This is a genomic window from Anaerobiospirillum sp. NML120449, from assembly GCF_023051105.1.
GTDB lineage: Bacteria > Pseudomonadota > Gammaproteobacteria > Enterobacterales > Succinivibrionaceae > Anaerobiospirillum.
Genome location: NZ_JALKIL010000003.1, coordinates 173,015 through 230,685, shown reverse-complemented (window position 1 = coordinate 230,685; position 57,671 = coordinate 173,015). Strand labels below are relative to the sequence as shown.

Genomic DNA, 57,671 nt, shown 5'->3' with positions numbered 1-57,671 from the left:
CACAATATGGAAGAGGTTCTGGCCAAGCTTAAAGAGGGCATGGACGGTATTTCCTGTGCTTATGTAGACAGGCATATGATGCTGTGTGAACTTGCAGCCGGTGGCAGCTCAGTGCTGGTCAAAAATGATCTTACCTGGACAGATGCTGACCGTGCTCTGCTCAACCACTACCAGAAGCTGTACGACTCCGGAACTGTCCCATTTCTCAACAACGTGAATCTGGAGTGGGGCTCATCTGTCACCAACATGTATGGCATGTACGACTTGCCTGGTGAAGTAATCAACCGCGTCAAAGGCAAAAACATCATCGATGGTGGCGGCTTTATCGGCGACACCATTACCGTGTTCCGTCACTTCTTTTCTGAGTCTCATGTCATCAGCTTTGAGCCGGTAGGGGCCAATTTCAAAGAACTGACCACAACCTTTGAAGACGATATTAAGGCAGGACACGTAGAGGCAATTAACAAAGGCCTGGGAGCTGAGCCAGGCAGCCTGCGCGTGAGCAAGATTCAGGGTGAGCGTGACTCCATGGCTACTCTGACCCGCGACTTTCAGGTAGATGAGCTCTACGAGCAGATTGAGGTTATTACCCTCGACAGCTTTGTTAAGGAGAGAAATCTCGAAGCAGGCCTGATCAAGCTTGATGTGGAGGGCTACGAAGAGCCTATTTTAGAAGGTGCACGTCAGACAATTATTGAACAGAAGCCTCTTCTGGTAATTGCCTGTTATCACAATCCTCATGAGTTCTATGAGCTCAAGGGCTGGCTTGAAAGCCTCAATCTGGGCTACAAATTCCGTCTGCGCCGCTCCTGCTTTGGCAACCCGCTCTACGAGCTGGTGCTCATTGCCTGGCAGGAATAGCGCCATGAGTGCCGCCGTCTGAGTCCTGGCTCCCGACTGCTGGACGCACATGTCGTCTGAATGCACAGGACAGCGGAGCTCATATGGCGTGTGAAAGCACATGGCTGAGTAGCTTAGACAGGGTCTGAATGCATATGGCTGCGGAGTTCAGATGGCGTCTGAATGCCAGCCAGTTGAGAAAGAAAAAGGCAGATATCCGAGGATATCTGCCTTTTTTCGATCTGCACATCCGTGCACTCAAACCTGTGCCGCCCATGCCAGCCATGGATCATTTGTGCAGGCACTGAGCAGGGAACAGTCAAAGCCCGGCCAGGTCATGCCGCCTGTCATATGGATAGGCTGCTTGCCATGAGGAGCTGGCCAGGCAGCATGCAATGGCCGGTAATGGCCTCCTGTATGCTGCTGCATGGGGGCTGCCTGCATTACTGGCCTTCAGGGTGGCGCGGTCTGCGCAGCCTGGCCTGATAGCCCTGCTGTGCAGATAATGCTAGAACAGTGATATCTGTCCTTTGGAACGCATTGAGCGCTGCTCTGCTGTTCTGTGCAGATGGTTGAGTGCCTGGCGGGCCTGCGGTGTCAGCATGCTCATAACCTTACGGCCTCTCATGCACTCACCGAGCACTTCGTGATCGCATGTCAGTGCGGCGGCAGGTGCTACAAAGAACAGAAGCTCCATCATACGGGCGTCATCAACGCTGATGGATCCTCTCTGCTGCTTGTACATCTGGCGGGCACAGAAGAGCATGTTCTGCATATTGCGCAGTGCTGCCGGACTGAGGTTGAGTTTTTCAGAGGCGGCAAACAGCAGTTTGCCGTCCTCTTCTGACTCCTCAGTCTGCCAGATATGGGAACCATACTCGCCAGTGCTGTCTGCTGGAGCCTTCATGGTTGCACAGTTGAAAGCAGAGCAGTTTTCGCTGTCACTGACAAAGAGCTCACTGAGCACAGGGCAGCAGCAGCTCATAATGGACTGAGCATTGTTGACCAGCTCATCGCTCTGAGGGGCGCTGATGATGGCATTGGTACAGTTGTGCTCATTAAGCCAGAGCATCATGTTGTACCACTCAGGGGAGGTGAATGGATTGTTCACAAAGAGCTCAGACTCAGGCAAGGAGTCTCGGACTGCAGGTGAACTAAGCGCTGCTGCCAGATCGGTACTGCTGCCGGTTTGACCCGGGGTAACCTCAATGAGGTCCATGTTGCCTGACAGGGCAAAGGCCTGAGCAATACCACGGGATCCCTGACCGCAGATCAGCAGAGGATATCTGTTGAATCTGTGGGCAAACAGCCAGCAGGAGAGCATGAGAGCCATTTTGCTCTCGACAAAAGGCACTGTCTTTCTGCCAGTGCTGGTGTTCATGCAAGGCTCTGAGCTCAGATTGCTGTGCAGAACATCAATAAAGTCCTGTGGCTTCTCCAGAGCTCTTGCAGCAGGAAGCTCAAAGTCTGCCTGACCGCTGCCCACTTTTTCACGAAGAACATCGAGCAGCTCTGAGGTACCGGCTGCAACATGCTCACAGGTAAGGCCAGATGGAGCGATATACCACATGCTGTCAGGAACAGCCGGGGCAAAGCGGCAGCCAAACAAGCTGTCCTGAGAATGCTGTTCCTGAACATGCTGTCCCTGAATCTGCGAGGTCTTAGCTACTGTGTTTCCGGTCATGGCTACCGCTGCAGGGGACGCTGCTACGCTTCCGCCAGGTGCAACAGCCGGAGCGGCATCATCGCTGTCATCACAGACAGATCCTGCTGCGCAGACATCAGTGACAGCAATGCTGGCTTTGACAGTGCGGTTACCACTGACCTTGCTCTTGCTTGAGCCATCACTTGCGGATGATTTGTCACCTCCTGCTGTGGCTGGGACGGCAGTTCTGCTTTCGGCACTGCTGCTGTCGGAGGAGTCCTTATTGAGAAGACTGGAGAATAAAGAGCGTGAGCTCATTGTGGTTCTGTCTTTGCCTGTGGCAACTTCGCTGCCTTCTTCAGCATCGCTCTCCATATCTGCTTGGCTGGTCTCTTCCTCAGCTGTCTTCGAGTCAGCTTTGCCGGTTACGGCTCCGGCAGTATCGGTGGCTGCCTCACTGAGCTCAATATGTGAGTCTGAGTCTGGCTCTGAACATTCAATTTCATCTTCAAGGAACATGACCAGCCTGGTCATTTTTTCCTTTTGATCTTTGAGGTGTTTAAGCGTATCACGCTCTGACTTGGTGAGCTTTGGTTTGGTTTCAAATATAGCGATTATCAAGTCAATTGCGCTGGTGTTGGAATTATGATAGTCCACAAGAAGAGCGCTAAGGGAGCGGTAATTCGCCTTATACTTTTTGATTAATTCAAGATTCTCTTCATTCGTCTCCTGAGCATAACGCAAACCGTTCTCAATGATGTCATGATTCTCGTTAGCCGTGTTGAGCAAAGACGTATTCTCAATGATCAGCCTGTCCCTCTCCTTTTGAATTTTGGCGATTTCCTGATCCTTGTCTTTGAGGTCCCTGGCAGCATCCTTTTTCTGCTTTTCAAGCTCTTTTGTGAGCCTGTCCTGCTCCTTTGAAAGTCGGTCATACTCGTTTTTAAGCCTGTCCAGCTCTTTACGGGCGGACTCTGCCTCCTCCATGGCGGCCTTGTCTTTTAATGCCCTGTTTTTGATGGACTCGGAATTTTTCCTGATTTCCTCAAGCTCAGACTCAAGAGCAGCCTTCTTCTGCTCGACTTCTTTGAGAAGTCTTGCCACATCAAGACGTGATGACCACAGGGAGGTTTCATCTTTGCTGTTCCTGAGTTCATCTGCATTAGCCGGAGGGCTGGTGGTCAGTTGCTCCTCAATCCTGGCAATATTGGCAGAGATATTTTTCAGAGAGTTTTCTGAATGATCAAGCAGTGCGGTTTCAAATTCACTGTAGCGCTTCTTCAGGGCCGGAGCGCAGATCTCCAGAATGCTGTCGTTATTGGCAATAACATTGTTAAGAAGCTCAATGTCAAAGTCCTTGGCTTCAAAGGCCTTGTCAGCATTACTGATCATGTCTCTGATCAGCTGAGCTGAGGTCTCTTTGCTGCAGCCAATACTTGTAGCGACCTCATCGGTAAGCGATGGAGTCAGGATGTTCTCCATAATGGATTTGACATTGGCCCAGTCTTTTTTGCTGCCCAGTCCGACATCACGGAAAAATGACCATGACAGACGATCGAGGAACATTTCCCTGATTACAGGAGCCGGATCAGACAGGCCAATAGTCTTATCTGTCGCTGGCAGTTCGTCCTTTCTGAGCATACGATAATTATAGAAATCGTATATGGTCAGAACATCTTTTTCACTGAAGGTATAGCAAGGCAGATAGGCATTGGCCTCAGGGCTGAGTCTGACAGCTGAACCGTTGTATTCAAATTCACCGGCCCTTACCAGAACGGTTGAGTAGCCGCCTCCTGTTCTGACAGCAAAGACAGTATCGAGACGAAAGACAGGAGTGTTAATGTTTATGCCTGTCTTAAGCTGATCTACCATGGCCTGCAGTTCGCTCTTACTGTCTACAAGTATCATCTGAACAGGGCTGCCGGAAATTCTGTTTGATGTTACATGGTCAAAGCGTGAGTCATCAGGGGAAGGTTTACAGCTCCACTCCCAGATACCTGCATCTCCTGGCTGTTCACCAAGATTTCGGGCAAAGATGCTTACTCTGTTTTCGTATCTGAGAGGGATATTGTTATTGATATCAGGTGCCACCCACTGGCCATCAACCAGGTCGGCAACACGTGTAAGTATCAGCTTTCTGTCTTCAACTTTGTCTACAAAGCAGAAAGACTTAATAGGGAAAGTAAGTGTTGTCATATCAAATGTTATGACAGGTCAGTCCTTTACAGACTTTCCTGTAAATATGCCTTAGATATTAATAATTCTATCATTTGCCACTGCAGTGCTGGCCGGTAAAGAAGCCGTCAGCTCTCGTACAGAAAGTGAGTGTATACCACCGCACTGCTGTCAGCCAAAGCTGTCAGCCACAACTGTATGTAGCAACTGTCAGCCAAAGCTGTCTGCCACAACTGTATGCAGCAACTGTCTGCTACAGTACGCCTGCTGTTCTGAAGCCTTGTTCATATCAGTAACAGGCGAGGTGTTTTATCTGCAGTTTTATAAAGTTTTTCAGGTATCAGCATAACTGACATCTGCCCGGCACCTGATGCATAAGTACACAGCCTCCCCATTGCGGGGACATCAACTGCATGCAGTCTTGCTCTGTCAGGAGCTAAATTTTACCGTATCTCAATATCAGTGCAGGTCATGCATAAGCAGGTACATGATTATTGTACACAATATCCATGGCCATGGCCTTAATTTAGCCCCTCTTGTGGCAAATAACTGCATTAGCTGCAACCCTCCCACGCCACGTGCCCATCTTCAACACCATTCGACTACGCTGCCACCTCCCGCCACCAACACCATCCGACTACGCTGCCACTACAGGCCAAAACGCATGCGCAAAACAGGGCAGCAGAGGGCAGTGCCCAGCACATATGTCATGCACATACAGCAAATGAAGTGCAGTGATGCTCTGTACAGAGAGCACCAGTCGGCTGTCAATATCAGTGCTGGAAGGTCGTTGGGGCTGGAAAAATAAATTTCGGTCAGTTTGATAAGAGCAAAGAAAGGCAAAGCAATCCAAGGATGAACTTGCCAGCAAGTTATCACTTGAGCTTGATTGATACCGGGCCATAAAAACAGTCAGGCCCTGCTGCGCCATCATATCTGACAGAGCATGCAGGGTCTGAAATAATTAATAATAAAAAATTTTAGACAGTAATTTTTTGCTGAGCACGAGTAGAGCAGGACATACTCGAATTGAAACATAATTCCATACGCCTGAGCTCACTGCATAAAGTGCTGAGTCTGTCTTATTAACCACATGACTCGCATAAGTCTCTTACATGTTATAAAGGCACACAGAAAATACAGTCAGAACCGGCAAGAGCACACGCCTTGAAGCCTGCATTGCACCACAGGTCTGACCTGGATATCTGCTCAGATGCTATGCCCGGATTCTTTGCCCTGGTATAACTCCCAACTCCAACCCTAAAACGTTCCTAAACCCATGATCAAAGGGTGGATTTGGCATTGGCTTTGATTTAGAGTTGAGTTGGCAGTGCGGCTGTTACTGCTGATCTTTGAGATGTTTACAATCTAAAGTTCTGTAACGTGCCTTTAGGTGCGTCAGCTACAGGTTTCCCTTAAGGAACAGTCGCCTGCATGGCTGTTTCCCGGTGGTATGAAACAGCCATTGCTCTCTTATGACTGTGATCTTAGCTGCAGTTTGTCCTGTTGCCTATTAGTTCTTGCTGTCAGTGCTCTTATCGGCACCGGCAGTCTCATTATGGGAACTGGTTTCTGCTATGGAATCTGAGGTCTTTGCCAGTGGAGCTCCACCAGCTCTGTCATCGGAATCAGAGGCATCAGCGGCATGAGGCACAGGTGCTGTGGCAATGTTCTGTTGTTCCTGGGACAGGTCAGCAGAGATGCTCAGTTCAGCTGTTGATGGATTTTGCTCTGAGTCAGATGCTGCATGGTCTGTATTTGCTTCATGGGCTGCATGGTCTGTATTTGCTTCATGGGCTGCATGGGCTGCATTTACTTCATGTGCTGGGGCTTGAGATGATGATGAGTGGTTGATGGCTGGAGACTTGGCTTGCTGAGCCTGGGAGGGGATTGGCCTGGCGTCTGTTTTCTGCTCGGATGCCGAGCTGGTGCTGGTGCTGGAGGATTTTGTTTTGTTGGTGGAGTCGCTGTTTTCGTCGTTAGGCAGGAAGGAGAATACTGGCAGGCCAAGGTGATAGCGTATGGCGATAAGGCGTGTTACAAAACCTGTTATAAGGCATGCGATGATATTGATATTTTCGTTGATGTAGTAGTAGTTATCAGAGACGAAATCAATTGCTACATACATAAGGCCGGTCAGCAGGGCAATACTGGCATAAAGCTCTTTCTGGAAGACCAGAGGAACACGGGCACAGAAGATATCGCGTAAGATACCGCCAAACACGCCTGTTACTACGGCACCAATCAGGGCTATCGATCCCGTAGAGTGGTATTCCATGCCGATGCGGGCACCTATTACGGAGAAGACAGCCAGGCCAAGAGCATCGAGTACGAGGAAAGTGCGCTCAAAGCGGCTGAAGAAATAAGGCATGCGGGTGGTGATGAGTGCTGCGGCGCAGACTATGAAGAGATATTCAGGGTGGGCAACCCAGGTAAGAGGATAATGGCCAAAGAGCATGTCGCGTACTGAGCCGCCGCCAATGGCCGTGGCGCAGGCAATGAACATTACGCCAAAAAGATCCATTTTTCGCTTGCCGGCAGCAAGGGCTCCGGTAATACCTTCAGCCGTGATACCGATGATGTACAGAATGATAAGAAACATGAGTTTCCCCCGGTAGTTTTCCTGCCATATGCATGAAGCGACTCTGCCCGTAAGCACCTCACAGCTTTTCGGGAGCAGCCGTCATTCCACAGATGGGCGGCAGCCTGAACATACTTGAGACCTGACCAATGACCTGCAGGAGTACAGGGCGGTCAGGATTAGTTTTATCTGTTATCTGAAGAGCCCTGAATACCGTGCAATGACACACAGACGTGCAGTCTTATGTGCCTGTGCCCTTGCCACGACGACAGGCTTATACAGGCCAGATGGCAGGTATAAAACTGAGGGCACAGCCGGGGACGCAGGGGAGCTTTTTCAGCCCCTGGGCTCTTTTGGCCGCTATTGTACATAGCCGTGACAGCTTTACTAATGCCCCTTGCCCCTGATAAACAAAATTCTCAAAACTTTCCCAGAAAAACAGGCATCTCCCTAAAGGGATAAGCAAGCTGAGCATTGTGCCAACCCAGGCCTGAAGAGCCATGCGGCTCAGGCCAGTTGCCTGTGCTGCAGTTGAGAGCAAATTGCGCGTCGCAATTCATCTGGCAGCAGACAGGACAGAAAGTGCCAGAAATAAATCCGAATATGCCATGAAAGCACACAAGCCAGCTCTCAGTGCTTAGTGCTCAGAGCTCAAGTGTTGTACCTGACTCATGACTGGACATGGAATATCCTGGCAGAGCCCTGGGACAGCAGACTGAACTGTCTTATTGTTTGGCCGGGAACAGCTCAGATGGAGTGATTGAGTGTGCAGTGCTGACGGGATGAAATGCTGGGCGGACAGGGGCTCTACATATGAGGCAGTGGGCCCGGAATGCACAAGGCCCTGTATCACCGATACAGGGCCTTGTGGACAAGGTAAGCTCAGGGCTATGACCTTCATGTAGAGCTGCTGGCAATATGCATATTATGTGATGGGCTGCCATATGTCGGCCGATTATGCAGAGTCTGCAGGTATGCAGGTATGCATATTATGCGGCGGCTGCATGTCTGCACATGATGCTGCTGCCGTATGTCGGCAGGTTATGCGGCGGCGGCTGCATGTCTGCACATGATGCTGCTGCCGTATGTCGGCAGGTTATGCGGCGGCGGCTGCATGTCTGCAGGTTATGCAGCGGACGCATCTGTGAGCGCAGGATTGCGCGTGGACACAGCCTTTGCCTCAGGCGTTGCCGGGCTGTTGCTTTGCTGATGCTTATTCTTTGTTTTCACTTCTGGCGAGCTTTTCCTGACGGCGACGCTCGGCACGGGCATTACGCAGATTGATGATGACGGTAACGTAGACCGGGCTCATGAGCAGGTTTGGCAGCAGCATGACTACCATGGCTTTCCACACCGGCCAGTTCCAGATATCAATAGCGCCTATCATGCCAAGTGCAGTACCCACATAGGGAATGATGCCCGCTAATGTGGCTATTGGTACTGAACACAGCCAGTGCATCTCCATCATACGGTGAAAAAGGGCGTAGCAGGCTGCTATCTGCATGGCACAGACTATGAGATAGATGGTCAGAAAATAGAAGTTCTGAAAAATATACTTGAACAGCAGCAGAGCAGATCTCATTGAAAACCTTATGTCAGCAACATATCTTAATACTAAGCATGAGATATTATTCTATCAGCACAAAGCCCGATTTTTTCAGCAGTATCTAAACTTTTCGTTACACAGCGAACCGTCCCCGTATCCACACTCACGGCCTTACTTCATCAGGATCTGGGCACAATAGCCGCCATTTGGCTGCCCCTTGATGATTTTATCCTGTAAGGCTCTGACCACTCTCACGCTCTCATGTCTGCATTGCGCCGCCTCGCCCTCGCCATCGCCCTCGTTCTGGTCCTTACCGTCATGAATTGAAGTATTAAGGACGGACAAAAGTCGCAGCTTAACTTCCCATGGTAAGGTCTGGTTCGTCTCTTCAAAGAGTGCAGATTATCATGGTGCGCAAGGATTAATGTAGCTGTGCAACCACAACAAAAAACGCCATTTACCCGGTCATGGGCAAATGGCGTCAGATTATATGGGATAGAATTTTGGGTCAGGCAGAGCCTGCCTTAAACAGCCGGGCTATGCCAGATGATGGTAATCTGCGGGTACCTTCGGTTTTATGCGGCATCAGGAGCTGCAGAGCGCTGTTGGTTGCCTTGCATTGAAGGGCTCTTCACATATGCTGGTGTTGAGCCTGGAGCCGGTGTTGCTGAGGATACAGCAGGATCGGTATTTCCCTTTACTGCTGTGACATCACGGCAGATACTCAGAGCATCCATGCGTGCATCATAAGCCTCGGTCTTTACCTGCATAAGGCCAAGCAGGGTATGGAAGACATTGTCGTGGGATAAAGCCTGACGGGCAGCTCGGGAGACAAGGCAGTTGCTGTCCAGATTCTGAGTGCTGCGAACATTTTCTGACAGCCACATCTGCATAGGAACACGGGTCTGATAGTCAGGGGCAATCATGTATGGGGCGCCATGCAGGAACAGGCCTTTTTCACCCAGTGATTCACCATGGTCAGAGATATAGAAGAGCATAGGGTCGGCATCATCTTCATGACGCTTGAGCACTTCTGTCAGGCTGGAGAGTACCCAGTCAGTATAGACAATGGTATTGTCATAAGTGTTTATCAGATCAGCAAGGTTGCAGTTCTCCACATCAGGACGTGAACAGTCAGGGGTGAACTTTCTGAAACGCTCAGGATAGCGCTCATAATAGCGTGGACCATGTGAGCCAATCAGATGCAGGAAGATAACAGTATCTTTTGTAACATCCTGAGCCAGCTTTTCGACCATGGGAATCATGACCTCATCGCGGCATTTGTCGCTGTCACAGCCATCGGTATTGCCAAGTTCCTTATAGGTGATGTTTTTGCACACGCCCTTGCATGAGGAGTTGTTGTCAATCCAGGTAGCCTGAACGCCTGCCTGAGTCAGCACGTCAATGACATTGTCACGGTACTCGGCAATGTCGGGACTGAAGTCATTGCGGGTCAGGTTGGAAAACATGCATGGAACAGACAGGGCGGTACTGGTAGCACAGGAGCTGACATCTGAGAAGTTAATAAGACCCTTTCCTGAGGTATACGGGGTAGTATCACGGCTGTAGCCGTTTTCAGGATAGTTCTGAGCACGGGCGGTTTCACCAACGACAAATACCATCAGGCGTGGACGCTGGGATGTGGATGCAATAACAGCATCCTCTCCTACATGGATGTACTCATAAGTTTTAGGGAACCATGTAGATTTGACGTATTTGACAGTTGAGACTATGTAGGAAACAGGCATGATCTCCTTGGCAATACCTGGATTGTTGCGGCCTATAAATGAGTAGGTCTGATAGTCAGGCAGAACAATGGCCAGGGCCATGGCCAGTGATGCGCCTGAAAGCGCAACTCGGCCAGCAAGGCCACGCAGGATGCTCTCTGGCCAGATAATACGGGTGCGCCACAGGATTACTGATGGCAGCACACCCAGAAATATTACGTAGGCAGCTGCAGTAAAGGACAGGTAGGCTGATGCTTCGGCCGGATCGGTCTCAAAGACATTGCGGATCATGTCAGTGTCGAAAATGATGCCATAGTTGATGGCAACAAATGAGGCCATGGAGTTAATCATCATCAGTACGATGATGACAGGCTTGAGCAGCCAGCGCCACGAGAACAGGACGGTAAAAATCACCATCATCAGAGCACAGATGGCAACTGGAGTAAGGAGCCTGAAAAGAAGTCTCAGATCGGTGCCGGCGTAGATAGAGCCTACATGACGCCAGAAAGCAAAGTTATACACTGTGGCAAAAAGCAGAGAGCACAGGGCTGTTACCACAAGATAATGGCGTGACCATCCGGCCATAATGGAAAATAACTGTCGCATACAGAAAAAAGCACAAGGATAAGAAAGACTGTATTTTCAGTCACAATCACAGCTTTGCTGATCATCAGCAGTAACTGCACTGCCTCAGCATGAACACGTATGCCGCATGGCCATACCATGCCTCATATGTCAGAACCTGAATCTGTGAGGCCCTGACACTGTCATTCCCTGACGATGTCAGGCTCGATGGCTGGAACTGCAAGCAAGTCCATTAGCCATCGGCCCACAGGCAGCCTGCCGGCAGCCCACAGGCACGCCCTCAGCTGTCCTGTAGCGCAGAGGCTGTTGGCACAGGCATAGTCACAGGCATAGTCACAGGCACAGGCAATGGAGTATTGATGCAATGCTGATCAGAAAAGCTCAAAATTTACTGAAATAGTTTGATATTTAACCTCGGAGGCCCTGAAGCCTGCACACTGCCAGCCTGAAAGGCAGCCATTGCCACTGCCTGTTGCAGGCAATTGACTGTCTTTACCAGTGGGACAGAATGGCTTACTGAGGCTGCGTATTATCACCACAGCTGCCTGCCTTAAAAAGATACGCAGCTTAGGGAAATGACCGCATCAGGGACCATTAAGCTGGCCTAATTTAGAGCAAAGAGTAAGCGCCAGCTGGACAAATCATATCAGTAGCAATGTATGTGTGAACCTTGATAGCAGACAGATGATATTAAGATTCACCACATTAAAACTGGCATGAAAATGATGGGCAAGAAGGTCATATATAGCGCTTCCTACCAGGCAGCACCATGACTTCCTGCCAAAAAGGACGCCAAAAAATGCTCCTCATATCGCTGTATGACCATAAATAAAAAGACTGGTTCCTGATACTGGTAAAAAATAGCATCCATGATCAATATTCACGCTAATTTGCACAAATAACAGGGATTATTGCGCCAAAATTGACCATAACTAATTCTTATGGAAAACGTTGCTGTCAGTATTAGTGGCACAGGGAAGCATGGTTCATGGGAGAGGCAAAGCAGGAGACAAGTTATCATGCGAAAATGATTGCCAATGACATGAACCCCTTATCAACAGGGCGGGCAATATCATATGCAAACGTTTGCACGGGCTAAAGCAGAGCATAACTGCAGGGCCTGAAGTCATCAATGTAAATATCGGGGAGCCAGGTACAGGAGAAAGACTGGAGTACAGCAAGGCAGGTGCACATATGGACAGGTGTACAGCAGAGCTGGAGTAAAGCATAACTGGTGTACAGCATACCTGGATTACTTCAGGACAGGGATACAGCAGGACAGGGGGCAGCGGGGCAGGAGTACAGCAGGACAGGGGGCAGCGGGGCAGGAGACCTCAGCGCTGGGCTGAGATTATGGCTCAGTAACGAACATGAAGGACAAGAGCTTGAAAGTCTTGGGATTGAGGTGAAACTGTAGCCTGTGCTGTTTAAGGCATGGCGTGCCGTGCCAGTGACAGGCGGACATGCATAAACAGCTTTACACAGCAATTGCGGCAGCATCTGCTGTGGGGTGAGGGAGGCAGTCTGGCGGCATGTTGGTAAGCAGCTGTCAGCGTATGAAGCAGCAGTCTGGCACCTGCATCTGAACGCCTGCATAACGAACATTGAGATGCCGCGTATGGCAGCCCTGAACAGCTGCATCGGAAGTGTCTGCAGGCAGCATGAGGAGATGGTCCATGCGCTGAAAACAGGCGAGTGGAAACGGCCGGGGCCCCGCCTGATTTCAGGTGGGGCCCCGGGGAGATGCAGTGCGCTGTACTGCTGCTCAGGGCAGGCAGCGCGCCATGCTCAATTAGAGGTCGTCTACCAGTGCGGTGCTCTTGGCGTAGGCGGTAGAGCGGGCCTCAAAGAAGTCGGTCTTGAGATTGTTGGCGTTGGAGTACTGGCTTACCCAGGACATGGAATGAGGTTCTTCGATGTACTTCTCATCAAGTGGTGGGTAGCCCAGGCTGGTCCAGCGCAGATTGCCCAGATAGCTTATGTAATCGTGAATCATCTGGCTGTTTAATCCCTGAATGTTGTCACCGATTACGTACTTGCCCCAGGCAATTTCCTGGCGTACACCCTCAAGGATCATCTCACGAAGCTCCTTAACCATAGCCTCGTCAAATAGCTCAGGGTTTTCTTTCTGCATCTCCTTGATGATGTTGCGGAACAGCCACAGGTGGGTGTTCTCATCACGGTTGATGTAGCGGATTTCCTGAGCAGAGCCTGGCATCTTGCCATAGCGGCTGAGATTGTAGAAGAAAGAGAAGCCTGAGTAGAAGTAAATACCCTCAAGGATGTAGTTGGCCATAATAACCTTTACCAGGTTACGTGGGCTCTGGTCATCCTGGAAGAGATTGTACAGGTCACCAATGAAGGTGTTTCGGGCCATCAGGTGGTTGTCGCTCTTCCACTGATAGAGGATGCGGTTACGCTGATCAGCAGAGCAGATAGTGTCCAGCATATAGCTGTAGCTCTGGGAGTGGATACACTCCTGGAAGGTCTGAATGGACAGGCACAGATTTACCTCGGACACGGTGATGTACTCAGCGATACGAGGCAGGTTGGCAGTCTGGATGGAGTCCAGGAATACAAGGAAAGAGAGGATCTTGTCAAAAGCCTCACGCTCAGCAGGAGTAAGGTTTGGGTAGTCCTTAACGTCCTGACCGAGGTTGATTTCCTCTGGAATCCAGAAATTGTTCATGGCCTGACGGTACCAGTCAGAAGCCCAGCGATATCTCATGTTATTGAAATCGTTGAGATTAGTCGTGTTGCCGCCGATTAATCTCCACTGGGTAATGTCGGTTTCACCGTCGGGATTAAAGAGCTTCTTTCTGGTAAGTTTATCCATTACTGTCAGACTCTGGGTTAGATAGGTCAAATCAAGTCAGATCTTGGCCGGCCCGGTCCGCCAGGACTGGCCAGGTTCATTGTGGCGGCGCACGGCGCGGCTTTCATGAAATACTCCCGGCTGCACAGTCCGGGGTGTCTGACTATCCATATCCACCGCCCTTGCGGTGGCATCAGCATACAGGGAGTCGTACCGTGCCCAAAGGGCGCTGATACGAGCTTACTGTCCACAGCATGCTCTCATAGTCACAGGTATGCGCTTACAGTGACCCATATTGCATTTTTGCATGGTGGGTCTGCAGCAGGCACAGTAAAAATGTAACGAGGGCATATTTTAACAAAACACGTCCCCTGTGTATGTGATATTTAATCTTGCGATTTGGACATTGATAATAAGCAAGGTCCGCACAACAGTGCTCGGGCCAGTGCTGGCCCTTTTTTCAGGCCTCTGGGATGTACCAGGTATGGCCAGGTTATGCCTCCAAAAATGTGCATACAATTATAAAGATTTATGGATATCAATGCAATATATGCGTTAAACAGTCAAAACATGTCTGATTGTTTATGTCCAAAGTTGTACGCAAAAGCTATACCCGTTTCACCATGCAACTGCTCAGCTCAATAGCGCCATATGCACGCCCATGCAGGCAAATCGGAGCCAATCGGGGCTACTCATGGGAAATCGGAGCCAATCGGGGCTACTCATGGGAAATCGGAGCCAATCGGAGCTACTCATGCCAAATCGGAGCCAGTCGGAGCTACTCATGGCAAATCAGAGCCACTCAGGGCAAATCATGGCAAATAGAAGCCAATCAGAGTTATCCGCGATACATGGCGGCAGCTCACAGCCTGGTCACGCCAATAAAAAGCCGGGCATGGGGTGCCTGTGGGCGCTCTTAATGCCATGGCCTTTGGCCAAAGTTTGCAGAGATATGGCTGTAGAATGGCCGCCGGAGCTGATGCAGGGGCAGCACCGGTTTTCGCTGTTTTCAGGCCGGATATGGCATATGACCATGCAGGCCAAAAAGTCACCGCCCCGCAACAGTTAACTGCTGCGGGGCGGCGATATCAGGCCTGCATAGTATGCTGCAGGCCTTGTGAGTGCGCTGCTGCCTCTTATGAGCTGCAGGACTCGCACTCCTCCACCTCAAGGGCCTTGGAGCGTACGTAGTAAATGGTCTTCACTCCGCAGCGGTTGGCCAGCAGATAGAGGTTAAGTACCTGACGCATGCTGTACTCATTGGTAATGTACAGGTTCATGCTCTGAGACTGGTCGATGTGACGCTGACGAATACCGGCAGCACGTACGGACCAGCGCTGATCGATGCTGTGAGCGCCCTTGTACAGCCAGAAGGTGGTAGGGTTGAGATCAGGGGCTACGCGAGGCAGCATGGAACCCTTCTTCTCCTCCAGGAAGTACTTGTTCATCACAGGGTCAATACCGGCGGTAGTGCCTGCAATGATGGAGGTTGATGAGGTAGGGGCGATAGCCAGCAGATAGGCATTGCGCATACCGTAACGGGCTACATCCTCACGAACCTGCTGCCACTCAGGTGACATATAGCCACGCTTGGTGAAGTATTCACCAGTCTGCCAGTCAGAGCCCTCGAATTTTGCATAGGAGCCCTTTTCACGGGCAATGCTGCAGGAGGCGCGGATAGCAGCACGGTTGATGCGCTCAAATACCTCATCGGAGTACTTGAGGTGCTCCTCGCTTTCCCATGGAATGCCAGCCTTGGAGAGCATGTGGTGGTAACCGCTCATGCCCAGACCGATGGCGCGATAGCGCTGGTTGGTAATCTGAGCGTAAGGCACTGGATAGAAGTTAAGGTCAATAACGTTATCCAGGGCACGTACAGCGGTGAATACCAGGTCGTTGAGGTATTCCTCATTGTCTACTGGCAGACGGCCCAGAGAAAGGGAGGCAAGGTTACAGACAACAAAGTCGCCAGGACGGGTGGTTGTGGTAACGCGAATCTCACCGTCTTCACTGTTGATAATCTGAGTCTCTTCGCTGGCAATTGGGCTCATGTTCTGAGCGATCTCAGTACATAAGTTGGAAGAGTAGATAGTGCCGCAGTGGTTGTTAGGATTGGCCTTGTTAACATGATCGCGGTTGAAAATGAACGGAGTACCGGTTTCAACAGCAGACTTGATGATAAGACGTACCAGGTCCTTGATACCAATGGAGCGCTTGGAGATACGATTGTCGTGCAGACAGTCGTGGTAACGCTCTTCCCAGAGATCGCCGTAGCAGTCCTCGAGGCTGTAGCCCTTGTACTTGCGAATCTCATATGGACACATCAGCTGCCACTGACCGTCCATGTTGTCCTCAACCTGGCGCCAGAAGTAGTCTGGTACACACAGGGCTGGGAAGACGTCGTGAGCCTTCATGCGGTCGTCACCATTGTTGGTGCGAAGCTGGAGGAACTCAGGGAGGTCACGGTGCCAGATGTCCAGATAGACGGCTACAGCGCCCTGACGTACGCCCAGCTGATCTACTGCAACGGCAGTGTCGTTGATAAGACGGATCCAGCGGATTACGCCGCCTGCTGCACCCTCAAAGTTACGGATAGCTGAGCCCATGGCGCGTACCTTACCAAGGTACATACCCATACCACCGCCAAATTTGCTGACCTGAGCAAAGTTGTTTATGGATCGGTAGATACCGGTCAGGCTGTCAGGCACAGTATCGATGAAGCATGAAGACAGCTGATGGAATGGCTTGCGGGCATTGGCCAGAGTAGGGGTAGCCATGGTTACTTCCATGCGTGAGAGCATGTCGTAGAAACGGCGTACCCAGGTAAGACGCTCGTTGCGGTCTTCCTTCATGGCCAGGTGCAGAGAAATACCAAGGAACATTTCCTGTGGGGTCTCTACAGGCTCGTGCTTATGGGTGGAAATAAGGTAACGCTTGATGACCAGATCAAGACCTGAATAGGTGAACAGATAGTCGCGGGTGTTCTCGATGAAACCGGCGGCTTCGTTAAGTTCCTCTTCGGAGTAGGCATCAAGGATGTACTGACCGTACAGGCCCTGGTTGGCAAGCCAGCTGATCTTACGGTAGAAAGTGTTGAGGTTAAGAGGCTGGAGCTGCTCTCTTAAGGTACGGTGAAACTTGTGGGACAGCAGACGGCCGGCAATAAGTTCAAAGCGTGGTGCAGTAGAGGTGGTCAGCTCGCAGGCAGCCTTGATAAGGGCGGTAAGCTGATCGTTGACTGAGCCAGAACGAGGAGCAATGGCTGTGTACTTGGAGGCCAGTACGGTCATGGCGTACTCTGGCTCCATAAAGTCATTCTGAATGGACTCCAGGGTAACCTTGAGGGTCTCGTCACCGCTGGCATCAATGATGTTGTTGCGGGCAGTACGCAGCTCAAAACGCTTCTGACGGTAGAGAATATAGCTCTTGGCCACTGAGTAGAAGCCACGGGCCATGAGGGTCTGCTCAACAATGTCCTGAATGTTCTCGACGGTACGATCTGAAGTATTGATTACCTTATCAGAGATAGTGGTAACCAGATCGTGACGGATTTCATCAGTAAGCGCCTCACCAACATTGGAAAAGGCCTTGCCCAGAACGATGGCGATTTTGTTAACGTCAAATGTTTCTGCAAGACCTGAGCGTTTGATGATCTGCACGGCACGGCTCCATAAATGACATCATACCGTCTCACGACCAGGGTGGTCGGGATCGGCCTGCGTGACTGTAGAACAGGTGCATATAAAGGATGATGCAGCCTGTCAGATGCTGCCTGCAGTACAAAGCACAAATGACGGGCACGGCCCGTCCCAGAAAGCTTAAGCTCTCTGCTGCGCAAACATACTACAGGGGACATTCCTTGAGCAGTCAGGCCGGCAGGGAGTATGTGGGGGCTCAGATGATCCCGCTGTACATCCAAAACGCAGCCTGTGCCGTATACAGTCCGTCTGGGCTGCACGGTAACAGGGGATTTTTCCTGCACCGAAGGAACAGTTCACGACAGCGCCTCCGCCTCACTCTGCGGACGATGCTGATAATAAGTTTAAAGAAAGATGGGCGCGCCAGGCGGCCATCGGGAAAAAGCAAAAGCCTGTCCAGTCAGTAAGATAGCGTTTCCACGTCTGGCTCTGCACGGAACCTCAGAAACGGTAAATCATGTCCTTTTATAAGCGGGCATTCTGTCTGTCAGGCTTGGTAATTCGTGGGGGCTCATCATACACCAGGAGGGCAAAAAGATCCAACACAATTGCAGCCCTGCGCCGTCTGTAAACTGATATGGATAAATCGCCAGAAATAGGCATAAATATGCCGTTTGTAAAAATTGATGTCCACCACAAAAAAGCACGAACAACGGCTCCGGACAGTACGCTCACAAGGGAGTCATGTACCTGTTAATCCCAGGTTTATGGCAGGTCTGGGGTCCTGTAAAGGTTCTGCTGTTTTGGCAGGCAAATCGCGACACAACAGATTAATTACCTTATTTGCAAAAAAGCACAATAATTTCTCACAATCCCCGCAGTCATCGAAACAGCAGGCTTCCATACATAAACTTGATAAGCAGGCCACTCAGGAAAGCACGTCAATGTGAATTACACCCGTACAGCCCGCAACCAGGCCTGTGAGAATTTATCCCGTCAGTCAGGTGCCATTATTTGACCTGAACAGGCTAATAATAATTTACTTTATTAATGAGATTAACAAAATAAAATAGCCCTCAAAGCATGGATAAATGGGGCTGGACGTACTTAATAAGCCTTTAGCCATTAGCAAAACTGAACAAAACACAGGCCGTCTTTCTGCAACAGCCTCACCTGATGTCAACACGAAGCTGTACCCACTCAAAGCATAGCTGCCTATCAGCACTCCTATGGCACAGTGTGCATAACAAAGTCAGCAAAGATGGGAAAATATTACGAACAAGCTGTCCCAGCTTTGGGGGCCCTGGTATGGCCAGGAAGCAGTAATAGTAAGTTTTATATGAATAGACATATTTATATGTTGTTAGTTTTTCTGTGCTGCATGTCACATATGATTAATGCATTGAGCTTGATAATAGGGCTGTAATTTTCGGGACTGAAATAACCGTCATAGCTATAACATATGATGTATCTATGCAGAACCTTTCAAGGGTATGGACTGCATAGAGAACATGACTACTTGTACGTGAATATATTAATTTATTTGCAAATAACTATATATTGCTAAAGAGCCATATATAAGCGTAATAGCTCATACATGAAATCACTGTCATACAGGTTCAATAATAAGACAAATTACGATACGTACGTTGTTTGTGTTGGCAAATAGATACACTGTAAATGAAATTTTACAGGCGCAATTTATATCCTTTTACACCGGACGTTAACGGTTGCAATGAGACCTTATGAGGTCATCTACTCATAAACAGCACTAAATATGAATTGAATGAACCATATTAGTGCACTGCTGATTAATAAGGTGAATTATGGCAGTTTATGTTAATACCAATGTGTCCAGCCTTAACGGACGTCGCTACCTCAATAATGTACAGAATCAGCTGACAACCACATATCAACGTCTCTCCTCAGGCCTGAGAATTAACAGCGCCAAAGATGACGCTGCCGGCTTGCAGATTTCCAGCAGACTGACTACCCAGATAAACGGTCTGAATCAGGGTAACCGTAACTCCTCCGATGGTATTGCTCTTGCCCAGACCATCGAAGGCGCCATGGACGAAACCACCAATATGCTTCAGAAGATTCGTACTCTGGCTGTTCAGTCTGCCAACGGTACCAACACTACTGAAGACCGTACTGCTCTGCAGAAGGAAGCTCAGGCTCTGGCTGACGAGATCAACCGTATTGCCAAGCAGACCAAGTTTGGTGGCAAGACCGTTCTGGACGGTGGTGGTGACGGCTCTATCTACAGCGCCGGTAATGCTACCTCCAAGGGCAAGCTGACCCTTCAGGTTGGTGCCAACAAGGGCGACACCATTACCTTTGAAGTTAACGCTACCATCCTCTCCAAGATTAATGGTATGGCTGCTGTAATGGATAAGGGTGCTCTGAAGATGTCCACAGCTGACAATGCATCTGCCATGATCACTGCCATCGACAAGGCCATTGGTATTATTGATGGTCAGCGCGCCGACATTGGTGCTTTACAAAACAGACTGGAAAGCTCAATTCGCAACCAGGCTAACGTCTCTGCCAACCAGTCTGATGCACGCAGCAGAATTCGTGACGCAGACTTCGCCGAAGAATCAGCCAATCTGTCCCAGCAGTCCATTATCCAGCAGGCTGCTACCTCCATGCTCATGCAGGCTAATACCCGTCCACAGCTCGGTCTGTCCCTGCTCGGTTAATATATTAGCATTGCATGCAGATCTGACTTTCTGTTAACTCAGACAGATTCTCAGATAGAAAAGAAAAGCCCGATCATATTTTCAATGATCGGGCTTTTTCTTTTGGTGGGACAGTTACTGCCAGTGCACACGAACCAGGCATACACTTTCCAGAATAATATATGAGACTTGTATTAACTAAAACGTTTTGCAGAGCATAAGTAGCAGGCATTATATCTTAGTTGCTTACTAACTTAATGCTTAATAAGCACGGATTAAAAGTGAAAATTTAATTATTGTGTGTAAAACTGACGCTATATTATGTATCTAGTTATGTATCAAGAATATGGCTGATATCGACGTGCCATCAATGGTTTTGATCATAGATTCAACATCGTACATTGCTAACGTTGTAATTTGCCGGCTGTAATGGTTTTACAGCCATATTATGAGAGACACATTTCATAACGATAAAGGAATTATTTAATGGCAGTTTATGTAAATACAAACGTCAGCTCCCTGAACGGACGCCGCTATCTTAACAATGTACAGAATCAGCTCACTACGACCTATCAACGCCTCTCTTCAGGTCTGAGAATTAACAGCGCCAAGGATGATGCAGCTGGCCTGCAGATCTCCAGCAGACTGACAACTCAGATCAATGGTCTGAATCAGGGTAACCGTAACTCCTCCGATGGTATTGCTCTTGCCCAGACCATCGAAGGCGCCATGGACGAGACCACCAACATGCTGCAGAAGATCCGTACTCTGGCTGTACAGTCAGCCAACGGTACCAATACTGCAGAGGACCGTGCTGCTCTGGCCAAAGAGGCCCAGGCTATGGCTGACGAAATCAACCGTATTGCCAAGAGCACCAAGTTCGGTGGCAAGACCGTTCTGGACGGCGCTGGCGCTGACTCGATTTACGGCGGTGCTGCGGCTGCTGATGGAAAGATGACTCTGCAGGTTGGCGCCAATAAGGGCGACACCATCGATTTTACTGTTAAGAATGGCATTCTTTCCAAGATGAATGGTATGGACGCTGTAATGGATGCTGGCAAGCTTAAGATGGCTACAGCCGATGAGGCCAGTGCTATGATTACTGCTATCGATAAGGCCATTGCTGAGTCTGATGGTAAGCGTGCTGACCTGGGCGCTTTACAAAACAGACTGGAAAGCTCAATTCGTAACCAGGCTAACGTATCTGCCAACCAGTCTGATGCCCGCAGCAGAATTCGTGATGCAGACTTCGCCGAAGAGTCTGCCAACCTGTCCCAGCAGTCCATTATCCAGCAGGCTGCAACCTCCATGCTCATGCAGGCTAACACCCGTCCACAGCTTGGTCTGTCCCTGCTCGGCTAACAGGATGAGTGCTTAGAATTAAGCTTCCTGTTTGCTCTGCATAAGACTGACTGCAGACTTTTGTCAGTCTTATGCGCGAAAATTAAAAGCCCCCGTTTCTGTCGAAGCAGGGGCTTTTGTTATTTGTGCTTCTGTGATTTCTCTGCACTGATATTCAGTAAAGGACAGGGATACGCGTGGTAATGCCAGGTTATTGGTTATGTTGGCCTGTGACAGTTACTGCATGGCCCTGTTACATTAATCTTGCCGGGACGGAATTTAGCCTACAAGCAGCATGCTCAGGCCAAGAAAACATACTATGGCCATAAGCATACTCAGTGCATGCAGCAGGATATTTTTGAAGTTTTCCATAGTCGTTACCTCCCAGTTGGGTTAAGAGCCGCCCGGTCCCGGCCATAGCCCGGAGCAAGGCATATTCCTTTAACCGCAGTGGGCAATTAAACAGGTCATTATGTTTTGCCATAGGGCATGCCGCTCTTATATTTATTATCGGCAAAGTTCAATATTGCTTTATTGGTAAAAGCTGATTTTTATCGTTTTTTTGATCTGGTGATGGGGAGGCTGGCAATAGTCAGAAGCGTACTGTTCGTGACATGGCCCTGGGCGGTGGAGGGTTACAAATTTGCCTTAGTGAGGTTGCCCGGCGGGCCGTTTTGTTAGATTCTGGTCTGGTCCAGCAGGGGAAGCTCTAATCTGAGCTGGTTTGGTCAGGTCTGGCTGGTCGGGCCATGTCTGTACGGGCCATGTCTGGTCGAGCCTGGTTTGTACGGGCCAAGTCTGTACGGGCGTTGGATTATGGCTGGCAGCCATTATCTGTGTGATTGCCAGATGAATGGTCTGCAGACAGTGGAAAGTGACCTGATGTTCCATTAGACTATCCAGTCCTGCACAGCCCTGGCTTTTCCCGCTTTGACAGGGGCTGATATTAAATGGCATCTTTACAGGGAGGCCGGTATGGCAACAACAGTTCTGGGAATCGACCCGGGCACTCGTAAAATGGGTTACGGAGTAATCCAGGTCGTAGGTAATAATGACTTTATTTACGTAGGCTCAGGCTGTATTCACTGCAATGAGTCCAGGATTCAGGATCGCCTGCTGACTATCATGAAAGCCATTGAGACTCTGCTTGAACAGTTTTCTCCTGATGAAATGGCTATCGAGGAGGTCTTTGTCAGCCTTAACCCTCAGTCTACCATCAAGCTTGCCGAATCACGTGCTGTTGCCATGGTGGTTGGTGCCAGGGCAGGTCTGGATGTCTATGAGTACACTCCTATGCAGATTAAGCAGGCGGTTGCATGTACTGGTGGTGCTGACAAAAAGCAGGTACAGGCAATGGTAAGGCGTTTGCTCTACCTGAACAGCGATCCTCAGATCGACGCCTCTGATGCCCTTGCCTGTGCTCTGTGTCATGCTTATACCCGCCGTATCCGTTCTGTAATGGGCCCGGGAGCAACCATAGCCACCAGCTCTCGCGGTCGCGGCCGTACAGGTCCGCGCAGCAGCTGGCGTAATTACCAGCCTTCATGAGGCCAAAATAACCTGGCTGTTCCTCCTCACGATGACGGATATGCCGCTCAGCCGTGGGACAGAATTTGCCGATACTGGCGCTATTGAGTACACGGACCGGCATGGCCCGATACAGCCATGCCCAGCCCAGCTGCCCTGCCCTGCTTTGCAGGCTGGAGTCGCAGAACTCTTTGCAGCAGCATTATCATGCAGCTGGCTTCTCCTCGTTGTTGGGCGCTTGCGTGCCTGAATTTTTCCTGGTCTGTTTTGGGCCGTTTTGTTCTGATTTTTTGAGGAAATTTTAGATGATAGGTTCACTGCGTGGCCGTGTACTGGCCATTGATGGTCTGACCGCACTGATTGAGGATGGCGCAGGAGTGGGCTATGAGGTCGAAGTTACCGGCCCGCTGCTCTCTGTCATCAAGGTGGATGAGCCATGTTTTGTCTACGTCCATCACGTAGTACGAGAGGATGCTGAGCTGCTGTACGGCTTTGACAGCCGTGAGTCCCGCCTGCTGTTCCGTGAGCTTATCAAGATTACAGGTGTTGGTCCTAAAGTGGCCATGGCATTGCTTACCATCATGGATCTCAAGGCATTTATCGAGGTTATTAATTCCCAGCGTCTTAATGCCCTGGTAGCCGCACCTGGCGTAGGTCGCAAGACTGCAGAGCGCATTATGGTCGAAATGAAGGATCGTATTGACAAGCTGCGTCTTGGTGAGCGCCTGCTCAACGTTACCGCTGTTGCAGCTGCCGGCTCAACTGCCATTCCGGGCGACCTTGGTGTTGAGGAGGCAGAGGCAGCCAGCGCAGCCAGCAATGCTGTGGCTATCGATGATGCTGTCCAGGCATTGCTCTCCCTTGGCTACAAGGAAACTGTTTCCCAGAACACAGTAAAGGCCGTATACAAGCCTGGCATGACCACAGAGGAAATTATCGTGGCCTGTCTTGCACAGCTTGGTAAACACTGATTCATTTTCCCGGCTGCAGATGCGGAGCAAATCATACCTGGCAGGTGCATGTGCACCTGCATCTGCATCTGCATCTGCACCTGCATCTGCATCTGCATGGGCATCTGCATGGGCATCTGCATGGGCAGATGTCTGCGCAGCCGGCCTTGCTGTATGCTGCTGCAGCAGTTTGGCAGTGGGGCAAGGGGGCTGATTATTTACCTGTTTCTCCGACTGGTTTCCCGGCAGGGCTCTGTCCTGTGGGCAGTCGGATTTTTATTATTCATGGTGGACGTGCCAGGCGTGATGTTGTTGAGCAGTGGTACGGTTGAGGGCTGTGGATGAGGAAAGTGATTGAAGGAACAGGGTAAGTGATTGCTGGGACGAGGTAAGTGATTGCTGGGGCGAGGTAAGTGCTTGCAGGGACGGGTCATGCCAGGCTGGCCTGTTTAATCCTTATGCAGCACAGTGCAGCCCTGCGCGGCCGTATGCTATACTTTTCCCGCCTTTAAGAGGCAGAGCATTGCGGTTTGCAGCGCATTAACTGGCGCGTCTGGTAAAGGTTTTACCAGACGGGTAAGCTCCCGGGAAACTGCATGGGCATTTTGGGCTATCTTGATTTCTGACCTGGTCAGAGAAGGGGACAAATTGGCACTTGAAAGCGGCATTGTGGCTGATGTTATTGAAACCAGCCGTCACAGAGATCTCAGCGGCACCAAGACCATTGAGGAAACCGCTGCCGAACTGGTTGAATCCAGTGAGGATCGCGCTCTGCGCCCTAAGCGTCTTTGTGACTATATTGGCCAGGAAGATGCCAAAAGCCAGCTGGAAATCGCTCTTGCTGCAGCCAGAAAGCGTGGCGAGGCCCTTGATCATGTCCTGATTTTTGGACCTCCTGGCCTTGGTAAGACCACACTGTCCAATATCATTGCCAATGAGCTTGGGGTTAACCTTTCAACCACGTCAGGCCCGGCTCTGGAAAAGAAAGGCGATGCTGCAGCTCTGCTGACCAATCTGAGCAGCCGTGATGTTCTGTTCATCGACGAAATTCACCGTCTCAGTCCGGTCATTGAAGAGTTCATGTATCCGGCCATGGAAGATTACAAGGTCGATATTCTTACCGGCGAGGGGCCATCAGCCCGATCCATTCAGATTGGCCTGCAGCCATTTACGCTGATTGGCGCGACCACTCGTGCCGGTACCCTGACCTCTCCTTTGCGCGCCCGTTTTGGCATTATTCTGCAGCTGCAGTTCTACTCGCCTGAAGAGCTCAGTGTGATTGTGCGCGCCTCAGCACGCAAGCTTAAGATTGCCATTGATGAAGACGGCGCAATGGAGCTGGCCCGCCGTTCACGTGGTACTCCCCGTATTGCCAACCGTCTGCTCAAGCGTGTCCGTGATTATGCCGAAGTCAAAGGCGATGGAGTAATCACTCAGGAAATTGCTCATAGAGCTCTTGATATCCTGAAGATTGATATGGACGGTTTTGATGACTTTGACCGTGCCTATCTGCGCTGCATGATTTATGACTTCAATGGCGGTCCTGTTGGTATCGAAAGTCTTTCAGCATCACTGGGATATGAGCGTGAGACTCTTGAGAATGTGGTTGAGCCATATCTTATCCAGCAGGGCTATGTGCAGCGCTCCCGCATGGGACGTGTAGCAACAGCCAGGGCCTATAACAAGTTCGAGGAAATCTCCCGCGACTGATAAAGCAGGACACAGGCTGCTGGTACTGATCATGCTGGACCATGCCAGACATGCTGGGACTGATCATGCTGGACCATGCCAGACATGCTGGGACTGATCATGCCTGGCCAGGCAAGACATGCAGGCACTGATTATGCCGGGCCTGGCAAGAAAGCAGGGCCATGATGGATGGTGTCGGGGGACGGGATTTTTCTGAATACAAATCAGAGGTGAAAATGAGCGATCTCAGCTGTGCTAAAGATGAGGTTTTCAGCCGCACTTTCAGGGTTTATTACGAGGACACTGATGCCGGTGGTCGTGTTTATCACGCCAATTACCTCAAGTTCTGCGAAAGAACCAGAACAGATTTTGTCCGTGAGGTGCTGGGCTACCGCCAAAGCGAGCATCTGCAGGCAGATCAGAAAGGCTTTGTAGTAACAAAGCTCAATGCTGCCTTTATGGCCGGTGCCGGTCTTGAAGATGACCTTAAAATCACATGCATTCCAGTTATGGTGCGCCGCGCCTGTCTTGAGATGTACCAGGAAGTCAGCGATGCTCATACGGGCACCATGTACTTTGCCATGCGCTCTACCATTGCCTATGTAAACTTTGCTACTGGCAAGCCAGAGGGCATTCCAAAGGACTTCCTTGATGCGCTCAAAGCACATCAGGGGCCGGAGGATCTTAAGACCCTGTGCTGACAGTGCAGCCCAGCCATTACTGTATCAACCTCCCCTGTTGAGCAGAGTTACTGCTCAACTTTTGGATAAGCGGTATGAGCCGGGCTGACAGAACTTCCGTCTATTGAGGTCACAGCTCTTTGCAGGGCTTTTCCTGTTGACTGCTAAGCTGGTCAGACAGCCATTGAGACAAAGTAGAGCATTTTATACGCAGCCCCGCATAGTGCTTTTACGCATTATGCGGGGCTGTCTTAATTTAAGCTGGTTAATGTTATAAATGTGATGGGCCGGCCTTATGGAGTGCTGTCTTTTGTGAGAGCCAGTGCCTGGTGTTCCGCGTCGGCTGCTCCCTGGTCCTTAGTGGAGCAGAGCAGTATCCGGAGGTGATGGCATCCTAAGCATCAGCTAATAGCTCAGGGCTATTATGGTTGCGACCGCATATGCCTGCAGAACCGGTATGCTGTATGTCTTCGCGGCGAGCTGCTGGAGTCCCGGACTGCTGCGTATGACGGCAGCTGTAGCGGTATGCTGTATGTCTTAGCGGCGAGCTGCTGGAGCCCCGGACTGCTACGTATGACGACAGCAGCGCCGGTACGCAGTATGTCTTCGCGGCGAGCTGCTGGAGCCCCGGACTGCTACGTATGGCGGCAGCTGCGCCGGTACGCAGTATGTCTTCGCGGCGAGCTGCTGGAGCCCCGGACTGCTACGTATGGCGGCAGCTGCGCCGGTACGCAGTATGTCTTTACGGCGTGTGCCGCCTTACCGGACTTCGGCGTATGGAGGCTGCAGAGACAGGGGCACTGGACGCCAGGGGCACTGGACGACAGGGGCCGGCAATGCTCAGTTTGGAAAGTTTACAGCTTCCTTCCATAAAGTTTTTTAGAGTGCTTTTTCGCCTGTAAGGCGGTTTCTTTGCGGCAAGGCTGATAGAATATACAGGCCTCAGGTTATTTGCCTGTTATCATTGTTGCAAAATGGACATTTCTACTGTCATAAGATGTTCTGATGCCTTGAGCATCAGCTTTGATTTGCACCTTATCCCCACGAAAACAGTGGGATGAACACTACGGAATAGCCGGGTATGTACTCCCGGATCCTCTCTCTCCTGATAATTCATACAGCTGCACTGTGAGCAGCCTGTCTGTTTTGTGATGCACCTGCCTATGGTCCCCACATCTGAGGTGGCCTGAAAGCCGGCTGCCCGTTCAGGGAAGACTGGCCTTTTTCCTTTTGTCCATCCTGCCGTGTCCGGTGTAACTCCCCTGACCGTTGTCCTGCGCCCATTTTCTGTGGTCGCGTCAGCTGCCTGTGCAGTTGATGCCTTAATGCTTTGGCTCAAAGTCTGTCAGCCACAGATGTACAATGATTAATTTTCAGTGCTGCGCCTCCTGTGTTCAGATCACTGCAGATCAGACTTGATAACAGGACATATGGCTGAGCCCTTAAGAGGTCACAGTGACGGGAAGGCACAGTGCAGCTGTCCTTAACCTGCCCGGAAAGACGGTCCGGACAGACAGGGACATAAGAGCCTGACAGGCATGGTCAGGTTAAGTTTTTTGTGGAGAAAAGAAAGAATTATGCAACCTCAAGGAGCGCTGTCTTTTACTGATCTGGTCTTGAATGCCAGCTTCCTGGTGCAGTGCGTCATGCTGTTTTTGCTGGCCCTGTCCATTGCTTCATGGACCATTATCATCTCGCGCAATAACCAGTACCGCCTTGGCCGTACCAAGGCTGATGCTTTTGAGGATCGCTTCTGGTCCGGCATCGATCTCAACAACCTCTATCAGGAGTGTATGAAGCGTCCTGATGACCTGGTTGGTCTTGAGGTTATCTACTCCGCAGGTTTCAAAGAGTTCGTACGTCTGGTTAACTCAGGCCCGGCTGATCAGGAAGTGGTTATGGACGGCACTGAGCGTCAGATGCGTGTAGCCTGTGCCCGTGAGGTAGAGCTGCTTGAAAGCCATCTGCCAACCCTGGCCACCATCGGCTCCATTTCTCCTTATATCGGACTGTTCGGCACCGTATGGGGCATTATGCATGCTTTCGTAGCCCTTGCTGCCGTAAAGAATGCTACCCTGGCCATGGTGGCTCCTCCAATTGCCGAGGCTCTTATTGCTACTGCCATGGGTCTGTTTGCCGCTATTCCGGCTGTTATGTTCTATAACCGCTTTGTAACCAAGGTTGAGGCTCTTGAGAACCGTTACTACAACTTCATGGACGAGTTCTCCACCATTCTCAATCGCCGTCTGGTTACTATCCGCACCCAGCTTAACCGTCAGAATGGCTATCAGGGCGACATTGCCTCTCCACAGCAGTCTATCCCTGGTGCCGGTGTTGCCGGAGGCGTAAATATTCCTGGTGCTCCTGGTTCAGGCATGGCAGGTCAGGCTATGGCCGGAGGCGGGGTACCTGCGTCAGGAACCATAAATCAGAGCAATGTAGCCTCACATATGGGCTCATCTCCTGATGGCAATGATCTGTCAGCAATGAACAATCTCAATGCTCTCAATCCTGGCAACATGGGGCAGACTCAGGTTCAGCAGAGCCCTGAGGATCTGCGCCGCAGTGCCTTTGACAGCTATGAAGATAACGGGGCAGCCGTAGCTGCTGCCGCCGCAGCTGCCGCCAGCGCTCCACCTGTGCAACAGCCTGTTCATCAGTCACGCCAGAGCCAGGATGGCGTCCCTTCTCAGGGCGGCCGTAATGGCACTATGGATATGAGCAGCAGTCAGGCAGCCGACTTTGCCAAGGCCATGCGCCAGAATCAGGGTAACGGACCTCAGGGCCAGCAGGGCCGTCAGGGCCAGATGCGTCGTCAACAGGGCAATGGTCAGGGCGGACAGAATATGCAGGGTGGTGGCTATAGCGACAACGAGATGGCCTCCAACTATCGCGGTGTAGTACCTCCACGTACCAGTAATGCAGCTCTGAACAATGCTCAGCTGCCAGGTGGTCCAGCCAATGCAACCCGCTCAAACAGTTCAAATCCTTTAGGTCAGATCCGCAGCGGCAACAGCCCACTGTACAAGATTGGTCCTGAGGATGGTCAGCCACAGCGCAAGGGTCAGTCATCAGAGCCTCAGTACATTACTCCAGGCGGTCAGAACCGTCGCCGCAATGTGCAGGGCAATGCTGAGGGCAACAAGTAGCCTCAATACCAGTAGCTGAGCTATGGCAGCCATAAGGATGTCATGGCTGACACAGCCCAGTATATGACTGGGCCTGTAATAATCTTGTGAGGATCACAGAACATGGCAGAAAGAGGAAGACGCCGTAAGTCCCGTACCGTTGCTGAGATCAACGTGGTGCCTTATATTGACGTCATGCTGGTACTGCTGGTTATCTTCATTGCTACTGCACCAGTTGTTATGCAGGGTGTAACTGTAGATCTGCCTCAGGCTGAGGCCGAGGCCATGAATGAAGATCAGCGTACTCCTATCATTGCCACTGTCGACAAGGCAGGTCAGTACTTCGTGTCTGTAGACACCCAGAGCGTTAAGATTCCTGACCTCAATACTGTAGGTCAGGTAGTAGCCGAAGAGCTGCGCAAGGATCCTGAGCGGCCGGTAGTAGTTCAGGGCGATGCCATGGTAGCTTACGACAGTGTTATTCAGCTTATGAACGCCCTCAAGCGTGCTGGCGTAGATTCAGTAGGTCTGGTAACCGACCCTATTGCTGTAACTCCGGCTCCGGGCGGCAAGTAAGACTCCTGTAACTTATACCATCAGCAAGGCCATGGCCCCGGCTAAGAGCAGTGCTGACATCTGACGTTTTAACGCAGCAATGCCGGAGGGCAGTGCCTGCACGGTAGCCCACATGAAGCGTCCTCAGACGCAGTGGGTGCACAGTACGCAGCTGCAGCAGAAGCCTCAGATGCTGTCGCAGGGACTGACCTGCATGCAAGGCCTGCATGTCTGTCCTGCATGCCTGGCACGGAAAAACACAGGGGCTCAACGGATTAATGGTGCAGCCTGCAACTGCATGCCATAACGGCTGCAGAGGCAGTAGCTGCTTTTCTTTTTACCATCAGGGGAAGTAGGTCTTATGAGAATAGGATTAGGCGCCGCCTTTGTACTGGCCATAATGTTTCATGGCGCATTGCTGGCTGCCCTGGTAATCAATGTATCCCTTGATAAGCCTAAGCGTCCTGAGGAGAAGTCAGGCCAGATTATCCATGCCACCATTGTCAATGTTCCACCAGCCAAAGGTAACCCTGCAGGTAAGGAACCAGAAGGGGTAAAGGTTCAGGATACTGCCCGTCAGGCTGCTGAGGCTGCAGCCAAGGCAAAGGCTGAGGCTGAGGCCAAAGCCCGTGCCGAGCTGGAAAAGCAGCTGGCTGCTCAGCGTAAGGCTGAGGCAGAGCGTCAGAAAGCTCTGGCACTCAAGAAGGCTGAAGAAGAAAAGAAGAAAGCCGAGGAAGAGGCCAAGAAGAAGGCCGAAGAGGAAAAGAAGAAGAAAGCAGAGGAAGAAAAGAAGAAGAAGGCTGAGGAAGAAAAGAAGAAGAAGAAAGCAGAAGCCGAGGCTAAGAAGAAAGCTGAGGAAGAGGCTAAAAAGAAAGCTGAAGCTGAAGCTGAAGCAAAGAAAAAGGCCGAGCTCGAAGCCCTTGCCAAACAGATGGAAAAGGAGCAGCTTGAGCGTCTTGAGGCCGAAAAGATGAAGAATCAGGCTGACAACCTTGAAGATGACATCCTTGGTCAGGCCAATGGTGTTGAAGGTGGTCAGGGCCTTGGAGCCGGTACCGGCTCTGATGAGAGTCTGACTTACGGAAGCAAGGTTCAGCAGCTTATCGAACAGAACTGGCGTATTGACCCGTCGATGAATGGCAAGAAGGTGGTAGTGACCGTATCCATTGATCAGGAAGGCATGATTTACAACGAAAAATGCCAGGGCGATCGCGCCGTATGCGCCTCAGCCATTGCTACGCTCAACCTTATCGGCATGATGCCGCGTCCTCCTAAGGGATGTAAGGACTGCAACACCATCGTAATTACCATGATTCCAAAGGTCTGATGCTGCCAGAAAATACAGCTCAGGCAACAGCGCAGCAGGCCTCCATGTCATGCCATCAGGCCCGCCTTGCAGAGGCAAGTTGAGCCTTGCCGAGGCCTGCAGAGCCTTGCTGAGGTCTGCAGAGCCTTGCGAAACCATGGCAGGGCATGGCACTGTAAGCTGCGCGGAGGCAGTCTCAGGCAGGGATAAGACATCTGGCTGAAATACTGTCCAGGCAGCCAGAATGCTGCCGTCACCGGCTAAACTTGCCTGCCAGAGTGCGTCATACTGGCTTTCAGTAAGCACTCCAATAGTGCCCATGTATTAAGCCAGTGCAGCCATGAGTTACGCCCGGGAGCCATTAATACAGCCAGTGCAGCCTCAATCAAGGCAGAGCCATTACATGCTGGACGCTCATACTCCCATGGTCATCACTGGAAAGCAGGCAGCCTGCAAGTCAGTCATCAGTCTGTAAGACTGGATCTCGCTCATCAGCCCGTGAGGCTGGAAGTTGGTTATCAGCCGTTCAGGCCGGAAGCTGGACATCAGCCAGCGAGGCCGGGAGCTGGACATCAGCCGGTGAGGCCGGGAGCAGGACAGCAGCCAGCGAGGCTGCAAGTCGGTCATCAGCCGTTGATGCTGGAATTATTTGGCTGCTGCAAGGTCAGAAGAGGGCTTTTTACATTACTCTGGCTGTTCACACATTAAGCTGCTCATGCAGCTTTTTGCTTATTTATAAGATTACTGTCAGGTCTGTGGGGACCTGATATACGGTACCGGCAGGGGCTGCTTCATTACGGGGCATAAGCCCCGCCGGTACAATAAATTTGCTCAAAACGGGCGCACTAACGTGCCCCGTCTTTGGTACACTATCAGCGTTGTCAAGTTTATTTGGGGAAAACCATGCGCTTTATTCGTGTTCTTGGAGCTGCGGTTCTTGCTCTCTCAATGCTGGGGAGCAACGCTTTTGCCGCACTCCAGATTGAGATCACCGGTGGCATCAATGAGGGTCGCCGTGTTTTAGTACTTCCTTTCCTGGTTAAGGGCGAAGTACCTGTTGATGTCTCCGGCATCATCAGCAATGACCTGATGCGTTCAGGCAAGTTCACTCCTCTGTCAGTCAAGCAGCTTCCTGCCGGGGCTCTGGTAAACAACAGCGTCAACTTTGACGTGCTGGCTGCTCAGGGTATTGAAGCCGTGGTTTCAGGCGAAGTAGGTCCTGTAGCCGATACCGGTAACTACCAGGTAGCCTACCAGCTCTATGGTGTTCAGGGCTCCAACAAGGGCAAGCCTCTTACCCAGCGCCGTGGCATTACAACCAATGCCTCCCAGCTGCGTCAGGCTGCTCATCTGGTTTCCGATCGTACCTACGAGCTGCTGACCGGTCAGCGTGGTGCTTTCCGTACCCGTATTGCCTACATCGTCTACCGTCATGGCGACCGTTTCCCTTACCAGTTAATGACAGCTGACTATGACGGTTATAACGAGGTTCCTGTACTGCGCTCAACTGAGCCAATCATGACTCCTAACTGGTCTCCAGATGGCAAGCGTCTCGTCTATGTTTCTTTCGAGCGCCGTGCTCCGACCATTTTTGTGCAGGACATCTTTACCAAGAAGCGTACCAAGCTGGCTTCATTCCCTGGTCTGAATTCTTCTCCATCATGGTCTCCAGATGGCAGCAAGATTGCATTTACTTTATCCAAGGACGGTCAGCCTGAGATTTACTACTACGATCTCGTAACTTCAAAGTACCACCGCGTTACCAAGAACAGAGCCATTGATACCGAACCATCATGGTCTTATGACAACAAGAGGATTTACTTTACCTCTGAGCGTGGCGGCCGTGCCCAGATTTACTCTGTAGATATCGAAACCCGCGAGGCTCAGCGCACTACTGTACAGGGTGCCATGAACCTGTCCTCACGCCCTATTCCAGGCAGTGATGCCCTGATTGTGATCACAAGGCAGAACGGCTATAGAGTTGCCCGTATGGATGCAGACGGTTCTATCTACATGCTCACTACCTCATCATTAGATGAGTCTCCAAGTGTGGCACCAAATGGCAGTATGGTAATATACTCAACTGTCTATCAGGGCCGTAAAGGCCTGGCTCTTGTTTCAACTGACGGCAGATTCAAGGCTAACCTGCCATCAAGCAACAAGGGTGAAATCAGCGCTCCAGCCTGGGGCCCATTGCCTGAGAAATAGGCATTGCTGCACAGCTTAACTGCATAACAGTGCAGGAGGGCTTAGCCCTGCAGTTACGGCTGCAGGATATTCAGGCAATAGAAGGAAATTTTTCATGAAAAACAAAACTTTTCTGGCACTTCTGGCAGGCGCTATGATGTTATCTGTGACTGCCTGCTCCACAACCTCCAGCACCGAAGACGGTGCCCTGATTGAAGGTCAGGAAGACATGTCCGGTATGGCCGGTGATGTCTTTGTTGAGGATAATCTGGGCTATGGCGGTGTAGACGGCGATGCTGTTACTCAGGTGGATAAGGACGGCACTCTGGTGATCGGTGATCCAAACGCTCCTGCTGACGGCCTTTACGATCCAAATTTTGGCGGCCCTCAGGCGCTGCGTGAAAACAATACCGTATACTTCAAGTACGACAGTGACCAGATTCAGGACGAGTACGTTTCTGTAATGCAGGCCCACGCTCAGTATCTGCGTGATAACCCTGACTCCCGTATCATTATCGAGGGTCATACCGACGAGCGCGGTACTCCAGAGTACAACATTGCTCTTGGTGAGCGTCGTGCCCGTGCTGTAGCCCGCTACATGCAGAATCTCGGTGTAGACGTAAACCAGCTCTCCATCGTTTCCTACGGTGAGGAAAAGCCTCTTGACCCAGGTCATGCTGAGGCCAACTGGAAGAAGAACCGTCGCGCTGTAATCAATTACTAATTGCAAGGACAGGCCATAGGGCCTGCCCCGATGCGATGAGACCCTGACCCCTGCCCGGAGAGGATCCGTGCAGGGGTCAGGTCATTTTGGGGCTCCGGTTTTTCACCACACCCTCCCGGCTGTCACCTCCGGCCTGGCTACATTCCCAGGCCAGACCTGGCTCATGGCGCCGGCCCCCGGACACGCCGTGGCGCGCCCAGGTTGCTGTGGTGGCGCGTCCCGGCTGCGTCCCGCGCAGCAGCGCTGCGGCTGCGGCAGGGGCTGGCAGCAAAGCCAGCGCTCAATGGCTCCCTGGCACTGCGCTTGAGGCCGTACCACTTACGCAGTACGGGTCATCACATGCAGGAGCGCAGAGGCGCTTGCCTTAAGCTGCAGGGGCGGCTTTTGTGAGCACGGGCGCCCTTTGGCAAGTGCGCGGGCACTTAGTGCTGCTGTGATTATGGCTGTTGTGCTATAGTTGCTATTGACCCTGCATGGGGCCGTTCGACCATTGGTTAGTTAGAGGTGAGTAACAGATGCACAAGCCTAAGTCACTGATGATGTGGAGAGCATCGGATAAGAACTGCGATATCCTGTCAGCTGAATACCTGCTGGGAGGATCGCATAATGCCAGCTTATGGGCACTGGGCGATGAGACCTTTGACCGCGAGTGCTCCAGTCTGAGTCCTGGCACCCTGATTCTGCTGTTCAAGGAAGAAAGTGACCGTTATTGCATCACCGGAGGTGCCTACTTCCTGGGCTGGCGCTTCTTCAAGCCAAAGAAGGCCTGGCAGCTTTATGGTGTGCATAACGGTGCCTACAACTATGAAGATTTCGTCAATGATGTAGCAGCCCGTGGCGGTAATGAGGACAGTGATCTTTCCATGGCTCTGCTCTCTCATACCTTCATTTTCGATCAGGGAGATATTGTGCATATCCCTGAAGAGCTAAATCAGTTCATGAGTGAGCGTAATGTCTTTACCCTGCCTCTTGATGAGCCTACCGGTCGTTACCTGCACAAGCTGGTGCTTGAGCGTCGTGACAATTACATCAGCCCTGATGGCGATGACTGGCACGGCCTGTACTACGCTGCTTCTCACCGTAACTCCAAGACCTATGTAGCCGAGTTCCAGGCCCGTGTACTTAACGCCTATAACTTCCGCTGCGCCATTTCAGGTGTGCGAGCCCGTCCGGTGCTGCTCATCGCTCATATTCAGCCTTTCTACGATAACAAGTTCCAGAATTCCAGCAATGGCGTAGTACTGCGCTCCGACCTCTACCTGCTGTTCAAGCGCGGCTATATTACCTTTGAGTATGTGGACAAGGGCCAGCGTCTGATTACCCGTGTCTCTGAGACTGTACGTGAGGCTTATGGTGAGGACTATATGGAGCTCAACGGCCGTGAGCTCTTCCTGCCTGAAGACAAATCAGCCTGGCCTGAGCCACGCTATGTTCTCTGGCACAACAAGAACTGCTACGAGAACTGGCTGCGCGTAGGCGGTACCCACTCCTGATAAGTCCAGCCAGCCGCCCGGCAGGCCATATGGCCTGCAGTCAGGCACATCAGTTATACGCCAGCTTCAGCCCTGGCATCAGCGCCAGCGCATGCATCAGCGCCAGACCTGGCATCAGCACAAGCGCATGCAGCAGCGCCAGCTCTGGCGCCAGCACCGGCGCATGCAACAGCGCCTGCCACAGCCGGTCATAATATGCATGCCCAGTGCTGCCGTTCCAGGCTGTGAGCTCCAGTCATTAAGCTCCATGGCAAGGCAGCTTAAAAAGCTCCATCACGAGCAAGGAAAAATGCTGATAATGGTCTGTGCGTTGGGTGGCGAGGCTGCCTCAATACTTGTCTGGTTAAAACAGGGACCGGACATAATGCAATAAATGGCCGCTCACTGCGAAGGTGAGCGGCCTTATTTATTTCAGGGATCACAGTTCATCCGGACCGGTACTGAAAAGCCAGAAAAAGATGAGATCAGGGTGCAGTGAGAAGATGGAGATTTGGGATAAGGAAAATTGAGGAAAATGAGTTTGAGGTAAAGGAGAATTGAGGAAAAGAGAAAAATATGATGCCATGGTTTACTGCACAGCAGCAAATGGCTGATGAGATATGTGTGGGAAAAGAGTAATGTTGAGGATGCGGAAAGGCCAGTGCTGGGGAAGAGCTGATTTACAGACCCTGTTAAGCGCATGGCTCAGGGATAAGAAAATAAAACGTTATATGGTGTTTTCTGCTTTTTGTTGCTTTTTTGCTTTTTCAAAATAAGCTGGCAGAATTTAGCTGCTTTGAATCATGATAAATAATTCACTGGTATGAGCAGAAGTGTTCACTTCTTTCACAGCATATGCAGGATTAATTCTGTCTGACCACAGAAATTTACCTGCCGTTACAAGTGCTGAATAAAATATATTGTAAAGCGACTTGTTGAGGTGATATTACAGACTGAGCTGTAGTCCGGGGTGACCGGATAATAATTCTGTTAAGTTTGCTTTGAAATTGCTTTTTTAAAGGAAATGCAAACCTTTTCATGTACAGGATAACAATTTCTTTTACCGGCGCTTTTTTAAACCGGATACTTTAGGAGATACGGGAGACGAACGGTCAAACAGGGCACCACGGCAAAAACCCTGGTATCCTGTTTGCCGCTCTCTGCCTCTCCCATATCACTAAAAAAGCACGTTGAGTTTAACCTAAATTTTTTGATTTTTCAAAGACTTAACAAAGAAAAATGTAAAATTAATTATCAGCAGAACGCGTGATTTTATTCCAAAGATCCCATAAATAAGGGAAATATGCCGATCAAATGACAGTTACTTTTGCAGAAATAATTACGTCCTATTCTGTCAAAAACCCGGGAGCACACTCCCTTGAACCTTAAATATGCACAAAAACACGGCAATTTCATGAAATCGTTTGCAGAAAATGAGCTAACACAGATCCGCCCATCCACGCGTTAACAGCTTCACAGCGCATCAGCAGGATGCCAGTACTGGCGTAAAGAGGCAAAATGAGGGCAGCCACTGCATCACTGCACAATGCAGACAGCGCAGTGCGCCACAGTGATGTCCCTGCGAAGCACAGTGCGCCCAGTGCAGCCACAGCGAAGCGCAGTGCGCCACAGTGCAGCCACAGCGAGGCGCAGTGCGCCACAGTGAAGTCCCAGCGAAGCACAGTGCTGCTCAGCGCTGCGGGCAATTATTTCAGCCACTGCAGCGTGGCGACATGCAGGGAATATGGAGCGCATCGTGATAATTTAAATACGTGACCAGAAACAGCAACCTGGAGTGTATGTTTGCCAGCTGCTGGCTGATATTTCAGTTAGGCACTAAGCCTGTTTCAGGAGCTAATAAATTGTGCATCGTTGAATTTTGGCAAATGAATTTTGGCAAATCCGCTGGCAGGACAATGATTACATTTGCATAGTACCGGTGAGCATAATCTGGCAGCTGTCATTGGCCGTAGTTTGCGTCAGTATGAAGCTTTAGTGGGATAGTGAGGGCTAAATTGTGTGATGGCCCAGGGGCATGAGGGTGTTAAAGGAGGGGCATCAGTCAAGGTCTTATTGTCTGTAGCATCATTGACGTGTTTTTTGGCACTGACAGGCATGGGTGGTGAGGCGGAGGCGGGTGCGGGTACTGGTGGTGCTGCTGATGCGTATGCTGGTGGATACGCTGGTGCATACGCTGGTTCTGGTGCTGAGAGCCGGATCGGTGGCGGGGTCGGGGCGGGGCGGATTGATTGGTGTGTGGGTAAAAACAGCAACGCCTGAGTCCCGGAGGGCTCAGGCGCTGGTATGGAGCTTTATGCCCTGCAGCGCAGGTTTGGGCGGCGCTGCAGGAGCCATGACAGCAGTCTGGTTTTAGCTGGCTTTTGGCGGTCTGGTCTTGAAGTATGACAGAGCCTTGAGCAGGTCGTCGAGGTCGTCGGTGGCCTTGCCCATGGCGGCATACTGCTTGTCAGCATCTGCACTCATGTCAGCAGCTACGCTGGTAACGCTCTGCATGTGTGAGGAGATTTCTGCGGTGGCAGCAGTCTGCTCTTCAGCAGCGGTGGCGATCTGAGTAATCTGAGTGTTCACACCGTTTACATTCTCTGTAATATCTTTAAGGATCTGCATAATCTGCTGAGCATCTTCAGCAACGGTATCCATATTGGATACGGAGGCATTGATGGAGTCAGTAGCAACGGCAGCCTCAGTCTGAATGTTCTTGATCATCCTGGAGATTTCCTGAGTGGACTGAGAGGTGCGGCTTGCAAGGGCGCGTACTTCGTCAGCTACCACAGCAAATCCTCGACCAGCCTCACCGGCACGGGCAGCCTCGATGGCGGCGTTAAGAGCCAGCAGATTGGTCTGAGCAGCAATATCATCAATAGTGGAAACAATAGAGCCGATATCACGGGACTGACGGGCCAGATTCTCGATCTTGGTGGCGTTGTCACGGGTATGCTCACTCTGCTGACGGATATTGGCCGCAGCCTGGGCAACCATGTTCATACCGTTATTGGTAATGTTCTTACACAGCTCAGAGCCTGAAGCGGCGGACTCACAGTTGCGGGCAATGTCAGTGGTTGTGGAAACCATTTCATCAGAGGCGGCAGCTACAGTAATTGCCTGGTTTTGAATATCTGAGGAGACACGGGCAATGGTAGAGGAGATGTCCTGCAGATGGCTCATCTCACTCTTGAGGTGATGAGACTCGTCCTGAGTCATTTGTATAATGCGGCTTAAAGTATTGCGCAGATCACGAATCATCTCGTGGCTCTGGCCAAATTCGTCCTTGTGGCTGTCCTTGATTGAGATGGAGAAGTCGCCACTCTTGAGCTTTTCAAGAATATACATCTGACCTTTCAGAGAGAGGGACATGTAGTTGGACATGCCAAGAGCCAGAGCCAGAGCCATAATTACGCCAATAACTGTAAAAACGGAGGCGACAATCATAGGAGTTGGTTCAGAGGCCTCGTTGGTCAGGGCAATACAGTAGTTGTTCTGCAGATGGAAAATATCGGAGCCGGTTTTGACAGCCTCCATAACCAGAGGATCAACCTTAGTCATGTAAATATCGTAAGCCTCCTCTATCTTGCCATTGCGTGCCAGAGGCATAACCTGGCTGTCAGTAATATCTGAGGCCTTGTAGATGAAGCTTTTCAGATTGAGACATGCCTGACGGTACTCATCGGTACCAAGAAAATCAGGTTTTACCGCATCGGCAACCTGACGGGCACGTCTGATGATACTGTCGCCTTCACTCATAAGACTCTGTACTGAGTAGGTAGGCTCGTGCTCATTAAGGCCCATGGAGAATTTGGAGCTGAAGTCTTCAACTGCTACCTGAGTAGTCAGAATGCGATTGAAGGCAATATTGAGCACTTCTTCAATCTTGATGGCGGTGTTGCGCACATTGTTAAGGGAGAGGATAGTGGTCATAGCGATAATCAGATTAATGGCTATCACTATCATAAAGGAGCATAGCAGCTTACTCCTTGTGCTGAGATTTAAGAAAAAGCTCATATTTCATACCTTAAAAGTCACCCGGCATAACCATACGGACGTGACTGTTACCCCGCTACCATGTACCGGCTCCTTTAAACCCAACGCACAGCGCATTGCTGTCTGCAGCGTTCTGCCTGCAGCGTTCAGCCTGCAGCCTGAAAGCGCGCAGGCTGCAAGCGGGCAGGCAGCAGGCTTGCAGGCATTATTGCATGCCTTGTTGCCATGCCCCGATGCCATGCCTTGACGGCATGCCCTGATGCCATGCAGGTGTTTGAGTTTTATGAGCCTGTCCACGAAGCGGAGGCAGGTGCCACGGACCGTGTCAGGGGATGCGTTGAATAACCTTTTCCATCAGTCTGAATGCATGCCTGATCTGTCATGATGAATGCCAGTGACAGCTCAGATATGCTCGAGATTGATGGAAACTTTTCACCAGATAGGACAGTGTTCCCTGGATGAAGTCAAATGGCATGAAATGCCTTCATGTCCTGTGAGCGGCTGTACCGGGGGCTGCAGAGCATATGTCAACGCTATGCAGTCAACGGTGCAGGGCTGACAGGTATTACAGCAGGGAGCTGTCTGAATAAACAGAGGATGCAGATATGCGGCAGGTACCTTGAGTGTCTGTGATTCTCTGATCGAAAAACGGCAGCTGCGCCATAGATTTGGCGCAGCTGATGCCGCCAAGGTGAATTGAGCGGCATATACTGCACTGCCATGCAGGCAGGCAGAAAACGGTCAAATGCTTGTTGAAATGATATTGTTCTGTTGCTGTTGTCACTCACAAATCATTTACTGGTCAGGGGAGCTGCCAGCATGCGACGTGGATGCAGCTCCTGATATTCTGCTGGCGGTCTCACTGTAAAGTGGGCACGTCATGGCCTTGTACTCTGACTGGCAACGATGGTGGCCTGCCATCATGGCTTGCTGTATCTGCACGGGGCCGGCCGGCATTGTGCGCCGGGCGCCTGGCGGTGTGCCCGGTTTCGGGCATGGCGGCGTGAACCGCATCCTGCTCTGGAGCATGCCGGGAGGAACGCCCGTCAGCATGTTGCCGGTGATATGGGTTAACACCTGTACAGCAGGCTCTTTATCCTTGCAGTACGATATAAACTCACAAATATTTAAGCATGTCGCTATCAGCTCAGGGTGTGAGGGATGTGACGTAGCCGGGCCTGAGCTTAAGCCGGATTAAGCCTGATGCTGCCTCATGGCTGGTAAGCGCGCAGGCAGTTATCCCGGTGACCAGAGTCATCAGGATATTGGGGTAAAGGCTTATCAAGGGTGTGTGGAAGCTCAAAATTTTCGAATGTACAACTACAAATATACAGCTTCAGGGCTCATTAAGGGCTGATGAGGTTGCTTTTCAGTAGCGTGACTGAGGTGTATGAACGCTTCATCTGCCAGTCTTGCTCAAAAATCTGTACTGAAAGGGCTGTCCTCATAAGCCTTTATCAGACTTGCAGCTGCAGCATAAATACCTCAGGAGCCGTGCTGTAATTGAGTCAGCCGACCATGGTGCTTTTGGCAGTTAAGGGAAGTCCGAATCAGCATGGCCTGTGGCAGTGTTGCCGTAGTGTTGTCCGGTGCATGTGAGCTTACATACCGGAAGAATCATTGTGATGTTTTGTCCGGTACGACAGTTTGTTATGCCATGCTGCAGTCAGCGGCAGAGCTGACCTGAGAAACTTATGGTTAATGTATTGCTCAATGGGCTCGAACACACAGCGGGCCGTGTCTGTCTTTTTGCCTGGTAAGCAAAAGTATAAACCTGCATACCTCCAGACAATAAAGGTATAAGGCTCATACGAAGAACATCAGGTGACTTCGACTGATGCGCTTGTTGTTCACGGTGTACAGGCGGCACCTGAGTATGAATAAAACGGTCGGTGTTCTGTTATTGTGCAAAATTACATAAACGTAAGGCACAATCACGGCACCGGCTTCATTTCATCCTGGCCATGGTATCACGCACATGGGTTGTCTACAAGTTAAGTACAGTATTCTCAAAGATCAGTTGCCTAAAGTTTGATCAAGGTCAGATGAGTGGTTCTTAAAAGTGCTGATCTTTCCTTTAAGAATCACATCATCAGGCATACTGGCATTCAAGTGTAATGCGGTGTTTTAATTTGATATTATTAAATGTGACACCTGCAAAAAGCCCTTAAACATGCCCAAAATGTCATATCTATAGCAAACGTTTTCATTGTATTTGCAAGTCGACTGTTCTGATTTGGTATGAACGAATATCGCACCAGAAACAGGAAAATTGCACTAAAATCAGTCAAAGATAAGCGTTGATGTGTATCAATAAGATTGAGGAACTATAAAAAGTAAAGCGCCTGCTCCCAGTGGCTGGGGGCAGGCGCTCCGGTAGAACTGAGCTGTCAGCAGGGTACTGCATACCTGCAGCTGCCGGTGGTTCCGGCGGCTGAGATGCCGTCCGCTGCAATCAGCTTATGGCTTTGGCTCGCGGATCTTGAAGTATGACAGGGCGCTGAGCAGCTGCTCAAGCTCCTCAGTGGCCTTGGACATATCCTCATAGGCGCGATCAGCATCGGTACTCATGTCAGAGGCAACAGAGGTGACGCTCTGCATGTGTCCGGAAATCTCGGTGGTTGCAGTGGTCTGCTGTTCAGCAGCGTCAGCAATCTGGGTAATCTGGGTATTTACGTCGGTTACCTGATTGGTGATGTCCTCAAGAATGGAAAGAATCTTCTGAGCATCTTCAGCAACAGTATCCATGTTGGTAACAGAGGCATTGATGGAGTCAGTAGCTACAGCAGCCTCAGTCTGGATATTGTTGACCATGCGGGAGATTTCCTGAGTTGACTTGGAGGTGCGGCTTGCCAGAGCACGAACTTCGTCAGCTACCACGGCAAAACCACGACCGGCCTCACCGGCACGGGCTGCTTCGATGGCGGCGTTAAGAGCCAGCAGGTTGGTCTGAGCGGCAATATCATCAATGGTGGATACTATAGAGCCGATGTCCTTGGTCTGACGGGCCAGATTCTCAATCTTGGCAGCATTATCGCGGGTGTGCTCGCTCTGCTGACGGATATTGGCAACTGCCTGAGAAACCATGCTCATACCATTGCTGGTAACGTCCTTACAGGTCAGGGAACCGGCAGCAGCGGACTCACAGTTACGGGCAATATTGGTAGTGGTGGAAACCATTTCGTCGGCAGCAGCAGCTACGGTTACAGCCTGATTCTGAATATCAGAGGAAACACGGGAGATGTTGGAGGAAACGTCCTGCAGAGAGCTCATCTGCTCCTTAAGATGGTGAGCCTCTTCCTGAGTCATATGGATGATGCGGCTTAAGGTGTTACGCAGCTCCTTGACCATACGCTGGCTCTGACCAAATTCATCATGGTAACCTTCCTTGATGCTGATAGAGAAGTCACCGTCCTTGATGGTTCTGAGAATAGCCATCTGATCACTCAGGGAACGGGCAATGTAGGATGATATCAGAACGGCCATGATAACGCCGATCAGCGCTCCTGCCAGAGCCAGAATGATATCCACTACAATAGCGGAACTGTCAGCTGCATCAGCGGTCAGGGATATACAGTAGTGATTCTGGTGACCGAACATCTCGGAGGCTTTCTTTACAGAGGACATCAGAACTGAATCAACACGGGTCATGTAAAGAAGGAAAGCACCGTGGCCGTCGCCTTTGCGGGCCAGAGGCAGAACCTCGTTTTCAGTAATTCTGACAGCTTCGGCTACAAGGCTCTTAAGTTCGTTACAGGCATCTGCATATTCCTGAGTGCCTACAAAGTTAGGGTTGAGAGCGCCTACAGTGCTACGGGCCTTGTCGAGAATAGCTGGAGCCTCAAGCAGCAGGTCGTTCATCTTATAGTCATTAACCTCAGGGTTAAGACCCATAACGAATTTTTCACTGAAATCGGTAATGGCATTCTGGGTTGCCAGGGTGCGGTTAAATGAGCCGTTTAGTACTTCATCCAGTCGAGTGGCTGCATTACGTACATTGTTAAGAGAAGAGATGGTCATGATTGCCACAATAAGATTAATGACAATGACCGTAAGGAAGCCTGTCAGCAGCTTGCCTCTGGTACTGAGATTATAAAAAAAGCTCATTTTTACTACCTTGTATTCCTGTCAGAACTACCCTGCAGGCAGACTGTCAGTTTGCTCAAAAACTCAGGAGTTACTGCCATGAGTCAGGGCATTGGCCTGAGTCAGGACTGTAAAACACTTACCGTTGTGATTTCACAGAAAGCATCAGCTCTTCAGGCAATGCCCTCTGTAAGGATCAGGGCAGCATTTACTGCCCGCTTCTGACTCCAGGATCCGCCAGAACCTGAAGTCATGACCTGAAAGCACAGAGTTGCTTTCAGGACCGTCCCGTCTGTACCGTACTGCCTGTGCTCAAGGCACAGTCTGTAACAGTATCAGGGGTAACGTAAAACAAACCTCAACTTTCACATAAATTCATGCCCGTACGCAGTCTGCGCAGCTTCACAGTGGCGCAGCTGCATACTTGAGCTGCTCCAGACTGGCGCAGATTACGGAGCCTGGTTCAGGTGAGCCGGGCGCTGCACGATATCTGGGCACGCAGGGACAGATATGGTGTGCACAGCTGATCTTCAGCTGAAAATGCAAAGCTGATGTACGAAATCGAAACGGGGTACACAAAGGTATGCTGCCTGTAAAGGACAGAACCTTTCGTGGCAGACAGTGGTACAGGGAATTAACACCTTGCTGTAAAAATGGGACGACAGTCGGGTGGTCCTGACCCTACAGGACAGAACTGGTGTGTGAGCGTAGTGCTCACTTATGCTGTTTGTCGAATTTAAAGCCATTGTCTTTAAGTGTGTGTCTTAAGACGCTGGTACAGTTTGATTTCATGACTGTGCCACCCTCTGGGAGGCTTTGCCACCCTGCGGGGCACAAGTCAATGGCGTAGATGAAATTTCTCCTGAGCGGCAGCTGCTGCCGTTCTGGCTGTAATGCTAACTGAACAGCCAGTACATAATATTCAGCGTTCATGGCACAGGGACAGGCCGCTGTGCGATAACGTTGGTATATTCTGGCGCTCTGCTGTTAAGGCGGAGAGGGAAGATCTCCGCGCATTTAGCCGCAGGCGCAGTCTATAACAAAAAGATAGTATCACGCACGATTACCAGTGCACAAGGCTTAACAATGCGATTTATGGGTGCTTTTGTCCGCTTCTCCAGATACTGTTACCGGTAAAATTTATTAAATTATCATGAAGGTACCGGCTTCATAAGGAGCATGGACATTTAAGTGGCAAAGCTTATATTTGTCACGTTTAATATGAAAATATTAGGCTAGTGAAAGACTTTACGCCATGGAGCACAGTTTTAACCAGATCCCTGAGTGCTTGTGATGGCCACTGAAACTGCCCGTATCAATGCACCAGCCAGAGCAGGCAGACTAATTTCTCCCTGGCCATAAAATCTGTACCGACATGCACCAGCTGCAGCCTGGCCACCGAGGCGCGCAGGCAGGTACCAGCAGCTGGCTGGCTTGCGTACGGCGCAGCATAGCATCTGAAGATGTGCAGACGGCCACCGAGGCGCGCAGGCAGATACCAGCAGCTGGCTGCCGTACGGTGCAGCATTGCTCTGAAGATGTGCAGACGGCCACCGAGGCGCGCAGGCAGATACCAGCAGCTGGCTGGCGTACGGTGCAGCATTGCATCTGAAGATGTGCAGACGGTCATCGAGGCTGCGCCGACATGCCCCAAAGCTGCGCAGGCGGCTACGGCGATGGCAGATACTGCGGCATCAGGCGACAGGCTGGGCAAATGTTGGTGAGGAATCGTGGTGGTGGTGCAGAAAAAATAAGGGGCCCGACGCGTAAGCGGCGGGCCCCCGTTGCCGGTGGTTGCCGGATGAAGGTGTTCTGGTGTGCTTTTTAGGCGTGAGCTGAACCGGTGGTGCCGATAAACTCAGGGCTGATCTTGAAGAACTCAAGCTCACGGTGCAGGATGCGAACGTCCTCAATGGTCTCCTCAATGGAATGCGCCTGCTTGCTGGCATGTTCAGTCATTTCACTGGAGGCGTTGGTTACGTTCTGAGCATTGTTGGAAATTTCACCTGTGGCTGCAGTCTGCATTTCAGCTGAGGCAGCAATCTGGGTGATCTGTACATTTACCTCGTTGACGCGGGAGGTGATGTTGTTAAGCAGGCTCTCCAGATCCTTGGCGTCCTGAGCCACATTGTCCATGTGCTCTACGGAGACATTAATGGACTCGGTGGCTGATCGGGCATAGCTCTGGATGGTGTCAACCATGCGGGAGATTTCGTGGGTAGACTGGGCAGTGCGGATAGCAAGAGAACGTACTTCGTCAGCTACCACGGCAAAGCCACGTCCGGCATCACCGGAGCGGGCAGCCTCAATGGCAGCATTAAGAGCCAGCAGATTGGTCTGAGAGGCAATATCGTCAATGGTGCTGACTATGGAGGTAATGTCACGGCTCTTGGCGGCCAGCTGCTCAATCTTGCTGGAATTGTCCTTGGTGTGCTCTACCTGACGCTGCACGTTTTCAAAAGCACGGCTGGTCAGAGCAAGTCCTTCATGAGTGATGCTGGTACACTCGTTTGAGCCTGCAGCAGCACGCTCGCAGTTGCGGGCAATGTCTTCGGTAGTGGAAACCATTTCATCAGAGGCGGTGGCTACAGTCATGGCCTGGTTCTGAACATTGTCGGTAGCATTGGCAATAACACGTGACGAGTCATTCACAGAGCTCAGACGATCGTAGAGCTTGTCGCACTCATTAACAGTCAGAACAATAATCTCACTGATGGAGGTACGCAGCTTGTTCAGAGCTACGCTGGCACGGCCAAACTCGTCCTTGCTGTTTACCTTGACCTGGTTAGTGAAGTCACCAGCGGCCATTAATTCGAGCTGATTGGTGTAGGCCTGCAGATTGTTGGAGAAGTAGCGGGCAATGTACCAGGACATGATAAGGGAGACAAGTACGCCAAAGGCGGTCAGACCGTACATGTAGTAAATATTGCGCGGATCGGCTGCAGCTGCAGACAGCTCAATACATCTTCTGGTCTGGAGGTCATTGATACGGGCGGTGCAGTTACGGGCAGTGGTCCATAAAGGCAGAGCATCACGAACATAGAGGCTCAGGGCAAAGTCCGCCATATCAGAATCCATCATAGGGAGGATCTGATCTTCTACCTGACGGATATAGCCGTTGGCTGCAGTACGCAGCTGCTGGTTGGCTGAACGGTAGTCAGGGTGAGCAATGAAGTCGTCGTTAAGCGAAGAGATGGACTGGCGCAGACGGTTGATGATGTTAGGCAGATCGCGCTTGAGATCATCAGGGGTATAGTCCTTGTCCAGAAGGTTAAGACCCTTGGAAATCTTCTGGTTGGCATTTTCAAAGCAGGTATCAACACGCTGTACACGCTGGAAAGCGGTAGACAGGGTCTCGTCAATCATCAGGGCGGCATCACGAGACAGATTGAGGGCATAAATTGAAATGGCCACAATCACGAAGTTGATGGAAATAACGCTGAAAAATCCCAGCAGGATTTTAAATTTGGTACTTTTATCGCGCAGAAACTGCATCATGGCAGGCACACCTCTTAATACAGCCAGGCTCTGATACAGTACAGATACCGGCTGTCCCATTACTCAACGGCATGCCCGTCTTTACCGCAGCGGCCTTACTGAACAGTGCTCTGTGTACAATGCTCAGCCCAGGCTGCAGGTTAAACCCATGGCATGGCCGAAATAAAATCCTGTGACAGAAAACGGCAAAAGGTCATCAGTATTTATAAGAGCGGCCCTGCGGCTGATACAGGCCTGCAGACGGCCGGACCTTGCTCTTGCAGTCCGGGACAGGAACTTCCGGAACTGTCACCTCAGCTGCCACTGAGGCAATAAACCAGGGATATGGCAAGAGCCGTTCTCTGGTGGATAACTTTAAGAAGTCATACATACGTGCATGCATACGAAGTACCAGTAACCGGGCGCTTACCTTAACGCCAGGACGCAGCTGCACTCAGGCGCGCCCCTTGAACAGCCAGCTGAGCTGTTCCTGGCTCCACCCATGATGGATCTCTGGCCGGAGGCCTGAACAACCAGTACCCTGCACCTGCACCTGGGACTTGGCTGTGACCTGGGCTATGGCTGTGAACTGGGCAATTGTTATGACCAGGGCCATGGCTATGGCTGTGACCGGTACCTTGGCTTTGACCGGTACCTTGGCTGTGAGCAGGGCCTCGCCCTGAACTATGCCGGGACATGCCACTGGTAACTGTACCTGTCAGGGCCTGATGGGCCCCAGGAGCGGGCGCGACTGAGTACTTACATGGGCATCAGACGCGCGTACCCGACTGCAGCACGGGCAGTGGCACGTGCTGAAGCATCAAATTAATCTTGACCGGGTACTGAAAAACAGGCTGGGAGGCAAATCATAACTGGCAGAGACACTGTAACCTCAGCAGGCTGCTCATCAGCGCTCCTGCAAGGATAACCAGTCCCGTACCATTATGTATTGCCTGAAAGCAAAGGATATCTGTGTCATCATGTCAGTATCTGATGCTCTTCGTTTTCTGACAGGATGACTGTAAGCATGTGTGATAGAAAAAAGAAAAAACTGACTGTGCGCTTACCGGGCACTTAACATGTAATGACTGAGTTACACTGCATTCAGGAAACACGGGGTTTTACCCAAAGAGCAGTGCGTGCAGCTGCATATTTGTCATAATTAAGGGGGAGAGCAGGCCTCAAGACTGCAATGAACCAGTATTGAGCAGCTCAGACCTGCAAATTTAATATTTTCCAAACATACTGGTTATGGAAAGAGGTCAGAAAACGTGATGCTTATGGCCTGCATGACATGTTTTGCAAAATGTCATTTTCCGCCATCAAATCGGGACAAAAATCCACACTTTCTGACAGCTAATAGCATAGCAAAATGCGCCTCATAGATAAAGCGTTTACATGCATAAAATTAAGATAAACAGGCGCAATAGCGGCGTTTACAAGGCCTGCAGTCTGTAAAAAAGTGCCCGTGCACGTAAGACACTGCCATACAAGTGTATTTGATACAGCAAAAGTTACCCCACGCTCACAGAATAATGGTATTTTCGGGCATTATTCTGGAAAGATTGGAGGTCCTGTGCTATGTTCACAGCAACATCAGTATGTTATTTTCAATTTACACAGAATTTAAAAAGTATAAGCGCCATCATAAACCCGTACCCGGCAGCCCTGACCGCATCCTTTAGCAGCCCACTGCCTAAAGGCATTGCCCGGGCAAAGGCTTAAACTGATTACAAAAATCAGATAATCCCTTAATACTGCCTGTCAGACCTGTCTGCCTGTGACCATGCCCTTCTCTGTTCCTGCATCCTGAGAGTAGCGTGAGCCAGGCCTGCGTCATGGTGTGAAGCTGAGGTGTGAGGCGTTATGCGACTGTACCATGAGGTAACCATACATGTGCGGCTGGACAAGCCGACACCTTGGCGTGAGCCTGAGGTGTGGGGCGGGACAAGCCAACACCATGGCGTGAGTCTGAGGTGTGGGGCGGGACAAGCCAACACCAGGGTGTGAACCTGAAGTGTGGGGCGGGACAAGCCAGCACCAGGGGGTGAACCTGAAGTGTGGTAAGTGATGTGACTGCACCTTGCTCCGTCGCTGATTCTCAGGTATTGCTGACCTGTGCTCAGAAGCGGGATGGAGCTGTGTGCATGGGTGGCTGCTGCCGGGGCTCCTTATGCCGGAGCCATATATTGTAGCCTGTGAGCCTGATACTTGTTCCGATCTTCAGACGGAGGAGAACCTATGGCCATAATGCCTTTTGCCCAAAGAGCAATTACCACGGAGCAGGCGCATTTGCTGGTGCAGGCCTCTGATGGTGTATTTGAGCCTCTCATAGAGCGCTATGGTCTGTTGCCTTACCGTTACTTCGATTCCGTATACAAGGGGCTGATAACAACCGTCCTCTCCCAGCAGCTGTCCGACCGGGCCCTGCAGGCCATTGTCAGCAATCTCCCTGATGAGTACTTCACCTCATCTTCCTGGCTGCTAAGCCATATCGAGCAGCATGAGCGCTCCATGGCAGTCAGCGGCACCCGTATTATTCCCTTTTCCCAGGCCAAGATAACAGCACTAAAGTCCCTGCTGGACCTCTTTGACAGGGGAGTAATCACTGAGCGGTCCCTGATGGAGATGACCCGTGAGCAGCGTGCCCACATACTGGGCTCATGCAAGGGCATTGGTCCATGGTCACTGGACATGGCTGAAATGTTTATCTTCGCGGCTCCTGATATCTTTCCCCTTGGCGATCAGGGCGTACAAAATGCTGTCATGCTGCTGTTGGACATCAATGCCACCGGGCTTACCCGTCTTGATCGTCTTGATATCATTGCAGCTTTTCGTGACCGCATACGCTCACCACAGGTGCTTACCCTGGCTACCTTCTATCTGTGGGCCCTTAATGCAGATACAGCTCACCGTGAAAGCTTTCGCGCCCTTGCTGAAAGCTGGCGCCCTGACCGTCAGTCACTGGAGCTAAACTCAGACGCGCAGAAGCTCTCAGAAGCGCAGGACAGTTCATCAGACCACTGTCCATCACCAGGAAAAGCTGTCAATACACAGGCAGCTTCAGCATCAGCAGTCGGGGCAGCGGCGGTGTATGGCGGATCTGATGGAGCTCATGGTGCTCAGGCCGCTCATGGAGATCTGGCAGACCCACACCAGGCTTCAGATCCGGCCTCTTGCAATGGGGCGACAGCAGAGCAGCCTGAAAAGCCAAAAGTACGTAGAAAAAGCTGTGGCCGCCCCCGCAAAGGAGTCTGCAGCTCGCTTAATATTCTGACTGACAGCAGGCAAAACGGTAAGCTGTCCCTGCGTGCTGACTGGCAGACTCTGATAGAGCCAGGTGAGTAAGCCGGGCAACAGTGGGCGGAGCTGACTTTGAGCTGACTTTGGGCTGCCAGTGTTATGCGGCAACCAGACTGAGTTATATTAAACGTTTTATAAAGTGTTATTGTTGCAGTTATCCCCGTTACTGTCTGGCAGTGCAGCTGAGTCATAGAACATCCGGGCTGCAGGAGCTTCAAAGCTCTCAGGTTCTTAAGGCATGTTTTGCTTTGTAATAACCGTACAGGCAATGCTTCGCTGCGCCATGTTATTGCCGTTCAGGCCCGGTCGCGTCATTTCATTGCCGTTCAGGGCCGGTCGCGCCATTTCATTGCCGTTCAGGTCCGGTCGCGTCATTTCATTGCTGTTCAGGCCCGGTCGCGTCATGGCATGCAGTACGATGCAATGGCTCCACTGTGAGATTTGCTGATGACGACACTGCGGGGAGCATTATGGTCAGGACGGGTATGGAAGCAGTAATGTTATCAGGGCGTGAATGCAATGAGCTCTGAACAGTTGATTACGAATCAAGGACTGATGTCTGGGGCTATGGTGTAAAACCAGTCACCTTTCCATGAGGCTTTCCGGGTATTTATTTCCTTAAGATCCAGGTCAGAAACTCTGATGGTGCTCTTGCAGAGTGCTTCATCTTTCTGACTTGCGCTCTTAACACTCTTTGCCCCGGAGCAGCTGGCAATCAGGTCAATGATTACCTCAATTGTTTCAAGTGGACGTCCACGCCGGTTCATGGTGATAGATGAGACCATGCGATGCTCGATTTTGCGCCATTTTGAGGTGCCCACAGGATACTGGAAGAAAAACAGCTTCAGCCCTGTCTCATTTGCAAGTTTCTGAAGTTGCTCCTTCCACAGGCTGTTTTGGCTGATATTGCCTCCGCAGCTGTCGGCTGTAATCATCAGACTGGATGCATTTGGGTACATCTGGTTACCCATCTGAGTCCACCATTGAAGGATGCCGGATACCGCAAACTCAGCTGTGTCAGCGGTTATGCCAGCTTTTGCAAATCCCTTACTGGCATGGTCATCATATATCCCATCAGGACTGGCCTTCCACTCAGAAAAAACATGATCAAAAACAAGGTCAGGCTCACCTTTGTGATGTCCTTGAGTTCCCCTGTTCTGGAAGTTGCCAGCGTTTTCCTTTTCTTCTTTTTTCCTTACAGCAACAGAAATGACCGGCTGGCACTGTTTCATAAAACGCTTTGCAAAGCGATTTATGCGAACAAATTGCCTGTTTCTGTCCGCATCGGAAGAAGTAAGCGTAGTGCTCTTAGGATTCTCCTGTATGTCGTATCCCAGCTCCTCAAGAATCCTTCCTGCAGATACATGTGAAATATTAACCCCGGTATCCTTTAGGGAACTGGCAATATTTCTGAGGCTCTTTGTGGTCCATATCAATGGACTGGCAGTACTGCCTTTAGTGTCAGGATCAAGCATTTTACTTACTGCAGCAAACACCTCAGGATTGCCTGCACGGAGGGATTTTCTTCCTGCACCTGAATCTCTTACCTGTTGAACCATGTCTGGCCATTCATCAACTGGCTTGTTCTGCAGCTCCTTAAGCTCTTTTTTGCCCTTTGTGAGAGTGTTCATGGTGATGCCTGAGACCTTGCAGATCATTGACTGAGAGCCCCTTCCAATATGATTGGATAAGGCTGAAAGAATGATCCTTCTCTGGCGCTCATTGGTAGAGTGATATATCACATTAATCAGCTCAACTAAGGATGAGTCGGAAGTGCTTTGCTCCATAAACAGCCTCCATACTGGCCTGCATAACATTTAATGATATTGTATCGGTAAAGTATGTGTAATCAAATTGAATAGTTCGTATTCACTGTATTAATCGTGCCTGAGCACCAGCTGTGGCTGATAAAGTTCCAGTGTCACAGCCGGCTTTATTGTCTGTAAGGGCAGGGATTGCTGGGAGCGGTCTGACATGTGCAGGCTGAGGCCATGAGATGTCGCTCCTTGCATTTGATAGTCTGGCGTCAGGCGTACAGTATCCGGACGCTGGCGTCCACTTACAGGACGGGGCTGCCATCCGACTGTAGTCCAGATGTTGTTGTACTTGAGTCAGCGTACGGACGGGGCTGCCATCCGAATGTAGTCCCGATATCGTTGTACTTGAGTCAGCGTACGGACGGTCAGACGGACATTTCTGGCAGACGAGGGGCCGGTGAGGAGTGGCAGTCCAGTGGCCGGGAAGGCCGGGGATAAATTTGAGGCATGAAAAAAGCCGGTTCGGGGTTACCGAACCGGCTTTTTTGCTGCTGGACCGTGGTCCGGCAGGAGTTAATCCCTGAGGCTGTTATTTGGCTGCCTGGGCGGCTTCGTGCTGCTCGTAGGTTTCAAGCTTGAGGTTGCGCATGTGCAGGTAGGAGAGCACAGCGAGCATTACCACAAAACCGGTGCCAAGGCTTAAGAACAGATTGCCGGTAAAGCCTGCCACTACGTAGCCGCAGAATGCTGAGGAGGCAACAATCAGGGCAAATGGCAGCTGGGTGGCAACGTGTTCAATGTGGACACATCCCGAACCTGCCGAGGACAGAATGGTCGTATCCGATATTGGCGAGCAGTGGTCACCAAATACAGAGCCGGCCAGGGTGGCAGACAGGGTGATGGTGATGAGGGCACCGCTTGGGTCAATGGCCTGAGCAACTACAACCACGATAGGGATGAGAATACCGAAAGTACCCCATGCAGTACCGGTGGAGAATGAGAGGAAGCCGGCAATTACAAAGATGATGGCAGGCAGGAAGTTGCCCAGAACACCGGTGTCATTCTCAACGATGCCGGAGATGAACAGCGGAGTCTGAAGCAGGTCACGGCAGACGCCGGAGATGGTCCATGCCATTACCAGGATCAGGTTGGCTGGAATCATGGCCTGTACGCCCTTGAGCACGCCGTTCATGAACTGCTTTAAGGTCAGGAGACGACGGCCTACGAACATGATGAAAGCAACGATCAGGGCACCGAAGGAAGCCAGCACCAGAGCAGGACCGGCGCTGGTGTTACCAAAGGCAGCGCCAATGTTGTGATAGGCAGGATCAGTACCCCAGTAGCCGCCCACATAGAGCAGGGACATAATGGCAAAGATGATCAGGGCAACAATTGGGACAACCATGTCCAGAACGCCACCCTTGTCAGTTACTACGTCGATGTTCTCGTGCTCTTTGCTGGAAACACCGCTGGAGCCGTTCTTGATGGCATCGAGCTCGGCACGACGCATCTGGCCAAAGTCAAAATTGCCCAGAGCTACCAGAATAACCATGGAGATACACAGCAGAGCGTAGAAGTTCCATGGAATGGTAGATATGAAGGCCTGCATTTCAGACTCGAAAGCACCGGTGCTCTTGAGGTTGGAGCCTACGGCTGCAGCCCATGAGGAGATAGGAGCAATAATACAGACAGGTGCGGCAGTGGAGTCGATGATATATGCCAGCTTGGCGCGGGAGATACGGTACTTGTCTGAGATTGGACGCATAACGGTACCAACAGTCAGACAGTTGAAGTAGTCATCGATGAAGATGAAAGCACCCAGTATGGAGGTGGAGAGCAGGGCGCTCTTTCTGCCCTTGATCTTGCGGGTAGCCCAGTCGCCATAGGCGCGGGAGCCGCCAGCCATGGCTATTACATAGACCAGTGAGCCCAGCAGTGAGCAGAAGATAACAATGTTGAAGTCAACTTTATTAACCATCACTGTGAAGGCATTCTGGACTGTAGAGATAACCAGGAAGTCCTGGCCCATGCCAAGTGTGTAAATAAAGGTGCCTGTTAAAATACCGATAAGCAGGGAAGAGAACACTTCCTTGGTAATCAGTGCGAGCACCACCGCAATTACTGGCGGCAGGATCGACAGCGCACCGGCGTAATATGGTTCCATGATCGACCTCAAGCATATAGGACAAAAAGCTGAGCACCTCTCTTCAGGTGTCTCAAAGGAGTGCAGTTGCCTTATTTATCAAAATATGGACGCATCTGTCTCCCTGAAAATGCACCCAATTATAGCATGTAGCTAAGTTTCAGCCGGTTTTGCACGCATGTGGTGCAAAACAGATTTAATAACTTGATAACGGCCCGCTAAGTGTCAGTATTGCACAATTGATGTGCAAAAATCACAGTCCCCATCGATACCACTGCACAGTAAATATCCCGACAAATCCCGTAAATATGCCCTTTAGGCACCTTTACGCTTTGCTGCCTACCTTTGTTGTTAAGCAGGAGTTAAAAGAGACCCACTCATCTCACAACACCTCAGCCCACATCCACCATGACATTCCCAGTATGCTCAACTGCACCAGTCAGTCCAGCTTTCAATGTTGGCTCACCTGACAGCGCACTGCCTTGCATTACAGGCCATGGCGGGAGTACCTGCAGTACTGATCTCTGTCTGACCGGTCAGACTGACAGGGCCGAGGCTTTTATGCAGGGAGGAGCTGCTCTCACTGCCGTGCTGGATGTTGCCCGGGCATACGAACTCCAGTCCGGCTGGCTTATTGACGTAAAACCTGCATAAGCCTGATGCATACTTAAAACTGGTCCAGCCATGACCATCATCCTGCCAGCCCATGGCCATAGCCTGGCTCTGCCATATCCCTGACCTGGCTTAGCCATGACCATGACCTTGCTGGCATTACCACGAACATGACCAGGCTTAGCCATGACCAGGACCTTAGCTGCCGTTACCATGGCCATGACCAGAGTCGGCTCCAGGCCTGCTCAATGTCGGTAATAACCTTAATCATCCCTGTATGGAGGCATGCTGTGACAAAGGGGATGACTGCTCTGTGTCAGCCCCGGTGTCACGCATGTGGCCGTGCCGGAGGACGGGCAGGTATGAGCAGCCATACCTGAGTCTTAATCTTATAGGGGATCTGATGGGTCAGGGAGGGGCTGTTTGTGCTACATTAAGCCTTTTGTATTCTTTGTTTTGTGTTGGCTACTAAACCATGTCAGTTAAGTCTGAAGAAAGTCAGGACTATAAAGCGTCAGGCCTGCTTTCCCCTGAGGAAAGACCGGGCAGCTGCACCGTAGGCGCAGCACAGAGCGATCCTGTTGCCGAGGCGGCTCTCAAAGCCCTGCAGGATCGTGCTGACAGTAATGGTGAAGTAAGGGAATCAGCTCCTTCGGGAGTTAAAGTGGTCTGGAAGCTTTTTGTTCCTAAAGAGGAGACTAAGGTACCAGCTGACACTGACAGTAATGAGGATAGCAAGTACAGCAAAAAGGGCACATCCAGAGGACGGGGCCGTAAGGGAACAGGTTCATCTTACAGCCGTAAGAGCACCAGCAGTTCTTATGCAAAGTCCGGCAGCACATCTGCTTCGGGCAGCTACTCCCGCAAGAGCAGTACAGGATCAAAATCATCGCTGAGCAGGGGATCGGGCTACAGTTCAGGCTACAGTTCCAGCTACGGCAGTTCAGGAGGTAGCCGTACTCGCAGCTCCGGTGGTTATGGCAGCAACGGCTATGGCAGCGGTGGCTATGGCGGCAGCTATGGCAGTGGCGACTATCGCGGCAGCTATGGCAGCAGCCGCTCATATGGAAGTGCGGGCAGTTCATCTTATTCAAAGAGCCGCAGTTACGGCAGCTCTTACGGTGGCAAGGGCTTTAATGCCAGTGAAAGCAGCTCACAGGTTGCAGTATCCTCATATTCAGGTTCAGGCCGTGATTCATCAGATTCATGGCCTGGTCAGAGAGATCTTTTTGCTGGTCTACAGACCTCATCATCACCATTTTCCTCAGATAAAGGCACTTCCAGGCAGTGGACTGGATTTGGCAAGGGCAGCACAGGCAGTTCATCCCGTGGTCCGGCATCAGTGTCGACCAGCAAAGCCGCTGCTGCAAAGGCCGCAGCTGAGGGCAGTGGCTCTGATTTTATTGATCCGGCAGAGGAAAACTTTACCCTCATTAATCAATATGCCTATGACGGCCCGGTACCTGAGCAGGGCCGCAGGATTTCAGCCCGCGAAGCCAGATTTGGCCATGTAATTTCAGTAAGTGAGTTTGAACAGGCCCATAAAAGCAGGACCCTGTCCTGGATTGATCAGTCACGTGCCAGCTGTCCTCAGCAGGACAACGCATGGCCTGAAAGACATGCATCAGGCAGCACTACAGCTGTGCACACTCAGTCTCAAGAGTCGGCTCCAGCATCTGAGTCAGGTTTCAATGAGGGCTTTGCTGGAAACAGAGCTGCACAACACAGTACTGTAACTGACAGTACTGTCAGCAAGGAAGTTGCTGCAAATGACCATGCTGGCCAGAACCATGACAGGACCATGGCCCGTGACAGTGGCTGTGCAGGTGGCGGTGAGAGCGCAGCTGCAGCGCTGCATGAATCAGACACTTTTGAGTACACACCTTCACGCAGGGCAGACAGCCGGAGCAAAAGTATCATGGGTAAACGTACCGGCCTGGCAGCACGTATTGCGCTCAGGGAATATGGCATAACCAAATCAAGGCATGTTGTGACTTACAGAGGTGGTGAGAATACCTCTGAAGAAAGTGATGGCTTTGATATACCAGATAATGATGAAAAGGATCAGGCACAGTCAGCTGCCCGTTTAGATCACTCAGATGCAGGAGAGTCCGGCTCTGCAAGGCCACAGGATCAAGCCGCGCATGCTCCAGCAGAGCAGGCTCATCAGGCAGACTCATCAGCCATTTCCAGCACAGCTATGCCAGCCCATGCCGCAGGCGCAGCAGCCCATGCGCCCAATGCTGTGCCAGCCCATGCCGCAGGTTTATCAGGCCAGGCCGGTTCAGAATTGCCAGCTCAGGCTGACAATGGACCTCATGGGACAGCTGAAATGGCAATGGCCGGGGCAGACGGACAGAGTGCGAATTTAACAAACTTTGGAGCTGGTGCTGGCAGGTATGCAAAAGCGTCTGGCCGCAAGCATGGTGGCTCATCAGCAAGGTCTGAGCGTCTGCAGGCTCTGTCCCGTGGAACACGCACGGGATCGGCCCCTCCAAA

At 51.0% G+C, this 57,671-nt stretch carries 26 protein-coding genes and 2 pseudogenes (2 of these 28 running past the window's edge); 16 read left to right on the top strand and 12 right to left on the bottom strand.

Going from position 1 to position 57,671, the window contains the following annotated elements:
- Positions 1 to 861: the 3' portion of an FkbM family methyltransferase gene (locus tag MXE41_RS13200; protein WP_247099177.1), read on the top strand. 354 nt of this gene lie to the left of the window's left edge; 861 of the gene's 1,215 nt are visible here — the last part of the coding sequence; its start codon lies beyond the left edge, outside the window; its stop codon occupies positions 859 to 861.
- Positions 862 to 1,348: 487 nt separating this feature from the next.
- On the opposite strand, the gene MXE41_RS02010 is transcribed toward MXE41_RS13200, so the two are convergent.
- The 7 genes and pseudogenes from MXE41_RS02010 to MXE41_RS01980 form a co-directional block, all read right to left on the bottom strand.
- A complete protein-coding gene (locus tag MXE41_RS02010; protein WP_247099176.1) occupies positions 1,349 to 4,681 on the bottom strand; it encodes a hypothetical protein in 3,333 nt (1,110 codons plus the stop codon).
- 1,921 nt (positions 4,682 to 6,602) lie between these two features.
- A pseudogene (locus MXE41_RS13195) lies at positions 6,603 to 7,262 on the bottom strand (trimeric intracellular cation channel family protein); the annotation flags it as partial.
- Positions 7,263 to 8,454: 1,192 nt separating this feature from the next.
- The gene (locus MXE41_RS02000; RefSeq protein WP_247073974.1) at positions 8,455 to 8,823 is read right to left on the bottom strand and encodes a hypothetical protein; all 369 of its coding nucleotides are present in this window, start codon (positions 8,821 to 8,823) and stop codon (positions 8,455 to 8,457) included.
- Between the two features lie 135 nt (positions 8,824 to 8,958).
- The gene (locus MXE41_RS01995) at positions 8,959 to 9,132 is read right to left on the bottom strand and encodes a hypothetical protein (RefSeq protein WP_247099174.1); all 174 of its coding nucleotides are present in this window, start codon (positions 9,130 to 9,132) and stop codon (positions 8,959 to 8,961) included.
- Between the two features lie 230 nt (positions 9,133 to 9,362).
- On the bottom strand, positions 9,363 to 11,120 hold the full coding sequence (locus MXE41_RS01990) for a phosphoethanolamine--lipid A transferase (RefSeq protein WP_247099173.1): 1,758 nt from the start codon (positions 11,118 to 11,120) through the stop codon (positions 9,363 to 9,365).
- 1,771 nt (positions 11,121 to 12,891) lie between these two features.
- On the bottom strand, positions 12,892 to 13,935 hold the full coding sequence (locus MXE41_RS01985) for a ribonucleotide-diphosphate reductase subunit beta (protein ID WP_246978396.1): 1,044 nt from the start codon (positions 13,933 to 13,935) through the stop codon (positions 12,892 to 12,894).
- Between the two features lie 1,115 nt (positions 13,936 to 15,050).
- Complete coding sequence (locus MXE41_RS01980) at positions 15,051 to 17,573, bottom strand: ribonucleoside-diphosphate reductase subunit alpha (RefSeq protein ID WP_247099172.1); 2,523 nt, start codon at positions 17,571 to 17,573, stop codon at positions 15,051 to 15,053.
- A gap of 1,805 nt (positions 17,574 to 19,378) precedes the next feature.
- Between MXE41_RS01980 and MXE41_RS01975 the strand changes: the two genes are divergently transcribed.
- From MXE41_RS01975 to MXE41_RS01915, 13 genes and pseudogenes are all read left to right on the top strand, one after another.
- Positions 19,379 to 20,257, top strand: a complete 879-nt coding sequence (locus MXE41_RS01975) for a flagellin (protein WP_247099171.1) — start codon at positions 19,379 to 19,381, stop codon at positions 20,255 to 20,257.
- A gap of 465 nt (positions 20,258 to 20,722) precedes the next feature.
- Positions 20,723 to 21,598, top strand: coding sequence for a flagellin (locus tag MXE41_RS01970; protein WP_247099170.1), 876 nt, complete (start codon positions 20,723 to 20,725; stop codon positions 21,596 to 21,598).
- Positions 21,599 to 22,552: 954 nt separating this feature from the next.
- Positions 22,553 to 23,125 (top strand): crossover junction endodeoxyribonuclease RuvC, encoded by a 573-nt coding sequence (gene ruvC, locus MXE41_RS01965; protein WP_247099169.1) that lies wholly within the window; start codon positions 22,553 to 22,555, stop codon positions 23,123 to 23,125.
- 284 nt (positions 23,126 to 23,409) lie between these two features.
- Positions 23,410 to 24,075: a Holliday junction branch migration protein RuvA gene (ruvA, locus tag MXE41_RS01960; protein WP_246977753.1), complete on the top strand. Its 666-nt coding sequence runs from the start codon at positions 23,410 to 23,412 to the stop codon at positions 24,073 to 24,075.
- A 50-nt stretch (positions 24,076 to 24,125) separates the two neighbouring features.
- The gene (locus tag MXE41_RS01955) at positions 24,126 to 24,386 is read left to right on the top strand and encodes a hypothetical protein (RefSeq protein ID WP_247099168.1); all 261 of its coding nucleotides are present in this window, start codon (positions 24,126 to 24,128) and stop codon (positions 24,384 to 24,386) included.
- 391 nt (positions 24,387 to 24,777) lie between these two features.
- Entirely contained in the window at positions 24,778 to 25,764 is a 987-nt protein-coding gene (gene ruvB, locus MXE41_RS01950) for a Holliday junction branch migration DNA helicase RuvB (protein WP_246977788.1), read from the top strand.
- A gap of 215 nt (positions 25,765 to 25,979) precedes the next feature.
- Entirely contained in the window at positions 25,980 to 26,444 is a 465-nt protein-coding gene (locus tag MXE41_RS01945) for a YbgC/FadM family acyl-CoA thioesterase (protein ID WP_247099167.1), read from the top strand.
- Positions 26,445 to 28,000: 1,556 nt separating this feature from the next.
- Positions 28,001 to 28,666: pseudogene (tolQ, locus tag MXE41_RS01940) on the top strand (protein TolQ); the annotation flags it as partial.
- 1,008 nt (positions 28,667 to 29,674) lie between these two features.
- On the top strand, positions 29,675 to 30,127 hold the full coding sequence (gene tolR, locus MXE41_RS01935; protein ID WP_246977755.1) for a protein TolR: 453 nt from the start codon (positions 29,675 to 29,677) through the stop codon (positions 30,125 to 30,127).
- A 340-nt stretch (positions 30,128 to 30,467) separates the two neighbouring features.
- The gene (tolA, locus tag MXE41_RS01930; protein WP_247099166.1) at positions 30,468 to 31,433 is read left to right on the top strand and encodes a cell envelope integrity protein TolA; all 966 of its coding nucleotides are present in this window, start codon (positions 30,468 to 30,470) and stop codon (positions 31,431 to 31,433) included.
- Positions 31,434 to 32,315: 882 nt separating this feature from the next.
- Complete coding sequence (tolB, locus tag MXE41_RS01925; protein WP_246977757.1) at positions 32,316 to 33,620, top strand: Tol-Pal system beta propeller repeat protein TolB; 1,305 nt, start codon at positions 32,316 to 32,318, stop codon at positions 33,618 to 33,620.
- 94 nt (positions 33,621 to 33,714) lie between these two features.
- The gene (gene pal, locus MXE41_RS01920) at positions 33,715 to 34,323 is read left to right on the top strand and encodes a peptidoglycan-associated lipoprotein Pal (RefSeq protein WP_246977758.1); all 609 of its coding nucleotides are present in this window, start codon (positions 33,715 to 33,717) and stop codon (positions 34,321 to 34,323) included.
- Between the two features lie 515 nt (positions 34,324 to 34,838).
- Positions 34,839 to 35,816 carry an HNH endonuclease gene (locus tag MXE41_RS01915; protein ID WP_246977759.1) on the top strand — a complete coding sequence of 326 codons (978 nt, stop codon included), beginning with the start codon at positions 34,839 to 34,841 and terminating at the stop codon, positions 35,814 to 35,816.
- A 2,349-nt stretch (positions 35,817 to 38,165) separates the two neighbouring features.
- Here the strand turns inward: MXE41_RS01915 and MXE41_RS01910 are convergent.
- From MXE41_RS01910 to MXE41_RS01900, 3 genes are all read right to left on the bottom strand, one after another.
- Positions 38,166 to 39,815 carry a methyl-accepting chemotaxis protein gene (locus MXE41_RS01910; protein WP_247099165.1) on the bottom strand — a complete coding sequence of 550 codons (1,650 nt, stop codon included), beginning with the start codon at positions 39,813 to 39,815 and terminating at the stop codon, positions 38,166 to 38,168.
- Positions 39,816 to 42,254: 2,439 nt separating this feature from the next.
- A complete protein-coding gene (locus MXE41_RS01905) occupies positions 42,255 to 43,901 on the bottom strand; it encodes a methyl-accepting chemotaxis protein (RefSeq protein ID WP_247099164.1) in 1,647 nt (548 codons plus the stop codon).
- Between the two features lie 1,803 nt (positions 43,902 to 45,704).
- On the bottom strand, positions 45,705 to 47,378 hold the full coding sequence (locus tag MXE41_RS01900) for a methyl-accepting chemotaxis protein (RefSeq protein WP_246977763.1): 1,674 nt from the start codon (positions 47,376 to 47,378) through the stop codon (positions 45,705 to 45,707).
- 2,220 nt (positions 47,379 to 49,598) lie between these two features.
- Here MXE41_RS01900 and MXE41_RS01895 point away from each other — a divergent pair.
- Positions 49,599 to 50,705 carry a hypothetical protein gene (locus MXE41_RS01895; protein ID WP_247099163.1) on the top strand — a complete coding sequence of 369 codons (1,107 nt, stop codon included), beginning with the start codon at positions 49,599 to 49,601 and terminating at the stop codon, positions 50,703 to 50,705.
- 500 nt (positions 50,706 to 51,205) lie between these two features.
- Here the strand turns inward: MXE41_RS01895 and MXE41_RS01890 are convergent, their stop codons facing one another.
- Positions 51,206 to 52,447: an ISAzo13 family transposase gene (locus MXE41_RS01890; RefSeq protein WP_247099162.1), complete on the bottom strand. Its 1,242-nt coding sequence runs from the start codon at positions 52,445 to 52,447 to the stop codon at positions 51,206 to 51,208.
- A 559-nt stretch (positions 52,448 to 53,006) separates the two neighbouring features.
- Positions 53,007 to 54,581, bottom strand: a complete 1,575-nt coding sequence (locus MXE41_RS01885; RefSeq protein WP_246977766.1) for a Na+/H+ antiporter NhaC family protein — start codon at positions 54,579 to 54,581, stop codon at positions 53,007 to 53,009.
- A 1,066-nt stretch (positions 54,582 to 55,647) separates the two neighbouring features.
- Here MXE41_RS01885 and MXE41_RS01880 point away from each other — a divergent pair.
- Positions 55,648 to 57,671 carry the 5' portion of an ATP-dependent RecD-like DNA helicase gene (locus MXE41_RS01880; RefSeq protein WP_247099161.1) on the top strand. It continues 5,245 nt past the right edge of the window, so only the first 2,024 of its 7,269 coding nucleotides appear in the window; it begins with the start codon at positions 55,648 to 55,650; its stop codon lies off the right edge, out of view.

Bases quoted from the DNA above. Each gene is read 5' to 3' on its own strand.
- MXE41_RS01990 (WP_247099173.1), bottom strand. From the start codon at position 11,120: ATGCGACAGTTATTTTCCATTATGGCCGGATGGTCACGCCATTATCTT.
- MXE41_RS01885 (WP_246977766.1), bottom strand. From the start codon at position 54,581: ATGGAACCATATTACGCCGGTGCGCTGTCGATCCTGCCGCCAGTAATT.
- MXE41_RS01975 (WP_247099171.1), top strand. From the start codon at position 19,379: ATGGCAGTTTATGTTAATACCAATGTGTCCAGCCTTAACGGACGTCGC.
- MXE41_RS01895 (WP_247099163.1), top strand. From the start codon at position 49,599: ATGGCCATAATGCCTTTTGCCCAAAGAGCAATTACCACGGAGCAGGCG.
- MXE41_RS01915 (WP_246977759.1), top strand. From the start codon at position 34,839: ATGCACAAGCCTAAGTCACTGATGATGTGGAGAGCATCGGATAAGAAC.
- MXE41_RS01890 (WP_247099162.1), bottom strand. From the start codon at position 52,447: ATGGAGCAAAGCACTTCCGACTCATCCTTAGTTGAGCTGATTAATGTG.
- ruvC (WP_247099169.1), top strand. From the start codon at position 22,553: ATGGCAACAACAGTTCTGGGAATCGACCCGGGCACTCGTAAAATGGGT.
- MXE41_RS01945 (WP_247099167.1), top strand. From the start codon at position 25,980: ATGAGCGATCTCAGCTGTGCTAAAGATGAGGTTTTCAGCCGCACTTTC.
- MXE41_RS01900 (WP_246977763.1), bottom strand. From the start codon at position 47,378: ATGATGCAGTTTCTGCGCGATAAAAGTACCAAATTTAAAATCCTGCTG.
- tolB (WP_246977757.1), top strand. From the start codon at position 32,316: ATGCGCTTTATTCGTGTTCTTGGAGCTGCGGTTCTTGCTCTCTCAATG.
- tolA (WP_247099166.1), top strand. From the start codon at position 30,468: ATGAGAATAGGATTAGGCGCCGCCTTTGTACTGGCCATAATGTTTCAT.
- MXE41_RS02010 (WP_247099176.1), bottom strand. From the start codon at position 4,681: ATGACAACACTTACTTTCCCTATTAAGTCTTTCTGCTTTGTAGACAAA.
- ruvA (WP_246977753.1), top strand. From the start codon at position 23,410: ATGATAGGTTCACTGCGTGGCCGTGTACTGGCCATTGATGGTCTGACC.
- MXE41_RS01910 (WP_247099165.1), bottom strand. From the start codon at position 39,815: ATGAGCTTTTTCTTAAATCTCAGCACAAGGAGTAAGCTGCTATGCTCC.
- pal (WP_246977758.1), top strand. From the start codon at position 33,715: ATGAAAAACAAAACTTTTCTGGCACTTCTGGCAGGCGCTATGATGTTA.
- tolR (WP_246977755.1), top strand. From the start codon at position 29,675: ATGGCAGAAAGAGGAAGACGCCGTAAGTCCCGTACCGTTGCTGAGATC.
- MXE41_RS02000 (WP_247073974.1), bottom strand. From the start codon at position 8,823: ATGAGATCTGCTCTGCTGCTGTTCAAGTATATTTTTCAGAACTTCTAT.
- MXE41_RS01985 (WP_246978396.1), bottom strand. From the start codon at position 13,935: ATGGATAAACTTACCAGAAAGAAGCTCTTTAATCCCGACGGTGAAACC.
- MXE41_RS01970 (WP_247099170.1), top strand. From the start codon at position 20,723: ATGGCAGTTTATGTAAATACAAACGTCAGCTCCCTGAACGGACGCCGC.
- MXE41_RS01905 (WP_247099164.1), bottom strand. From the start codon at position 43,901: ATGAGCTTTTTTTATAATCTCAGTACCAGAGGCAAGCTGCTGACAGGC.